56 protein-coding genes (2 of these 56 only partly in view) are annotated in these 57,671 nt (G+C 52.4%); 25 read left to right on the top strand and 31 right to left on the bottom strand.

What is annotated here, in order from left to right:
- The 3 genes from CFF01_RS17760 to CFF01_RS17770 form a co-directional block, all read right to left on the bottom strand.
- A protein-coding gene (locus CFF01_RS17760) for a hypothetical protein (RefSeq protein ID WP_088905668.1) crosses the window boundary here: on the bottom strand, positions 1 to 338 show its 5' portion. 226 nt of this gene lie to the left of the window's left edge; only the first 338 of its 564 coding nucleotides appear in the window; the start codon lies at positions 336 to 338; the stop codon falls past the left edge of the window.
- Between the two features lie 155 nt (positions 339 to 493).
- Positions 494 to 1,882, bottom strand: coding sequence for a M16 family metallopeptidase (locus CFF01_RS17765; RefSeq protein WP_408640523.1), 1,389 nt, complete (start codon positions 1,880 to 1,882; stop codon positions 494 to 496).
- Between the two features lie 53 nt (positions 1,883 to 1,935).
- Positions 1,936 to 3,267, bottom strand: a complete 1,332-nt coding sequence (locus tag CFF01_RS17770; RefSeq protein ID WP_033540247.1) for a M16 family metallopeptidase — start codon at positions 3,265 to 3,267, stop codon at positions 1,936 to 1,938.
- A gap of 375 nt (positions 3,268 to 3,642) precedes the next feature.
- Between CFF01_RS17770 and CFF01_RS17775 the strand changes: the two genes are divergently transcribed.
- Positions 3,643 to 4,353 carry a flagellar brake domain-containing protein gene (locus CFF01_RS17775; RefSeq protein WP_033540248.1) on the top strand — a complete coding sequence of 237 codons (711 nt, stop codon included), beginning with the start codon at positions 3,643 to 3,645 and terminating at the stop codon, positions 4,351 to 4,353.
- Here CFF01_RS17775 and CFF01_RS17780 read toward each other — a convergent pair.
- Entirely contained in the window at positions 4,350 to 4,994 is a 645-nt protein-coding gene (locus CFF01_RS17780) for a class I SAM-dependent methyltransferase (RefSeq protein WP_088905670.1), read from the bottom strand. The genes CFF01_RS17775 and CFF01_RS17780 overlap by 4 nt on opposite strands.
- 17 nt (positions 4,995 to 5,011) lie before the next feature.
- Positions 5,012 to 5,353 (bottom strand): hypothetical protein, encoded by a 342-nt coding sequence (locus CFF01_RS17785; RefSeq protein WP_088905671.1) that lies wholly within the window; start codon positions 5,351 to 5,353, stop codon positions 5,012 to 5,014.
- Between the two features lie 251 nt (positions 5,354 to 5,604).
- On the opposite strand from CFF01_RS17785, the gene CFF01_RS17790 reads away from it, so the two are divergent.
- Positions 5,605 to 7,710, top strand: coding sequence for a putative bifunctional diguanylate cyclase/phosphodiesterase (locus CFF01_RS17790; RefSeq protein WP_088905672.1), 2,106 nt, complete (start codon positions 5,605 to 5,607; stop codon positions 7,708 to 7,710).
- A gap of 187 nt (positions 7,711 to 7,897) precedes the next feature.
- On the opposite strand, the gene CFF01_RS17795 is transcribed toward CFF01_RS17790, so the two are convergent.
- The gene (locus CFF01_RS17795; RefSeq protein WP_088905673.1) at positions 7,898 to 8,500 is read right to left on the bottom strand and encodes a tRNA-uridine aminocarboxypropyltransferase; all 603 of its coding nucleotides are present in this window, start codon (positions 8,498 to 8,500) and stop codon (positions 7,898 to 7,900) included.
- A gap of 223 nt (positions 8,501 to 8,723) precedes the next feature.
- On the opposite strand from CFF01_RS17795, the gene CFF01_RS17800 reads away from it, so the two are divergent.
- Positions 8,724 to 9,677 carry an outer membrane beta-barrel protein gene (locus CFF01_RS17800; protein ID WP_088905674.1) on the top strand — a complete coding sequence of 318 codons (954 nt, stop codon included), beginning with the start codon at positions 8,724 to 8,726 and terminating at the stop codon, positions 9,675 to 9,677.
- A gap of 79 nt (positions 9,678 to 9,756) precedes the next feature.
- Here the strand turns inward: CFF01_RS17800 and CFF01_RS17805 are convergent, their stop codons facing one another.
- Entirely contained in the window at positions 9,757 to 10,959 is a 1,203-nt protein-coding gene (locus CFF01_RS17805; protein WP_033540253.1) for a multidrug effflux MFS transporter, read from the bottom strand.
- Between the two features lie 111 nt (positions 10,960 to 11,070).
- On the opposite strand from CFF01_RS17805, the gene CFF01_RS17810 reads away from it, so the two are divergent.
- Complete coding sequence (locus CFF01_RS17810) at positions 11,071 to 12,033, top strand: LysR family transcriptional regulator (protein ID WP_088905675.1); 963 nt, start codon at positions 11,071 to 11,073, stop codon at positions 12,031 to 12,033.
- Positions 12,034 to 12,245: 212 nt separating this feature from the next.
- Positions 12,246 to 12,596, top strand: a complete 351-nt coding sequence (locus CFF01_RS17815) for a hypothetical protein (RefSeq protein WP_033540255.1) — start codon at positions 12,246 to 12,248, stop codon at positions 12,594 to 12,596.
- An 89-nt stretch (positions 12,597 to 12,685) separates the two neighbouring features.
- On the opposite strand, the gene CFF01_RS17820 is transcribed toward CFF01_RS17815, so the two are convergent.
- The 3 genes from CFF01_RS17820 to CFF01_RS17830 form a co-directional block, all read right to left on the bottom strand.
- Positions 12,686 to 13,972, bottom strand: a complete 1,287-nt coding sequence (locus tag CFF01_RS17820; protein WP_232479474.1) for a DUF885 domain-containing protein — start codon at positions 13,970 to 13,972, stop codon at positions 12,686 to 12,688.
- Positions 13,973 to 14,044: 72 nt separating this feature from the next.
- On the bottom strand, positions 14,045 to 15,463 hold the full coding sequence (locus tag CFF01_RS17825) for a tetratricopeptide repeat protein (RefSeq protein ID WP_088905677.1): 1,419 nt from the start codon (positions 15,461 to 15,463) through the stop codon (positions 14,045 to 14,047).
- Between the two features lie 55 nt (positions 15,464 to 15,518).
- Positions 15,519 to 16,232 (bottom strand): hypothetical protein, encoded by a 714-nt coding sequence (locus tag CFF01_RS17830; RefSeq protein ID WP_033540258.1) that lies wholly within the window; start codon positions 16,230 to 16,232, stop codon positions 15,519 to 15,521.
- A gap of 164 nt (positions 16,233 to 16,396) precedes the next feature.
- Between CFF01_RS17830 and CFF01_RS17835 the strand changes: the two genes are divergently transcribed.
- On the top strand, positions 16,397 to 16,915 hold the full coding sequence (locus CFF01_RS17835; protein ID WP_088905678.1) for a DUF2780 domain-containing protein: 519 nt from the start codon (positions 16,397 to 16,399) through the stop codon (positions 16,913 to 16,915).
- A gap of 90 nt (positions 16,916 to 17,005) precedes the next feature.
- The gene (locus CFF01_RS17840) at positions 17,006 to 17,458 is read left to right on the top strand and encodes a tellurite resistance TerB family protein (RefSeq protein ID WP_088905679.1); all 453 of its coding nucleotides are present in this window, start codon (positions 17,006 to 17,008) and stop codon (positions 17,456 to 17,458) included.
- 11 nt (positions 17,459 to 17,469) lie between these two features.
- Here the strand turns inward: CFF01_RS17840 and CFF01_RS17845 are convergent, their stop codons facing one another.
- Positions 17,470 to 18,234, bottom strand: a complete 765-nt coding sequence (locus CFF01_RS17845; protein ID WP_232479475.1) for a class I SAM-dependent methyltransferase — start codon at positions 18,232 to 18,234, stop codon at positions 17,470 to 17,472.
- A gap of 224 nt (positions 18,235 to 18,458) precedes the next feature.
- On the opposite strand from CFF01_RS17845, the gene CFF01_RS17850 reads away from it, so the two are divergent.
- On the top strand, positions 18,459 to 19,079 hold the full coding sequence (locus tag CFF01_RS17850) for an energy transducer TonB (RefSeq protein ID WP_088905680.1): 621 nt from the start codon (positions 18,459 to 18,461) through the stop codon (positions 19,077 to 19,079).
- 54 nt (positions 19,080 to 19,133) lie between these two features.
- On the opposite strand, the gene yjeH is transcribed toward CFF01_RS17850, so the two are convergent.
- On the bottom strand, positions 19,134 to 20,387 hold the full coding sequence (gene yjeH / locus CFF01_RS17855; protein WP_088905681.1) for an L-methionine/branched-chain amino acid transporter: 1,254 nt from the start codon (positions 20,385 to 20,387) through the stop codon (positions 19,134 to 19,136).
- 169 nt (positions 20,388 to 20,556) lie between these two features.
- Between yjeH and CFF01_RS17860 the strand changes: the two genes are divergently transcribed.
- From CFF01_RS17860 to menE, 5 genes are all read left to right on the top strand, one after another.
- Complete coding sequence (locus tag CFF01_RS17860; RefSeq protein WP_088905682.1) at positions 20,557 to 20,985, top strand: Lrp/AsnC family transcriptional regulator; 429 nt, start codon at positions 20,557 to 20,559, stop codon at positions 20,983 to 20,985.
- Between the two features lie 108 nt (positions 20,986 to 21,093).
- Positions 21,094 to 22,797 carry a 2-succinyl-5-enolpyruvyl-6-hydroxy-3-cyclohexene-1-carboxylic-acid synthase gene (gene menD, locus CFF01_RS17865; RefSeq protein ID WP_088905683.1) on the top strand — a complete coding sequence of 568 codons (1,704 nt, stop codon included), beginning with the start codon at positions 21,094 to 21,096 and terminating at the stop codon, positions 22,795 to 22,797.
- Positions 22,797 to 23,582, top strand: a complete 786-nt coding sequence (gene menH / locus CFF01_RS17870; protein WP_088905684.1) for a 2-succinyl-6-hydroxy-2,4-cyclohexadiene-1-carboxylate synthase — start codon at positions 22,797 to 22,799, stop codon at positions 23,580 to 23,582. Before menD ends, menH begins: the two co-directional genes overlap by 1 nt.
- Positions 23,579 to 24,637: an o-succinylbenzoate synthase gene (gene menC / locus CFF01_RS17875; protein ID WP_088905685.1), complete on the top strand. Its 1,059-nt coding sequence runs from the start codon at positions 23,579 to 23,581 to the stop codon at positions 24,635 to 24,637. The genes menH and menC overlap by 4 nt, the downstream gene beginning before the upstream one ends.
- The gene (menE, locus tag CFF01_RS17880; protein ID WP_088905686.1) at positions 24,634 to 26,058 is read left to right on the top strand and encodes an o-succinylbenzoate--CoA ligase; all 1,425 of its coding nucleotides are present in this window, start codon (positions 24,634 to 24,636) and stop codon (positions 26,056 to 26,058) included. Before menC ends, menE begins: the two co-directional genes overlap by 4 nt.
- Positions 26,059 to 26,084: 26 nt before the next feature.
- On the opposite strand, the gene rpoH is transcribed toward menE, so the two are convergent.
- The 4 genes from rpoH to ftsY all read right to left on the bottom strand — a co-directional run bounded on the left by rpoH (position 26,085) and on the right by ftsY (position 30,635).
- Positions 26,085 to 26,942 (bottom strand): RNA polymerase sigma factor RpoH, encoded by an 858-nt coding sequence (gene rpoH / locus CFF01_RS17885; protein ID WP_033540268.1) that lies wholly within the window; start codon positions 26,940 to 26,942, stop codon positions 26,085 to 26,087.
- Between the two features lie 256 nt (positions 26,943 to 27,198).
- Positions 27,199 to 28,164, bottom strand: a complete 966-nt coding sequence (gene ftsX / locus CFF01_RS17890; protein ID WP_088905687.1) for a permease-like cell division protein FtsX — start codon at positions 28,162 to 28,164, stop codon at positions 27,199 to 27,201.
- A 14-nt stretch (positions 28,165 to 28,178) separates the two neighbouring features.
- A complete protein-coding gene (gene ftsE / locus CFF01_RS17895; RefSeq protein ID WP_088905688.1) occupies positions 28,179 to 28,868 on the bottom strand; it encodes a cell division ATP-binding protein FtsE in 690 nt (229 codons plus the stop codon).
- 93 nt (positions 28,869 to 28,961) lie between these two features.
- Positions 28,962 to 30,635 (bottom strand): signal recognition particle-docking protein FtsY, encoded by a 1,674-nt coding sequence (gene ftsY / locus CFF01_RS17900; RefSeq protein WP_088905689.1) that lies wholly within the window; start codon positions 30,633 to 30,635, stop codon positions 28,962 to 28,964.
- A gap of 249 nt (positions 30,636 to 30,884) precedes the next feature.
- Here ftsY and rsmD point away from each other — a divergent pair, with 249 nt between their 5' ends.
- Both rsmD and CFF01_RS17910 read left to right on the top strand, forming a co-directional pair.
- Positions 30,885 to 31,475 carry a 16S rRNA (guanine(966)-N(2))-methyltransferase RsmD gene (gene rsmD, locus CFF01_RS17905; protein WP_088905690.1) on the top strand — a complete coding sequence of 197 codons (591 nt, stop codon included), beginning with the start codon at positions 30,885 to 30,887 and terminating at the stop codon, positions 31,473 to 31,475.
- The gene (locus tag CFF01_RS17910; RefSeq protein ID WP_088905691.1) at positions 31,472 to 31,759 is read left to right on the top strand and encodes a DUF1145 domain-containing protein; all 288 of its coding nucleotides are present in this window, start codon (positions 31,472 to 31,474) and stop codon (positions 31,757 to 31,759) included. Before rsmD ends, CFF01_RS17910 begins: the two co-directional genes overlap by 4 nt.
- Positions 31,760 to 31,829: 70 nt before the next feature.
- Here the strand turns inward: CFF01_RS17910 and CFF01_RS17915 are convergent, their stop codons facing one another.
- The 12 genes from CFF01_RS17915 to gspC form a co-directional block, all read right to left on the bottom strand.
- Entirely contained in the window at positions 31,830 to 32,591 is a 762-nt protein-coding gene (locus CFF01_RS17915) for a type II secretion system protein N (RefSeq protein ID WP_088905692.1), read from the bottom strand.
- A 23-nt stretch (positions 32,592 to 32,614) separates the two neighbouring features.
- A complete protein-coding gene (locus CFF01_RS17920; protein WP_033540275.1) occupies positions 32,615 to 33,091 on the bottom strand; it encodes a type II secretion system protein M in 477 nt (158 codons plus the stop codon).
- A gap of 1 nt (position 33,092) precedes the next feature.
- The gene (gene gspL, locus CFF01_RS17925) at positions 33,093 to 34,283 is read right to left on the bottom strand and encodes a type II secretion system protein GspL (protein ID WP_088905693.1); all 1,191 of its coding nucleotides are present in this window, start codon (positions 34,281 to 34,283) and stop codon (positions 33,093 to 33,095) included.
- An 86-nt stretch (positions 34,284 to 34,369) separates the two neighbouring features.
- On the bottom strand, positions 34,370 to 35,359 hold the full coding sequence (gene gspK / locus CFF01_RS17930) for a type II secretion system minor pseudopilin GspK (RefSeq protein WP_088905998.1): 990 nt from the start codon (positions 35,357 to 35,359) through the stop codon (positions 34,370 to 34,372).
- A 1-nt stretch (position 35,360) separates the two neighbouring features.
- Entirely contained in the window at positions 35,361 to 36,119 is a 759-nt protein-coding gene (gspJ, locus tag CFF01_RS17935; protein WP_088905694.1) for a type II secretion system minor pseudopilin GspJ, read from the bottom strand.
- Positions 36,100 to 36,504, bottom strand: coding sequence for a type II secretion system minor pseudopilin GspI (gene gspI, locus CFF01_RS17940; protein WP_081953852.1), 405 nt, complete (start codon positions 36,502 to 36,504; stop codon positions 36,100 to 36,102). Before gspI ends, gspJ begins: the two co-directional genes overlap by 20 nt.
- Positions 36,497 to 37,078, bottom strand: a complete 582-nt coding sequence (gene gspH, locus CFF01_RS17945) for a type II secretion system minor pseudopilin GspH (RefSeq protein WP_033540278.1) — start codon at positions 37,076 to 37,078, stop codon at positions 36,497 to 36,499. Before gspH ends, gspI begins: the two co-directional genes overlap by 8 nt.
- 20 nt (positions 37,079 to 37,098) lie before the next feature.
- Positions 37,099 to 37,533: a type II secretion system major pseudopilin GspG gene (gene gspG / locus CFF01_RS17950; RefSeq protein WP_011867410.1), complete on the bottom strand. Its 435-nt coding sequence runs from the start codon at positions 37,531 to 37,533 to the stop codon at positions 37,099 to 37,101.
- Between the two features lie 71 nt (positions 37,534 to 37,604).
- Entirely contained in the window at positions 37,605 to 38,825 is a 1,221-nt protein-coding gene (gspF, locus tag CFF01_RS17955; protein ID WP_033540279.1) for a type II secretion system inner membrane protein GspF, read from the bottom strand.
- 2 nt (positions 38,826 to 38,827) lie between these two features.
- Positions 38,828 to 40,399, bottom strand: a complete 1,572-nt coding sequence (gspE, locus tag CFF01_RS17960) for a type II secretion system ATPase GspE (RefSeq protein ID WP_088905695.1) — start codon at positions 40,397 to 40,399, stop codon at positions 38,828 to 38,830.
- Positions 40,392 to 42,512: a type II secretion system secretin GspD gene (gene gspD, locus CFF01_RS17965; protein ID WP_088905696.1), complete on the bottom strand. Its 2,121-nt coding sequence runs from the start codon at positions 42,510 to 42,512 to the stop codon at positions 40,392 to 40,394. The genes gspE and gspD overlap by 8 nt, the downstream gene beginning before the upstream one ends.
- Positions 42,513 to 42,535: 23 nt before the next feature.
- Positions 42,536 to 43,453, bottom strand: coding sequence for a type II secretion system protein GspC (gspC, locus tag CFF01_RS17970; RefSeq protein WP_033540282.1), 918 nt, complete (start codon positions 43,451 to 43,453; stop codon positions 42,536 to 42,538).
- A 260-nt stretch (positions 43,454 to 43,713) separates the two neighbouring features.
- Between gspC and hslR the strand changes: the two genes are divergently transcribed.
- From hslR to CFF01_RS18010, 8 genes are all read left to right on the top strand, one after another.
- Positions 43,714 to 44,106, top strand: coding sequence for a ribosome-associated heat shock protein Hsp15 (gene hslR, locus CFF01_RS17975; RefSeq protein WP_033540283.1), 393 nt, complete (start codon positions 43,714 to 43,716; stop codon positions 44,104 to 44,106).
- A 13-nt stretch (positions 44,107 to 44,119) separates the two neighbouring features.
- The gene (gene hslO, locus CFF01_RS17980; RefSeq protein WP_033540284.1) at positions 44,120 to 44,980 is read left to right on the top strand and encodes an Hsp33 family molecular chaperone HslO; all 861 of its coding nucleotides are present in this window, start codon (positions 44,120 to 44,122) and stop codon (positions 44,978 to 44,980) included.
- 189 nt (positions 44,981 to 45,169) lie between these two features.
- Positions 45,170 to 46,711: a phosphoenolpyruvate carboxykinase gene (locus tag CFF01_RS17985; protein WP_088905697.1), complete on the top strand. Its 1,542-nt coding sequence runs from the start codon at positions 45,170 to 45,172 to the stop codon at positions 46,709 to 46,711.
- Between the two features lie 209 nt (positions 46,712 to 46,920).
- Complete coding sequence (locus tag CFF01_RS17990; protein ID WP_088905698.1) at positions 46,921 to 48,732, top strand: hypothetical protein; 1,812 nt, start codon at positions 46,921 to 46,923, stop codon at positions 48,730 to 48,732.
- Positions 48,733 to 49,047: 315 nt separating this feature from the next.
- The gene (locus tag CFF01_RS17995) at positions 49,048 to 50,271 is read left to right on the top strand and encodes a dicarboxylate/amino acid:cation symporter (RefSeq protein ID WP_088905699.1); all 1,224 of its coding nucleotides are present in this window, start codon (positions 49,048 to 49,050) and stop codon (positions 50,269 to 50,271) included.
- 169 nt (positions 50,272 to 50,440) lie between these two features.
- Positions 50,441 to 50,866 (top strand): hypothetical protein, encoded by a 426-nt coding sequence (locus CFF01_RS18000; protein WP_088905700.1) that lies wholly within the window; start codon positions 50,441 to 50,443, stop codon positions 50,864 to 50,866.
- The gene (locus CFF01_RS18005) at positions 50,863 to 51,069 is read left to right on the top strand and encodes a helix-turn-helix transcriptional regulator (protein WP_033540289.1); all 207 of its coding nucleotides are present in this window, start codon (positions 50,863 to 50,865) and stop codon (positions 51,067 to 51,069) included. The genes CFF01_RS18000 and CFF01_RS18005 overlap by 4 nt, the downstream gene beginning before the upstream one ends.
- A 136-nt stretch (positions 51,070 to 51,205) precedes the next feature.
- Positions 51,206 to 51,688: an MgtC/SapB family protein gene (locus CFF01_RS18010; RefSeq protein ID WP_033540290.1), complete on the top strand. Its 483-nt coding sequence runs from the start codon at positions 51,206 to 51,208 to the stop codon at positions 51,686 to 51,688.
- Here the strand turns inward: CFF01_RS18010 and CFF01_RS18015 are convergent.
- A complete protein-coding gene (locus tag CFF01_RS18015; RefSeq protein ID WP_052125804.1) occupies positions 51,685 to 52,443 on the bottom strand; it encodes a ComF family protein in 759 nt (252 codons plus the stop codon). The genes CFF01_RS18010 and CFF01_RS18015 overlap by 4 nt on opposite strands.
- A 32-nt stretch (positions 52,444 to 52,475) precedes the next feature.
- Here CFF01_RS18015 and bioH point away from each other — a divergent pair, with 32 nt between their 5' ends.
- Both bioH and CFF01_RS18025 read left to right on the top strand, forming a co-directional pair.
- The gene (gene bioH, locus CFF01_RS18020) at positions 52,476 to 53,255 is read left to right on the top strand and encodes a pimeloyl-ACP methyl ester esterase BioH (RefSeq protein ID WP_088905701.1); all 780 of its coding nucleotides are present in this window, start codon (positions 52,476 to 52,478) and stop codon (positions 53,253 to 53,255) included.
- A 58-nt stretch (positions 53,256 to 53,313) separates the two neighbouring features.
- Complete coding sequence (locus tag CFF01_RS18025) at positions 53,314 to 53,805, top strand: hypothetical protein (RefSeq protein WP_088905702.1); 492 nt, start codon at positions 53,314 to 53,316, stop codon at positions 53,803 to 53,805.
- Here CFF01_RS18025 and CFF01_RS18030 read toward each other — a convergent pair.
- A complete protein-coding gene (locus CFF01_RS18030; protein ID WP_088905703.1) occupies positions 53,798 to 55,762 on the bottom strand; it encodes an LTA synthase family protein in 1,965 nt (654 codons plus the stop codon). The genes CFF01_RS18025 and CFF01_RS18030 overlap by 8 nt on opposite strands.
- A gap of 297 nt (positions 55,763 to 56,059) precedes the next feature.
- A protein-coding gene (locus CFF01_RS18035; protein WP_088905704.1) for a Tex family protein crosses the window boundary here: on the bottom strand, positions 56,060 to 57,671 show its 3' portion. 752 nt of this gene lie beyond the right edge of the window; 1,612 of the gene's 2,364 nt are visible here — the last part of the coding sequence; its start codon lies beyond the right edge, outside the window — the gene reads right to left on this strand; the stop codon is at positions 56,060 to 56,062.

A 57,671-nucleotide genomic window follows, 5' to 3' on the forward strand; every position in this document is an offset into this window, starting at 1 on the left:
ACATGACTGAGCCGCTGGGAGATGCGATCGTAAAACTGAAAAGCCTGCACGCCGCTGTCGATCGCCTGCACAAGGTTATCACTGTGAGCCAGGATATCACTCGGAGTATCGCCCTTGCTATGCAGATGGCCATTGACCTGAGTTAAATGCGCCGCCATCTCAGTAAACAGCTGCCCCAGACCTGTAACATTATGGTCGCCATCGGTTAGCGACAGCTCGATCTGCGCCGTCGCTAACAGGAGCAGCTTAGTGGTTTCTTGCAGGTGACACCAATCGGTATGGTCACAAGCCTGCTCTGGGGGTTGTGCAGGCGAGGTAGGTTCGACACGAGATTCCATTCATATCTCCCAGTATGACTAAGCTAAGGTTTTATTAACCCTAGATGAAAGCCTGTAGAAATGCGAGCACTCACCAGCGGGATTTGCCACTCAATAAAAAGGCCCGCAGGGGGTAACCCGCGAGCCTTTATCGATTCAGCCTGATGAACTATCGGCTATTGGGCGAACCCAACCGCACCGATATCCACCTGCTTCACTTCACCATATTCGGCGGCAATAGTGCCTATCTTATCGGCATTACCGATCAACACATATTGCAGCTTATCCTGTGGGAAGTAGCTTTGCACCAGACGCTGAGTTTCCGTCAGGGTCAGACCGTCGACATTCTTTTGGAAGTCGTTGATAAAGCTGTCGTCGAAGCCATAGAGGTACATGCTCGACAAGAGGCCGGCAAGTTGCGCGCTGGTCTCAAACTTAGGTGGGAACTGTCCCTTAACGTAAGCCTTGGCCGAGTCCAGCGTCGCCTGGTCTATCCCCGTCTGCCACAGACGTGCATAGGTCTTCAGTGCCAGATCGATCGCCTCCTTGGTGGTGTCACTCTTGGTAAAGGTGCTGATTCTGAACACGCCCCCTTGAGAATACGGGGTAAAGGCTGAGCGGGCACCATAGGTCAAACCGGCATTCACCCGCAGCTCATCGTTAAGCCAAGAGGTAAAGCGGCCACCTAAGATGGTGTTTACCACCTGTAGCCCCACGTAATCAGGGTTGTTGCGGCTAATGCCTTTACCGCCGATCAGGAAAGTGGTTTCGATGGCATCCCCCTTGTTGACCAGCAGTACCTTGCTGGCATCTAGCTGAGGTTGTCCCTTGGCCAGATCTTGCTTGGTGATCGCCTCGCCGTTCTGCCAGTCGCCAAACAGCTTGTCGAGCTTAGCCTTCATCTCACTTGGCTTGAAATCGCCGACCACAGAGAAGGCGATATTTTGCGGCTGGTAGTAACTCATATGAAAGGCGCGCAGTTGATTAACCGTCAGCTCTGCCAGTGAATCCCGGTTGCCCGATGCCGGATTACCATAAGGGTGATCGCCAAACACCAGCTTGTCGAAGTAGCGGTGGATCACCACTCGAGGACTCTCTTTTTCCTGAGCCAGGCCCGCCATTTCGCGCTGGCGTAACTTGTCGAATTCGTTGGCATCGAAATCTGGGCTGCGCAGCAGATCCCGCACCAGTGGTAGCAGCTTATCGGTATCTTTTGCCATAAAGTCGGCATCGATAAAGCTACCCTCTTTGCCCGCATCGGCGGCAATTGAGGCCCCCAGGAAATCGACCATCTGCTCGATATCTGACTTACTCTTGCCATTAGCACCCAGCAGCAGGGATTTAGCCGTCATGCTGGCTACCCCGGAAGTCGTGTCGTTGACTGCGCCGGCGCGCACCACGGCGCTGACAGTGATGAGCGGCACCTCGGTTTGTGGCATCAGATAGACTGTCATGCCATTGGCCAGTTGATACTGCTCGTAAGCCGGCATGCTAAAGCTGCCGGTATCGACAGTCTGGCTCGGCGTCGTCGCACAGCCCGCCAAGGTGAACGCTCCGGCCATCATGGCGGCCGAGCCCAGCTTAGCAAGGCTTTGAGGGAATTGAGTCAATAGGGTCTTCATTGGTCACTCTCCTCTGTGGCCGCTAATACGCCAACGGTACGGTTGGCGCGGCGTAAATAAGTTTGCGCGACGCGCTGAATATCTTCTGGGGTCACCTTGCTATAGGCTTCTGGCGCATTAAATAGTTTCTCAAAGCTGCCGAAATAGAGCTCATAGGTACCCAGGGTATTGGCCTTGCCATTGATGGTTTCCATGGTTCGGTAGAAATTCATCAACTTGATGTTTTTCACCTTCTCCAGCTCATCCTGAGTCACGCCTTCACGGGCGATACGATTGATCTCGCCTATCATGCCTGTCTCAAGCTCTTTGGCTGTGATACCAGGATTGGCCACGCCCATGACATAGAAGAGGTTCGGGTCGAAACTCATCGGCATATAGGTCTCCACCTCAATGGCGACTTGCTTCTCCACCAGCCCTTGATAGAGGCGTGAACTATTGCCTGTGGTGAGGATAGAAGAGAGTAGATCCAGGGCGTAGTAATCCTGGTGTGAAGTTGCCGGTACATGGAAGGCCAGCATCACGTTGGGCGTGCTTACCGACGCCTTTTGCACGAAGACGCGACGTTCACCCTTCTGCAGCGGCTCAACCGTCTTCACCTCGCGAGGTGGGGTCTGAGCAGGAATAGGCGCAAAGTATTGGTTGGCTAACGCCTTCACCTCATTGAGCTTCACATCACCGGCGATCACCACCACGGCATTGTTCGGGGCATAGTAGGTCTTGTGATACTGCACCAGATCTTCTAGGGTCCAGGCGGCAATGTCTGACTCATGGCCTATAACAGACCAGCTGTAAGGGTGCGCGCGAAAGGCTGCGCCTTTGATCTCTTCTTGCAAAGTACGCCAGTTGGAGTTTTCCAGCCCTGTGGTGCGCTCAGATGCCACCACTCCACGCTCACTCTCCACCATCTCTGCATTGATATCCAGATTGGCGATACGATCGGCCTCGAGATCGAAGATGGTTTCCAGCGCATTAGCCGGGAACCAGTTGGTATAGACGGTTAAGTTTTCTGTGGTGTAGGCGTTATTGGCACCGCCCGCCGCTTCCATGGTGCGGTCGAACATCTTGGGACCATATTTTTTCGAGCCATTAAACATCATATGTTCGAAAAAGTGTGAGATACCGGTAATGCCAGGAACCTCGTTGCGAGAGCCCACCTTCCAAAACAGGTACATATTGGCATTGGGGATAGATGCATCTTCGAGCACCATAATTTTCATGCCGTTATCTAAGGTGAAGCTCTTTATATCTTCAGCCTGAGTAGCCTGCGCCCCCATTGCGGAGAGTAATCCCCCTATGGTTAGGCACAGTGCGATTATCTTTCGCATCATCTGTCGTTCCCTCATTCGTGAGCAGATAGAATTTATCTCGGTATCGAGGACCGCCAAGGCAAATGCCCTCGCTATTTGAAACCTAAATACCAATCGTAGTAAATAACTGCTCATCCTAGCTTATTAAAACGCTCGAAAACGGCGTTATCATTTTTGATAGTAGCATCACTAGCTATCAAAAAATTCTGCCTTGTTCTCAAGCGTTTTTCTTACGCAATTTCTGATCACTTACTTACTGTGATTCGTATAAGAGGTGAAATTATAAATAAGATCAAGTCTGTTGTAGCAATTATCGCCAAAGAGAATTGTAACTTATTGCTTTTGTGCCATGCTAAGAAAAAAGCATGGCCACACTAACCCAAGGGAGAATTCACCTTGCCGTCAGCCACAGAAATTGACTTGGCTTACCTTAATCGCATCAACTGCAACACGGAAGCCCAGCTGCAGATACTCACACCGCTCAGACCCATTAGACTCAGAACCCGGCTCATCGGCATCGATCCCGACAACGCCATTATCCTCGCCTTGGGACAAGACAAATATTGGCAGGCCGCCCAGGAGTACATCACCCAGGGCCAGGGGGTTGTGGTGCGCCTAATCAACAGCGACGACCCGGAAGCCAACATTTTGGCCTTTCGCAGTCAAATCAAAACCCTGCTTAACCACGCCGGTCGCTGGTTAGTGGTGAAATACCCTAAGACGCTTCAGAGTGTGGCGCTGAGGCAACATAGCCGCATCCCGGTCAATGTACCCGCCTCGATACATGAACAGCAGGCAGAGAGCGAGTCGCCACTTCTCTGTTCAAGCGGATTTTTACAGGATATCTCAATCAAGGGGGGCGCCTATATAGGCAATGAAATAGAAGGCGGCACGCTCAACAAGACCTATCTGTTACAGGTCAAGCTTACCCAGTCTGAAGAAACCCTAAGTGTGCCCATCATACTGAAAAACATTCAGCCACCGGGCGTGGGACGGCAGCAGTTCCAATATGGATTTACCTTAGATGACGCGCATATGGAGGAAGATCAGCAGGGCTTTGCGCAAAAGGTGATCATCAACCACCTGATGCAGCAACCCAAAAGCTAGCCGATTTGAGCCTTGGTAAAGAAGACGACATCTTTGTCTATGACTTCTAATTGCCAATTGAGCTGCTTGGCGACCCACTCAAAGGTCGCCTGGCTATAGAAACAGATATGGGTCAGATCCTGCTTGTAATGCCAATGAGCAAAAGCCGCCTGACTCAGCACTCGCTTGGTCATCACAGCTAAACAGCTACCGGGCTTCATCATGGCGTCAAGGCGAGTAAGTAAACCTTGCGCATCTGCCACATGCTCAATCACCTCTGTCATGGTGATAAAGTCATATTGCTTCTCGAGCAACGCCTCATGGGGAAAGTAGTAGAGATCGTAATTCTCCATGGCAATACCCACCTCATCGGCCATGACACTTATGGTGGGGCCAGGGCCACAGCCAAAATCCAACCCCTTATGGGCTGAGGTCAAGCGCTCAAGCAGGGGGAGCCAGGTACGCCCCAGGAAACGCCGATAGCCGGCATCTTCACTGTTGTTTTCATGATGATCATAAAACGCCTTCTCATCCTCGGCGCTTAAACGGTATTGTTCAGGAACACTCACCAGCTGGCACTGGCCGCAGATCAGGTATTCTCTGTGTTTATCGCGATGAAATAAACTTAAGTGTTCACTATGACAAAGGGGGCAAAGACTCACGCAGCATCCAATTAGAGTTAGGGTTTAGGAATTTTTCGATCTTGCGCCGCCGCATCGATCGCGTCTTTTAAATATTTAGCCTCTCGGCTTTCACGCTCATTAAACTGTCGCTGGGCTTTCTCCCGTTGCGACTCTTGCCATTCACCCGATTGCTGGCGCTTGAGCACTTCCTTTTCCCGTGTCTGGGTGTCTTTAGCCGCCTCCCTGGCTTTCTCAAGTTGCTCGGCCTCGGTTTGGCGTGCAATCTCGCTGGCCTCCTCGGCAGTCGGGCTGAGGCGCTTATGTTCTTTGGCGGCGAGATTCAGACTCAAGCCGATCAGTAATACCAAGGCAAGACGGGGCATCATGGCGTTAATCATGACAGTTATCCTTAACTAATCGATAGGTGTGAGCCGATTTTAGCACTATCGTCATCACAACGTCGAAAAACCTTTCCACACAAGCTTAGGCGTGCGAAACGTCATAAAAAAGCATTAAAAATAGCGCAAAAACCTATCCTTAGGTTTGAGTCTGCTCCTGATTCGCGGTACTTTTAACCATACCTGTAATGAGGCTATCACTTAAGCCACTGTAAATTAACGTCTCATTGCCCTATCTCATGGAGCACCCTATGGGCCCTTGGTTAACTTTATTGGCGCAGCTAAGCAGCGCGCAGCCTGAGACTCAGCGGCAACTCGAACGTTGGCGTGAGGACGACTCTGCTTTCTTAGCTATCCTCAAGGGCCACTCCTTCATAGGCGCCAACCAAGGCACCCTGGATTATTTTCAAACCCAGCTGGACAGCTTTATCAATGCCACACCCTATGACTTCTCTCCGCGTATTCAGTCAAATGGCATCAACAGCATAGAACGTGCGCAGCAGTTAATTGAGCGAGTCCATCAAGGTGAGCACATCAGCATCAACTGGCTGCATATGAGCCAGCTTGGCAGCGAGTTGCCCACCTTGGTCAGCATGCTACCTGCCAAGCTAGGCGACGCAGAGGTCATTCTGGCCCGTTTCGATCCCGCCGACAGGCGCGCCAAGCGGCGCAACAACATCTCTAACGGCTTTGAACGCCTACCCGCACAACTGATCTCCAGCATACTGGAAGATAGCGCCGAGGCGGTTTACATCAGTAATGACAAGCATGAGATTATCGCGGTTAATAAGGCGATGTGCCGCATCTGTGGCTATAGTGCCGATCAGCTACTCCACAAAGGACCAGACGAGGTACAGGGCTTTAGCGATGCCAGCCAATGTCACAGCGACTTCCTACAGAGCCTGGAAGATAGAGGCAGCTGGCAGGGAGAAACCACTAAGACCCGCTCAGACGGCAGCCAATTTCCCGCCTGGAAGAGTTGCCGCAAGATACAGATCGATGGTGAGATCTATTATGTCACCCTGTTCAGCGACATCAGCGCCAAGAAACGCCTGGAGTCACGCCTGACAGAGCAAGCCATGGTGGATACCCTAACAGGCCTGCCCAATCGACATCAGCTCAAGCTGCATCTGGATCAAGCTCTCGCCGAGGTCAAACAGCAGACAGGTAAGCTGGGCGCCGTGATGTTTATGGATCTCAACGGCTTTAAGAATGTGAATGATTGCTTTGGCCACGCCACTGGTGACAAAGTACTGCAACTGGTGGCCGCCCGCCTCGAAGCCAGCTGTATCGATAAGGCTCATATCGCTAGGCTCGGTGGCGATGAGTTCACTTTAGTCTTAACCGATTACCACAATGTTGACGAGATAGAGGCCGTCTCCCAGCAGTTGCTCGCCATTTTTGATGCTCCCTTTGAGATCAACGGTCAGAAATTTTATCTGGGCACCAGTGTTGGCATCGCGCTATTCCCAACCCATAGCGATCAAGCAGCTCAGCTGCTCAGCTGTGCCGATACCGCCATGTATTGTGCCAAGAAGAGCCCTAATCATGTGCTCTTCTATGACAACAAGATGCACAAAGATGCTCAGCATAGACTCAAGACCATCAACGACCTGCGCCATGCCTTCAGCCTGAATCAGTTCCAACTGGCCTATCAGGTGATTGTGGATCTTGAGGGTAACCAGGTGATTGGCGTCGAAGCCCTGCTGCGTTGGCACAAGAGCGATGGCGAGATCATAGAGGCCTGCGATTTCGTACCTCTGCTGGAAGAGACGGGCTTGTTGATCAATATAGGTCAGTGGGTACTCACCACTGCCTGTACTCAAGTCGCCAAATGGCAAGATGAGCTGAAAAAGCCACTACAGGCCTGCGTGAATGTGTCGGCAACCCAGCTCGAACATCCAGATTTTGTCCAACAGGTCAAACACGCGCTGGCGTTGAGCCTCCTGCCCGCCTGCAACCTGGTACTGGAGATCACTGAGTCGGCGCTACTGCGCCAACCCATGCGAGTTAAACAGACCCTAAGCCAGCTAAAGGCGCTGGGCGTGCGTATCGCCATCGATGATTTTGGCGCGGGGCTATCTTCTCTTAGCAAGCTGGGGAATCTGCCTATAGACACGCTGAAGATAGATGCGGGCTTCGCCGAACGGCTCAACGAGCCTCAAGGAAGAGAGCTCTGTCAGGCAATGATCCAACTCGCCCAGGCACTTAATATTCAATTCGTGGTGGAAGGCGTCGAGACCCTGGAACAGAAACAGATACTGTCAGGCATGGGTAAAGGGTTTGCACAAGGGTATTTCTATGGATATCCGGCAGCGGCGGGGCAGTTCACCAAGGCAAACTTCATGGCCCATTGAACCGATAACTGTGTCAGCACCTCTAGGGCAATACTGCCTCCCTGCATGGACAGTAAACTGACACAGCTATCTGACCACCCTATCAAGGGTGACTAAGACTATTAAACCCTAAATTACCTAACATTATCGTGATCTATGCCATAGGCTGATCTGCCAATTTATATCTGCTTCACAGTTTTACCATTGCCTATTTCTGGAGATACCTTTGCCTCACCTCTGGCGGCATGGCATCGAGTCTTTGCCGTACCAAGGCCGCTAAGGCATCGGTGAGCGGTGACACATCACAGCTTGGTTCCAAGGTTTCAATGGCCAATGCCGCCGCCTCAAGGGTGGACAGGCTATCATCGCGTTTGGCTTTGCGTATGGTGTATTTAGACGGGGCGTCGAGATCCAGATGCACCGCAGGATACTCGGCCAACCAGGGGTTTAACTTAAGCAGCTTAAAAGCTTTTCGCCAAGTACCGTCGAGCAGCAGCAAGATCGCTTCATGGTTATTCTTAGGTGACTTTATCGGCTGACTGGTTTCACTCGGGTAGAGCAACAACACTGGCCGGGTTTGAGCCTTAAGGTAGGTCCTCAAGTCGGTAAAATCCGTCGGCGTCTCCCCTACCACCAGTCGCAATCTATCCCCCATCACGGCTTGCATCAGCTTTACACTGTTCTTGGCATGTGACACCTCACTCGGGTGTTGCAACACAATCAGCTCGACATGGGTCGACAGCGGCCGAATGTGCTCGCACAGGCAGGCATTCACAGGGTATTGGCATTTGGGACAAACAGGACGGCTCACAAGATCCTCACGATTAATGGGTAGGCGCTGAATGCTAACCTAACTGACGCAAAAGGCGGCTTGCTCTGGAACTGACGCATAAAAATCAAACCTTTACACAACAATTACTTAACAAATATAATCCGCTACCGGGCAACAGCTCGTATACCAGCAAGATTATAACGGGCAGCAGAGTGTTATCACAGCATGGATGCAGCCTTCATCATGACAACAAGGAAGAAAAATGAAAAAGCAGCTACTCACACTCCCCCTTCTCTTAGGTTTAACCACACAGGTATTTGCCGGTGAAGCCGTTAACACCTTCCAACATGAAGCCAATGTGAGCTTCGGTACCGATACCGATAACTTCGAAGACGGTCTGTGGAATCTTGACTACCGTTTCTATTTTGAGCCGGTGAAAAATAACAATGCCCCCCATGCTTTAGCCGGATTTTTAGCACAAAGCTCCTATCTCGGCGGTATGTATGCCCAGACCAACGCCTATGACGATACGGTGAGATACAGTGTAGATGGCCGATATGTGATGGCCTCAAATTGGTTTATTGGCGCCAATTATCTCTATCTCAACGTAGATAGCAGTGAGTTTTTAAGTTCTCCAATAGATGAAGATGAAACCGGCTATGGCATAAACCTTGGCTATTATTTTAACGATAGCTCCGAAGTCGCCATCTATTATCAATATCAAGGCAACTCAGACTCTTGGAATCTAAGCACTGCAGAAGTTATTACATTCGATAAAGACAGCGATCTATACGGCGCCCATATCCATAGCTACTTTCCGCTGCAATCCACCACAGGCTTAGATTTCAAGGCCCAAATCGAATATGGCCAACTGGAAACCAGTAATACCATAAGCTCACAATTAGAAGTGGCAGGTTATCACAATGACACGACTCAAGTGAGCCTGAGCGCAGACTGGTATATCACCCCAGCCTGGTCTGTTGGCGCCGGTTATACTTGGTTAAATAGCGATGCAAAAATCCAGTGGCTCACCCCAGATAATGGTATTAACACAAATACCTTTGAGGACAGCATCAACCTGTTTAGCCTATCGACACAGTATTGGTGGCAGATCTCCAACCACTTCGCCGCCAACTTCGCTGGGGTAAAGCGATTTTCCGATGAAGATTTCGCCGATGATTTTCTTATCGGCATAGGGGTAAACGCCCGCTTCTAACATCAGGCGAAAAAAAAGCCTGCATTGAGGTCACTAATGCAGGCTGAAAGGGTGTTGCTAATGGATTAGGTTACGGCTATCAATGGGCGTGACGCTCCTGGTGCCAGGCATCTAGTCGGCCCATGTTCATGGCGACCAACAGCAGGCTTGCCAAGCCACCCATGACGACGACCACGGCGTAGGGAGCGGTGAGCGATGTCTGCTGTACCAGTCCTGCCAAAATAGAGGCGCCACTCATCTGGATAAAGCCAAGCATGGCGGTGGCCGTACCGGCGCGCTCACCAAAGCCTGCCAATGCCATACTGGTCGCCGGGCCGAGCAGCAGGGCAAAGCCGATACACAGCAGCATCATAGGCAACATAAAACCAAAGGCCGCCGCCAGTCCTGTCTGCGGGCCAGCCCACTGTACCCCAAGTTGCAATAGGGCAGAGACCAACATGGTGCTTAGCGCTAGGATCACTGTCGGACGGTTACCCAGCTTCTGAATCACCACTGGCGCGGCAAAACAGGCTGCGATGTTCACTAAAGCGTTGAGACCAAACAGACCGCTGAAGGTCAGCTCGGACACGCCTATTGTCTCGATAAGCCACACAGGCGAGTAGGAAACATAGGCGAGAATTGCCGCCATACCAGCCATACAGGCAAAGGCGTAGAACATAAAGTGCGGATCGATCAGCACAGGCTTATAGCGTGACCAGCGATAGAGCGGCCCTTCGGTCACAGTATTCGCGGGGCGGGTCTCCGGCAGGCGATAGCCGACGATGATCATGATGATGATGGCGTACAGCGTCATAAACACGAAGGTAGAACGCCAGCCAAACTGCAGCGCCAACAGGCCGCCTAGGGTGGGTGCCAACGCCGGGATCACACAGATCACCCCGTTCAGATAACTGTAATAACGAGCACCTTCTTTAGGCGTAAAGCAATCTCTGACAGCACTAAAGACCACAATAGAGGTTGAGCAGGCGGCTAAGCCTTGTAGCACGCGGGCCAGTTGCAGCCAATGAAACTCCATCGCCACCACGGCCAATAGACTGCTGGCGATATAGAGCAGCAGACCACCCAGTGCAATAGGGCGACGACCATAGCGATCCGCCAGTGGGCCTATCAACACCTGACCGACCCCCATGGCAAACAAAAACAGCACTAGCGTCGATTGCACCTGACTAGCCGACACGGCAAATTCAGCCGCCATGACTGGCATTGAGGGCAGATAGATGTCGATGGCAAGGGGGCTCAAGACCACCATTAACATGAGTATGGGTAACAGGTTTCGACGCATATTTCTCTAATTTACATAGGGGTTAAGGTAATAGGGAGCATTTTAGACCAGCCTAGTTATGAACAGAAATGGTATAATTTCAAAAGCTAATTTCCTTTAAGGAATATCATTATGAATCTCGACAACCTGGCCCGAATCGATCTAAACCTCTTGGTCATGCTGCAAGTCCTACTGGAAGAGCGCAGCGTTACCCGCGCCGCCAGCCGTCTTCACCTAAGCCAATCCGCCCTGAGTAAGAGCCTCAACCGTCTGCGTGATACCTTAGGCGACCCACTCTTTATCCGCACCGCACACGGCCTTAAACCCACGGCCCATGCCGCCTATCTTGGCCAACAGCTGCCCGACATGTTGCAGGGACTCTACCAGCTGACCCAGCCGCCGAGCTTCAATCCCGCCAGCAGTCGGCGCCAGTTCTCTTTTGCCATGGTCGAGAGTGCCTATGAGACGCTGATCCCCTACTTTATCGGGCCCCTGCTCAATAATGCCCCCAACCTCAGGTTGGACTCCTATCTTTGGATGGAGAAGTCCCTCTCGTCGCTGCAGAAGGGGCAGATAGATTTTGGTATTACCGGACGGGATATCAATCCGCAATCGGATCTCATCATCGACCGGCTACCTGAAGGGATAGCTCATCAGACGCTGTTTACCGACTATCAGGTCTGTCTGGTTCGCCAGGATCATCCCATGCTGCCAGCCATCAGAAATCATCGATGGGATCTGGATATCTATCTGGAGATGTCACATGTACAGGTGCGCTGCGAGGGCAATGAGTGGTGGGCACTGGACTACTTTCTGGCTAAATCGGGTAAGCGTCGCCACCTGAGCACCACAGTACCCGATTTCTATGGCGCCGCCAGTGTCTGCGCCCATAGCGATCTGATCTTTACCTTACCCTCCAGTTTTGCGGCCCATGCCCGCAAACTCTACGCCCTGGAGGAGTTGCCCCTACCCTTCGATTTCCACTCCCTGGCCTATGTATTGCTATGGCATGAGCGCAATAACGACGAGCCCGGACATAAGTGGATACGCGAAACCATCTGCAAGAGTGTTGCCCAGGCATTTCATCAAGACTAATGCCGTAAATCGGCGCTTGGTTCAGCTTAGGTTAACCTTGGACTGGTTATGATGCTTGGGTAGCCACGGAGACATTCAGTAACATTTTACGGCTTAGATTAAACGAATTTAACGTGATCTCGCTGGGCTGTATGTGCACAATCGAGCCATTAATGCAGGGCATATCGAACAGAAATTCAACCTGAAAGTTAGACGGCCCTTAGGGAGAAACTATGATTTATCATCAATTTCAACAGACGCCTTTTCAGCATAGGTTCTCGGGTACTAAAGGCTGGATGGCCTTCGCAATCGGTTTAGTCGTCATGACATTGGTCTTGCTAGCGCTTCCCTTTGTCATTCTCGTCGGCGCCTTAAGCTTTATTATCCTGAGCCTGTTTGGCCGGGTCTTTCTTAAGCGCCAGCTGGCAAAGTTTCGCCAGCAGGGGAACGCCGCCTTTGGCGAGCGTACAGCAGGTTTTGATCAAAAGGGATATTCGGCGCGGTCATTTGACACCGCATCGCCCTTCGGTCAAACCCAGGCCCCACGTCAGGGACGTACCTTCGAGCACGACCCTAACGAATAATACCAATCACAGTCAGTAAGTGATCAGACATAGCGTCGGATAAACGCAGTTATCGAGCGTTTAAACAAGCTAGGATGATCAGCTATTTACTAGGATTGGTATATCTCACTCGCCGCCCTTGGTCTGGCCAATAGGGCGGCAAATACCCTCCAGGCCTGTGCTGTGTCACGGGCCTGACTCGTCACATATTCCCCGACACTGGCCTCGCCAAAGTGATAGTTAATCACATAGCTGCGATTAGAGCGGTAGAAGTCTACCCGCTGCGCCGCCTTAGCACTGCTATACAAACCAAACTCCACTAACATTTGCGCTGCCTGATCAGCATCGATTTCACCGTCGATAAACTGCCGGCACACCAATTCATCCAGATGGGCTAAGCCTTTGTAGGCATCCATCACCCTATGATAGTGATGAATATCGCCCTCAATACCCGCCAAAGGCATTAACACCTCCCGCTCGAAGGCAATAATTTCTGCCTTAGACATCAAGAGTGACAAGCCATAGTTGGCACTGCCCTCAGAGAGAAACGAGATAGGGCTGTAAAGCGGGTAAACAGCATATTCCATCCAACCTAGGCCCATAACCAGATCCCGTTCTTGCAGCAGGTTAAACAGATGATGCCCCGGATAGCCTTCGTGGCTGGCCAGCTCCATTGCCCGCTCCAGATACAAGGGATGATCTTGATTGAGCTGGATAAGACTCGTGTAGTCACCCTGATACCAGTTGTAGGCAGTCCAGATCTTATCCTTAACGAACTCCACCCTAAAGCGCTCCTCTTCCGGCAGCACAATATGTTGCCGCGTCACCGCTCTGGCCTGCTCCACCGCGGCGGTAAAGACCTGAGGTACCTTGTCAAATGGCACGATAAACGGGCGCCGGTACGCTTCAAACCTTGAAGTCAGACTCCCCTCACCCGGCAATAGCCTATCGAGCTCGGCAAGGGCCTCACTAAAGTGACTCAGCTGATGCTTAGGCGCTTTAGCATCATAGAGAGCCAAAGATTCCTGCTCGAAACTCAGCGACTCCCCCATGAGTCCGGTTAAATAACTTGCCACCGAGGTCAGTTGTTTGGTTAAAAAGCGATGTCGCTGGATGAGCGCCTGACAATCTAACCCCTTGCTTACCTTGTCACACTCCGCCCTTAACGAAGCAGAGTCGGCGACCAGTTCAGTAAGCGGCCTAAGGCTCGCCTGAGCTTGCCAGTCAGCGGGACCATAATAGGCGTCGACATAAAGAGGTTGATGACAGCCTATCGCCAAGACGAGTTTGATATAGCCTTCGGCTAAGGCGTTGAGCGTCCTGTTAGAGGCAGCGCACTGGGCCGCAGCAGAGGTTTGATGGCAGATGACACAAGCGGCCGTTTGAGGATGAGACACAGAGACTCCACACCAGCTGAGAAACAGAGGCGCTCATTAAGCCACAAATGAATATTGTATGCAATAAGAGGGTTATTCGGGATCGCTCAAAAGCTCGCGAGCACGCTGCAGGGCTTTTAGTTCATCGGGGGCCTGAGTGACCGCCAATACCTTATCTATCTGCAGGGTCAGTGACTCCCACAAGGGGGCTATCACCTCTTTTTCACGGGCGTTGCCACGCTGCCGGGCCATCTTGAGTAGCGCCGCCGAGCCTACCACATCGATACGGCCTAAGATGCCATCGGCCAGGGCGATGCTCAGCTCTATCATGGCCGGAACGCTGTGACCATATTTCACCGCTTCTCTCAGATAGCGCTCGGCTAAGGAGAAATCATTACCCAGGGCATTCTCATTGTTCAGCATCTGCTGGGCACAATGCAGCATAGCATCGAGTTGTCCCTGCTCGGCGGCCTCGGCCATCCACTGCTCGCTCGCTAGGGGATCGGGCTGACACCCTTCTCCGCGCGCCAACATCAAGGCAAGATGATATTGTGCATGGGGAAAACCCGCCTGAGCGGCACTGGAGATGTAGTGATAGGCCTGAGCATAGTTGGCCTGTTGATAATAGAGCACGCCCAGATTCGCCATCGCCTCGGACTGCTCGCGATCGGCGGCGGCCTGCAGGTAGCGATAAGCCAGTTGGGTATCGACACTGATCTGCTCACCACCGACCAGATAGAAATACCCCAGCAGTGCCATGGCATTAACCACACCCGCCTTGGCAGCGGCAATAATGGCACTCTCTCCGGCCGCTGCATCTACTTCGCCCGCATAGCCGTGCAGTAAACTCACCCCATGTTCGTGCTGAGCCTCGGGCAGATAAGGGGCAGCCAGGGCAAACCAATGGGCAGCCTGCTTAAAGCTTGCTTCGCTATCAAGCTTAGGCTCGGCATCAGCCTCATCACGCAGCGCCTGCTCCTGCTCCTTCTGCATCAACGCCTTTGTCTTGAGCGACATCCCCACCAAATATTGCGCCTGGGGATCGTTCTCCATCACGGCGCGATAACAGAGATCCCGCCCGGCAAAGGCATCGAAAGGCTCAAATTGATATTCAGGGGCCTCGCCATCACAGAAGATGGGATAAAGCTCTTCCACCAGTTTAACCAGGCGCTCAATTGCCTTTTCAGCCAGTTGCTGCAACGCCTCTTGGGTGAGGTGATATTTCTCAGGGTGAGCGCCGCGGTTACCATCGCCGCGCAAACGGTGCAATGCCCGGGTCACCCTGACATTGATCACGCGCTGACGGTTGAGGGTTTCGATGCGGTCGTAAAGATTAGGGCTGTCGAACACCAACTGCTGAGATGAAGCCAGCTTATCGGTCAACTTATGGGTAAAGCTACGTACATGTAACAGTGCCTGGGTCGGCACGTCTCGCACATAGCTCTTGGCCACACGGTAGTCTTCACCTAAGTCGCGAGAAAATTGGCTAACCAGTTCGATATCGCTAAGCAAGGTGAGGACTCCGTGGGTATCTATTTATCGGTTATATGCAGTGAAATAACTGGGCTTACACCTGCTCATCAATACTTGGGCGTGACACCATATAAAGACGAAACAGAGCAACGTTAACGAATAGCCCAAAGAAGGCCACTAGCACTTCGACCACCAGCATCAGAGGGAAGCCCCCGTTCTGTGCCAGGCTAGATAGGGTGCCACCGATCAGCGAGATCGGAATATATAGCATGAGTACCAGCAAGGTTTTAAAGGCGATAGGGCCACTAAATCTAAAGCTACCCTTAATCGCTTCAAGCGGTGTCAGGCGCTCAACCACCACCATGAAATTGACATAGGCCAGACGGGCAAAGACGTAAATACTGATCACCAGGCCCACCAACCAAAGAGGGCCAAATGCCGCAAACAGCATCACGGGCGCCAAAATAGCCAAACCAGAAAAGACACCGGCCAACAGCAGCGGCGGAACAAAGCTCACACTGGTCTTAATGACCTGACCAGTCGAGGGCTCGTGACCGTGAGATCGCACCTCCATAAACAGAGTCAGAGCGGCGATCAAGAGTGAAAAAACCAGCAATAGCACCATCATAGCGACCATATGGGGCACGCCAAACTGAGGATTTTCCAGATCGGCGTTATTGATCTCCATCCCCAACCACATCTGAATGCCCACCTGAACAAACAAAATAGGCACTGTTAAGATAGCTAATTGGCGAATATGATTACGAAAGAAGTTATAAGCTTCGGTCAAAATCGCTGACAATGACATGTGACTTTCCATTAGATAGTTATAAACCAACTTGTAAGTGCGACAGGATACCGAAATTTCAGCGCTAATGCACAACAGATGTCTAAAAATAGATACAAAATTAACGCCCGCCTAGGCTAGAATGAGCCTTAAATTTAGCACTTATCACCAGAGGATGGCGATTCATGAAATTTTCCACTATCAGCTCCTTTATCATTGGTACTTTACTGCTTAGCAGCCCGGCATCAGCAGGCTGGTTTGACGATCTCACCGAGCAGGAACAGAGCCAGCCGACTGCGACCCAGACACAAAACAACGATCTGGTTGGCTCGGTCATGTCTCAACTCGGCTTAAACCAGAATCAGGCGGAAGGTGGACTCGGCAGCCTGCTTTCGTTAGCCAAAACCACTCTGGGCGGTGACAGCTTTGGTCCTATCGCCGAGGCGATACCCGGTATCGATGGTCTGCTATCCGCTGCGCCGCAACTCGATAGCGATTCAGGCATGTCAGGCTTATTGTCTAAGGCTGGCGATCTGGGCAGCTCACTTCAAGGCGGCGCCAAGGTGTATGACTCTTTCGAAAAACTCGGTATTTCCAAAGATCTGGCTATGCCCATGGTGGATATAGTGAAAGGCTATCTCGACGCCAATGCTGGCGCCGGTACCACAGATCTGCTGATGCAGGGCCTGGGGGCAATACTCTAACTCTCCATGAAAAAGAGTTCATCTGTATCGGATGAACTCTCTGTCACTCTGGCACTCTAAATCCCTATCTCAGTCAAAAAGGTACGAGTGATGATCGCCAAGCTTAAACAGTTTCTCACCGCCCAGACTCACTCGGAATCCCCCGAGGAGAAGGCCAAGCACCTTCAGTTGGCTGCCGCCAGTCTGCTACTGGAGGTCGTCTATGCCGATCAAACCATAGATGAACAGGAAGCCGCCTTACTGCCTGAACTTTTGACCTCGGCGCTGTCGCTCACGCCATTGGAAGCACAATCCCTGGTGCAAGAAGCCAAACAGGCACAGGGCAATGCCACTTCACTGTATGAGTTCACCAAAGAGATCAACGACCAATGCAGTCTGGAGCAGAAACAACAGCTGATTCTGGCAATGTGGACCCTCGCCTATGCCGATGGCAACCTCTGCCGCTATGAGGATCAGATCATCCGCCGCACGGCAGAGCTCCTCTACCTCAAACACAGCGAACTGATCCAGCTCAGAAACGCCGCGATCAACAAGACGCGCTAACAATTCACCCTTTATGGCTTAGCAAACTTAAGCACATAGCGACTTGTCTTGCCGCGCACAGCTTGATCAAAGGCCGACACAGTGAGCTTATCTTCTGGATTTTCCAGCAGATCCAAACTCCCCAGTAGCTTAAATCCAGCCGCTTCCATAGCGCTCACCACATGAGCCCTAGCCAGTCGATGCAGTTCATGGGCCGTGCTGGTATCACTGCCAACCTGTGCATCATGATCGATAATCGCGACCAGGCCGCCGGGCTTGAGACTGGTAAACATCTGGTTTAAGAGTCTTTCCCTGTCGATGGCTGGCCAACCCGGCTCATCATAATAGGTGTCGTGGAAGCCTAAGATAAAGAAGATCCGATCAAAGCTTGCCTCAGGCAATTGCAGATCGTCGGCTTCGCTAATAATCACTTCGGCATTGGGCAGACGTTCCTGATATCGTCGCTCGGCCAGATCCTCCTTGGCAAACGGCAGGTAGGCCTGGTTGTTGTGTACCAATACACTCCCCTGCTCACCCACGACTCGAGACAGGAGTTCACTGTAGTAGCCACCACCGGAGAAAAGATCTAATATCCTCTGGCCTGGAGCGACCTCGAAAAAGCTTAGGATCTCACGAGGATGCCGACTCGCATCACGCTCCTTGTCACGGGCCAATCTCTGCTGGCTATCAACCGCAGCATTGATCGCCGCAGCCTCCCCCTGAGCAAAACAACTGTTCACGTTTCCCAACACCATACCTCCCATCAGGCACAACATCGCAAGATTCAAATGCTGCATACTTACTCCCCCCCACACATTAACTTATATTTCGAACCAGCATACCCGCAAGATGTAAACCACCGGTTATTAAAATGTAATCAAAAATATCTTAATTTAACTGGAGATTGACTTTTTATTAGCCAAAGCTAAAAAAGGGTGATAAGCCTATAAGTCTGTCGTTTACATTTGCTTACAAATAGGCTGTCTGGTTTGTGGCAAAGAGAATAAGGTAAGGAAGCTTTATGAAACAAACTGCACTGTTAAAACGAACCTTTATCGCCGTCCTAGGTGGTGTCATCACCCTGGCTCTATTCGCTTTCATGGCCAAGCTGATCGATAACCAGCAGCCCACTGCTGAATATGTTGTTGCAACGCCTGATCTCAACTTCTCCTTCGAGGAGCAACCGCCAGAAGAAAACCAGCACCAAACAGTCATCGAGCCTCAACAAGAACCGATTCAGCCGCCAAGGAATATAAAGGGCTTTGAAAAGAGCGAAACCAGTGAGACAGGGCTGACACCAGGCGCCATAGACATGCCCAAGGTGAACCCGGTAAGTCAGGAGACACGCGGGGTAGACAACAGCAGTGATGCCCTGCCTATCATCCAGGTATCGCCTCAGTATCCCATACCAGCCGCGCAAGAGGGCAAAGAGGGCTACGTACTACTGGAATTTGATATCTCAGCAAGTGGGTCGGTGGAGAATATCAAGGTGATTCAGGCTAAACCTAAGCGGATCTTTAACCAGGCGGCCATAGATGCGTTAAAGAAATGGAAATATAAACCTAGGATGGAAGAGGGTCGGGTGATGGCGCAAACCAAGCAACAGGTAAGGCTCGACTTTAAGCTGGATCAACAGATTTAAGCGCTAGGAAAATCGAGCAGGGAGTATAGCGATAACTCCCTGCTAACAAGCTCCCTAAGGGTAAGCCTGCTTACGCACAAGATGGGTCTTCTGCCACCAGAGTAACGGTGCCAGTACCAACACCAACAGCAGGGCATAGAGCATGCTCGCGCCCAGCGCCACGGCCATCGCCAGGCAGAAGATAACCCCCATGATCACCAGCGGCAGATAGCGCTTACTCAGTAGCTTGGCCGCCGCCAGCATAGAAACCAGATAGATGAGTACGAACACCCCATTGGTCCAGGCGATCAAGTGCTCCAGCTCTTGGCCGAGCAGATAGGTCAGACAGATCACCAGCGCCATGGTGAGCAACACGGCCACCAAGGCTCGCACCGGGACCCTGTGCTGGTTAAGCTTGTCGAAATAGCGCGGTAATACCCCTTCACGGCTAAAGCTCCAGATCAATCTCGCCACACTGGCGGTGTAGACATTCACTGTCGCCAAGCCACCGGCTATCCCCAAAATACCTATCACCTGGGCACCATAACCCCCCAGTAGATGATCGAATGCGGCCACCATAGCCAAGCCCTCACCCTTAGGGACAAACAAGAGCATCAGCGTGCAGGTCACATACACTAGCCCAACCAGTACTGTGCCTATGATCATCGCCGGCAGCATATCCTTTTCGGGGCGCCTAAAATCATTCGACAGGTGTGTCATCGCTTCGATACCCAGAAAACTCCAGAAGGCGATACCGGCGGCAGCCATCACCAGACTCATATCGCTACCGGCATGGGGCGTGGCCAATTCCAGATCTCCCAATTTTGCACCGCCGGCACCAAACAAGATCACCACCACAGAGACGATGGCCAGGGTGAGAGCAAACTGTAACTTGGCTGAGACCTGTATCCCCTTGAGGTTTAAGCCCAATAACAGCAACAACAAGGCTAGCTCAGTCATCAACTGCTGCCAGCCCACCAGCGGCACTAAGGCATTGATAAATTGAAAGGTCATCAAGATCGCCGCAGGCGTGCCTATGGGCACCACTAAGAGGAAGATAAGACCTGTGGTACGTCCCGCCGTTCGGCCAAAGGCTTTCTCGACAAAATAGGCTGGACCGGCGGCATGGGGAAACACCCCCGCCAGTCGCGCAAAGACCAGAGTCACGGGAATAATGGCGAACGTCAGCAAGATCCAGGCAAGCAAAGCGCCGCTGCCGGCGGTGGCTATGGTCATTTCAGGCAGAATAAACACGCCTGTGCCAAGCAAAGTGGTGGCCATCAATCCGGCGCCTTGCCAGCGGCCGATCGTACCGTGATTCTGTTCCATCTTAGGTTCTGTTAGGGTTATTAATGGGGTTAGTATAGACTTAGCGCGTAAAACAGTCTGTCAAAGATTTCCGCCGAAAGGAGCATCTATACCGACACTTTGACGGAATTATCACAATATACCGACACTTTGTCGGTCAGAGACTTTGGCAGAGACAAGAGAGGATACCTTGGATAAGTTTGATAAGGCCATCATCAGCGCCCTGCGGCAAGACGCCAGGCAGAGTGTTTCCAGCATAGCCGACACCGTCAGCCTGTCACGCAGCGCCGTCTCCGAACGGATCAAGAAACTGGAACAGACTGGTATTATTCGTGGCTACCAAGTGCTACTGAGCGAATCGCAAAAAGAGGGCGTTTCTGCCTACTTCGAAATTCAGCACCGCTGCCCCCGCTGTGCCGATGTGGTGCATGTGTTTCAGTCGATCCCCGAGGTGATCACCTGCCGCGGCATCACGGGCGACATGGATCTGCTGGTTTATGTGCAGGCCGATTCGATGCGACGGTTACACGAGATCCGCGAATATATCGACGCCCAAACCGACATCATCAAACTCAAAACCCATGTGGTAATGAGCGAATGGATCGACAATCGTGGCTAACGCAGAGATTACCTAAGGCTGAACATGGCTAACAGTTTGGCCGTCTGGTTTCCTTTAGGATACGCTTAGCGATAGACTAACCTTAACTCTTTCATTGATTAAGCCATTATGCAGATTGAAAAAACCGCCGAATTAAATCTTCTTTGGGGCTCACTTATTCTCGAAGAGCTAGCACGCCTTGGGGTACAGCATGTCTGCATGGCACCCGGCTCCCGCTCTACCCCTCTGACACTGGCGGCAGCCAAGCAAAGCAAACTCAAACAACATTTACACTTCGACGAGCGAGGCCTGGGCTTCCTCGCACTGGGACTGGCCAAGGCCAGTCGTGCCCCAGTGGCCATTATTACCACCTCGGGTACCGCAGTCGCTAACCTCTACCCTGCTATCGTCGAAGCCTGGCTGACACAGGTCCCCCTGATCGTCTTATCCGGTGACCGACCGCCTGAGCTTTTGGGTTGCGGCGCCAACCAGGCAATAGTACAGCCGGCGATCTTTGCCGACTACGCCAAACAGGTAAACCTGCCGACACCAGATCAGGCGATCCCCCCCCAGGCGCTACTGACCCTGCTGGATGAGTCTGTTGCCAACGCCAAACGGCCGGTGCACGTCAACTGCATGTATCGCGAGCCGCTATACCCGAGTTCAATGAGCGCCGACTTTACCCAGTACCTCAGCCCTCTGGGCAACTGGCAACATAGCGTAAATCCCTACAATCACTATGCTGAGGCCAAACTTATCAGTTCACCCGCGCCCGATGCCTTAGCGCGCTTCGTCCACGGTAAAGGGGTGATAGTTGCGGGCACTCTAGCGCCACACGAGCATCCTGAGCAGCTGATCGAACTGGCCCAGAAACTGGGATGGCCCCTGCTGACCGATGCCCAATCTCAACTCAGGCAACATGGCGCGGCCATCGGCAACATAGACCAACTGCTGCTGCAACCTAAAGCCAAGGCCTTGCTGCAAGCCGCCGATACTGTGTTGGTCTTTGGCGGCCGCCTGTTGTCGAAACGCCTAATCAGTTACTTAAACGAGCAAAAATGGAAACGCTACTGGCAGGTTCTGCCCGAGCAGACCCGCCTCGATCCTAGCCATAGCGCTAAGCAGATCTGGATAAGCCCGCTTGCCAACTTTACGCAACTGCCCTGGCCCAGATCCTCTGAGGCGAATTGGGCTGTGCAGCTAATAGAGGCTAACGAGCAGCTGGCTACCCTGTTCCAGCAACAGATAGACGACGCCGAATTTGGTGAGGCGCAGGTGGTGCGCGCCGTCGCCAACCAGGGCGAGCAACAACTCTTTATCGGCAACAGCCTACCGGTGCGCCTCTATGATATGTTCGCCCCGATAACAGCCTCGGCGCCCAGCATATACACCAATCGGGGCGCATCCGGCATCGACGGTCTACTCGCGACCGCCTGCGGTATTGCGGCGCACAAAGGGCAAGCGACAACCCTGATCATAGGGGATCTGTCCCAGCTACACGATCTCAACTCGCTGGCATTAGCAGCAAAGCAGCAAGGCCCCTTTGTCATCGTCATACTCAATAACGACGGCGGCAATATTTTCAATCTGTTACCAGTGCCCGACGAGAAGCTACGTAGCAACTACTATCGCCTTGCCCACGGTTTAGAGTTTGGCTATGGCGCCGCCATGTTCGGCCTGCCCTACAACAGGGTAGAAGATCTATTGAGCTTTAACGAAGCTTATCGCCACGCGCTCGCCTATCGGGGCGCCTCCGTTATTGAGGTCTGCGTGGCGCAAGATCAAGCCAGTGAACAGATTGCCCGCCTTGCCAGCTGGATAAAGCAAAGCTGATGCTGGCCTATCGCACCATGGGGAAGGCAGAACTGCCGGCGCTAGTATTGCTGCATGGCTTTCTGGGCAGTAAAACTGACTGGCAACTCCTGATGCCAAGGCTAAGCCGCCATTTCCATTGCATCGCAGTGGATCTGCCTGGCCATGGCGACAGCCCAGCGCTAGCTGAAACGTCACAGACCACAGGTTTTGACCTGGTAGTTGAGCAGATCTTAGCGACGCTGGATAAGCTCGAGGTCAAACGCTTTCACCTGCTGGGCTACTCGCTAGGAGGCCGTATTGCCCTGCACTTAGCCGCCAGCGCTCCTGCGCGCTTGTTAAGCATCAACCTGGAATCCTGCCACCCAGGATTAGACAGTGAGCAGGCGCGAACTGAGCGCCTTATGCAAGACAGCCAGTGGCAAACGCGGCTCTTGTCTCTGCCCTTGGTCGAATTTCTCGACCTCTGGTATCGACAAGGGGTATTTGCCACACTGAATGACAGTGAGAGACAGGCCCTGATCCAAGCTAGGGCAACTAATAACCCTAAGGCACTGGCAAGTATTTATCTGCCGACCTCTCTGGGTAATCAAGCCGATTTGTCGCACATGCCTAAACAAATAGCCATAGATTGGCATTACTATGCCGGTAAACAGGACAATAAGTTTCTCACCCTAGCGCAGTCATGGCAGTCGCATCAGCCTATCTCGCTCACCCTATTTGACCAAGCGGGTCACAACGTGCATCTGGCTCAGCCAGAGGCCTTCTGCGATAGCCTTATCGCCAAGCTCAGGACACACTCATGAAACTCATGCACCTTAGCCTCTATCGCTATCAGATCCCTCTGGATAAACTGCTTCCAGTGGGTAAACAACGTATCGACAGTCGCCAGGGGCTAGTACTTAGAGCCTCAGCCCAGGACGATGGGCAAACCCTCGTTAGCGCCGAGGTGGAGATCTCTCCACTGAGCGGTCAAGACGTTGATGAGCAGCCGCTGAAAGGTTTTAGTCAGGAGACACTCGCTGAGGTTATCGAAGAGCTGACACCTATGCTCGATGAGCTGATCACAAGCGATATCGATCAGTTAATAACCCGTTCAGAACAGACAAGCTTGCCCTCCATCGCTTTTGGACTGTCACTGCTACATGCCAAACTCACAGACAGATTGCGCCCAGCGCGGCAGGGGCGACGAACCATTCCACTGATCTATCAGGCGCAAGACGAGCCGCCTCAGGTATTAGATGCCCGCATCAAGGCACTCGATGCCTCAACCCACTCGGTCAAGATTAAGGTGGGACAGACCTCCATGGAGCAGGAGATCGCCATGATCCACAGAGTGCTGGCAATCCGCCCCGATCTTAAGCTCAGATTAGATGCTAACCGCTGTTTTACTCTGTCCCAGGCTATCGACTTTCTCGCCTGCCTGCCGTTAGCCGCAATCGAATATATCGAAGAGCCTTGCATAGAGCGCCAAGATAACAGCTTACTCTTTCAAGCCCTGGGAGTGGGTTTCGCCCTCGACGAAAGCCTCAACGATCCTAACTATCAATTTGCTATGCAAGCAGGATTGGCCGCGCTGATTGTCAAACCCATGCTGCTCGGCTCGCTGCCCCGACTGCAGCAATTGACCCAACAAGCTCATGAGGCCGGTGTCAGGGTGATCTTAAGTGCCAGTTTAGAAGCCAGCTTGGGTATTACAGCCCTGCAAGCCTTGAGTGAGGCGCTTACTCCAGATGAGATACCAGGTCTCGATACTCTAAGTGCCTTTAGCGCGGACCTTCTGGTCTCGACCGGCAAGACCCGCTGCCTGACCCTGGAAAACCTTATCTGCCTAAAGCAAGTGAACCGGGAGGCGGTTTGAAGCAAGACTGTTCACCGCTGCACCTGAGTGCAGCTCAGCATCCAGATAGCGTCGCGATATACTGCTGGCGAGAGGGGAGCTATCAAGCCATCAGCTATCAGGAACTCAGTCAGCAGGTATTAGGCTGCGCAGAGCAGCTAGCCCAATTGGGCCTTGGTAAAGGCGACAAATTGGCCTGTGTAGATCAAAACTCTCTGGCCATGGTAGTGCTGTACTGGGCCTGTGTGGATCTCGGCGCCATCTTCTGCCCGCTGAATCCCAAATTTCCTAAGGCTCAGATCGCCGCCCTGGCCAATCGCTATCAGTTACGTCATTTCTGGGCAAACAAGGCCTATCAGGCCCTATTACCGCAAGCCAGTTTGTCGCTGACATTTGAGCGCCATTTACAGAGCAAGCCACAGGCAATAGACCCAAGCAAGCCCTGCAATATCATACTCACCTCGGGTAGCAGTGGTATGCCCAAGGCCGCCGTGCACTGCCTGAACAATCATATCGCCAGCGCCCAAGGTTCGACTCAGCTCATACCCCTGACACAGGGAGATAACTGGCTCCTATCACTACCAATGTTTCATATCGGCGGCCTGGCCATTGTCAATCGCTGCGCCTTGGCGGGCGCGTCCCTGACACTGCCTGCCCCTGAGCTCTCCTTGGCAGAGCAACTTAAGGCACGACCACTGACTCACCTCTCCTTGGTGGCAACTCAGCTACTCAGATTGCTTAATGACGCCCCCGAGACCCTTAAGGGCCTCAAGGCGCTGCTGCTTGGTGGCGGCGCCATCGATGAACAGCTAATCGCCCGGCTCGAGCCTCTGGGAATCCCCGCCTATACCAGCTATGGCATGACAGAGATGAGCTCGCAGATCACCACGGCCAAGGCAAACGCCCAAGGCAGTTGCGGTACGCCACTACCTGGGCGCCAACTTAAGATTGTCGATGAGGTGATCTATGTACGGGGGGATACTCTGTTTCTCGGTTACCTAGATGGCGAGTCGCCTGAGACGATAGCCAAACCACTGGAACAAGATGGTTGGTTTTGCACCCAAGATCGCGGCAGGTGGAATGCCGCCGGAGAGTTACTCATCCTGGGCCGCACCGACAATATGTTTATCTGTGGGGGTGAGAATATACAGCCCGAGGAGATAGAGGCTGTGCTGCGGCGTTACCTTGGCATAGAGGAAGCCTTGGTCTTTGCCATGCAAGACGAAGAGTTTGGCCTGTTACCGGCGGCGCTTATCAAGGGCAGCTGCCCGCCCACAGCACAACTCGATGCGTTTCTCTGCCAACATATTGCCCGCTTCAAGCGTCCCCGCCGTTATTACCCTTGGCCAGAGGTCGAGCAAACCGGGCTTAAGCTACAGCGCAAACAGGTGATACAAGCCGCGGCGCAGCGCTATGGATTAGACATAAAAAAACCTGCTTAATAGCAGGTTTTTTTTAGCTTTCGCCGTTACATTTCCATGCGGCCTTTAAGCTTATTCATGGCGTTCTTTTCAAGCTGCCTGATTCGTTCGGCAGAGACTTGATAAGTTGCCGCCAGCTCTTGCAGCGTGGTCTTCTCTTCGTCCAACCAACGCGCCTGTAGAATATGCTGACTACGCTCATCAAGGGTCTTGATAGCCGCCAGAAGACGAGTTTGGTTATCGGCTTCAAAGTTGTCGTTTTCCACCTGAGAAGCGATGTCCGATGAATGGTCCTCAAGGTAATGCACAGGTGCATAATCTTGGTCATCATCATTATCGCTAGCCAGATCGAAAGCGGGATCCTGAGCTGCCATACGCGACTCCATTTCGGTCACGTCGCTCTTAGATACACCCAGGTTTTCGGCAACCATGGTCACCTCTTCATCGCTAAACCAGCCCAAACGCTTCTTGGCCTTTCGCAGATTGAAGAACAGCTTGCGCTGTGCCTTGGTGGTTGCGACCTTAACGATACGCCAGTTTTTCAACACGTATTCGTGGATCTCGGCTTTAATCCAATGTACGGCAAACGAGACAAGACGCACACCCACATCGGGATCAAAGCGTTTTACCGCCTTCATCAAACCAATATTACCTTCTTGGATAAGATCAGCCTGTGGCAGACCATAACCCGAATAACCTTTGGCGACATGAATTACGAAACGAAGATGAGACATAATCAACTGCTTCGCAGCCTGAATGTCACCGGTCTCCTGCAGACGCTTCGCCAGCTCATATTCCTCATTCGCCTCCAACATTGGAATGTTGTGCGCAGAATGGATATAAGCCTCTATGCTACTGCTGCTTTGAGGTACCATTAGTGCCATTGATTGCGTTTGATTCGTCATTAACGCTCCTAACTTCTTATCTTGCATGTGTTTAACACTTTGAGTGCTCAGCACCGCATAAAAGCGGCGTTCCGTGGGGGTATCGTGAAAGGTGGGTACGCCCAGGGACAAGCTGATGAACTATTAACTATCTGACAGTCTATGTCAACACTCGAAACTGAACTGGTTTTAATTTCACCCGATTCTATAGACATTACAAGTGAAAATTAGTTCATAAATCCAGCAAACAAGCTTAAAAAAGCGCTTAGAAAAGGAACTAAGAAGGCTCAATGGCTCTAAGGTGCTGTCTCACTGATAAGTATGAACCCAACCAGCCCAAAAACGAGGCTAGCAGTATCAATTCACCCAGCTCAATCAGTGTCAGCGACTGCATCTCAAGCGTACTACCATAGAGGCCTAGCAGGCTCGCCAGTGCGCCATCGAGATACCAGACTAACAAATTGATGATCACCCAGGCCAGCACGCCGCCAATCACCCCAAACCAGATACCAGTATAAAGGAAGGGACGCTGAATAAAGCTCTCGGTGGCACCCACCAGCTTCATCACCTCGATCTCGGTGCGGCGATTCATAATAGCCAGACGAATAGTGTTACCTATTACCAGCACCACTGCCAACACCAGCAAGGCGGCAATCGCCATGACGGTACGCTCAAGCAGTCTAACGACGGCCTGTAAACGCTCGAGCCACTCGATATCCAGGCGACCGAAGCTCACCTCAGGTTCCAACTCCAGCTTCTTCAGCAGCTCTCGGGCGCCATTAGGGCTAGCGTATTTGATACTTGGGGTTACTGTGATCACCGCAGGCAGCGGATTTTCATCCAGATAGGCAAGCGCCTCGCCAAAGCCTGAAAGACGCTGAAACTCCTCTAACGCCTTATCACGATCGATATAGCTAACGGCACTGACCTCAGAATAGGCGCTAATACGGCTGATCAGGCTTTGTATGCTGCGCTCGCTGCGGCCCTCGTCGATAAACAGAGAGATCTCGGCGGCGCTGTTCCAGGATTGCGTGATGGTCTCGGCGTTCTTAACCAACACCTGCAGCGCGGCGGGTAGACTCAGGCTGACACCGAGTACCGCCATGGTCATTAGCGATGAGATAGGGTTGCGCCACAGCTCACCCATGCTAGCCATGGCATGTTGAATATGACGAATGAAAAACATCACAATACGGCCACTGATCGGCAATTTACTGCGTACCAATTGAGGTTGCTGATTCATCTGAGTCTCCTCAATTATTCACTAAAGGCGTTAGCGGTAGCCAGCTCGTCACCACCCAATATGCGCCCTTGCTTCAGGGTCAGGGTACGGTAACGCATTCTGGCAATTAAGCCCAAATCATGGGTGGCGATCAGCACGGTAGTCCCAGCATCATTAAAGGTCTCGAACAGACGCAGAATATCCATGGATAACTTGGGGTCCAAGTTACCTGTTGGCTCATCGGCCAGCAGCAGAGGGGGTTTATTCACAATGGCGCGGGCGATACCGACACGTTGCTGCTCGCCGCCCGACAACATGATGGGATAGTGCCGCTCTTTACCATATAGCCCCACCATATCCAGCGCCGCCATCACTCGCTTTTTAATCTCATGCAAAGCAAACCCTTCGATCACCAAGGGGAGCGCGATATTATCAAACACAGTGCGATCCATCAGCAGATGGTGGTTTTGGAAAATCATGCCGATATCACGGCGCAGGAAGGGTACATCTTTGGGCCTGATGTTGGCGATATCATGGCCATTGATGGAGACGCGACCAGCATTGGCTCGCTCTATCACAGTGATCAACTTAAGCAGGGTACTCTTGCCAGCACCTGAGTGGCCGGTTAAAAACGCCATCTCTCCACGCTTTAAATGAAAACTCACATCGGTGAGGGCTTTCTGTCCACCTGGATAAATTTTGCTAACCTGCTCAAATCGAATCATAAGTACCCAATCTTAGATGTTGCATTTATGCGTTATTATTATAGGCCAGCCCCATGTAGGAACCTTGCTGGCCTTGGGTATATAGGCGTCCGCTTACTTGGCTTCTTCCTCTTGACTAAACAGGGCATCGACAAAGTCTTTCGCATCGAAAGTTCTTAAATCATCGATCTGCTCACCCACACCTATATGTCTGATAGGTATACCAAACTTATCGGCAATGGCAAAGATCACCCCGCCCTTGGCCGTGCCGTCGAGCTTGCTCATGGTGATGCCTGTAACGCCAACCGCCTCTTTAAACAGCTGCGCCTGACTGATGGCATTCTGACCCGTACTCGCATCCAGGGTCAACATTACCTCGTGTGGGGCACTCTCATCTTGCTTCTTCATCACCCGCACGACTTTCTTCAGCTCATCCATTAAATGCGCTTTGTTTTGCAGTCGTCCAGCTGTGTCGGCGATCAGGATATCAATATTACGGGCACGCGCGGCCTGTAGCGCATCAAACAGCACAGAAGCACTATCGGCCCCCGTATGCTGAGCAATCACAGGAATATCGTTACGTTGACCCCAAACCTGCAGCTGCTCGACCGCTGCGGCGCGGAAAGTATCACCCGCCGCTAACATCACAGACTTGCCTTGCTGCTGATACTGCTTGGCCAGCTTGCCGATAGTCGTGGTCTTACCCACGCCATTCACGCCAACCATAAGGATCACAAATGGCCCTTCGCTGTTTTCCGGCACCAGAGGAATACTCACAGGTTCCAGCGTCTTTTGCATCTCTTCGCGCATCAGCTCGTACAGCGCCTCACCATCTTTTAGCTGGCGACGACTGGCCTGCTCGGTCAGCTTGGCGATCAGGCGACTGGTCGTTTCTACGCCAACATCGGCGATCAACAGCTGCTCTTCCAGCTCTTCAAACAGCTCATCATCTATCTTCTTGCCCTTGAACAGGCCGATGAATCCGCTACCGATATTTTCACTGGTGCGCTTAAGTCCGCGTTTGAGTCTGGCAAAGAAACCCTCTTTTGTCGGTTTCTGTTGTGGCTCAGGCTGCTTTTCCTGTTCTGCCTCAAGATTGGCCTGCTCGGCTTCCAGACGTGCCTGTTCGGCCTGCTCTGCTTCCAGACGTGCCTGCTCGGCTTGCTCTGCCGCCAGACGTGCCTGCTCGGCCTGCTCTGCTTCCAGACGTGCCTGTTCGGCCTGCTCTGCCGCCAGACGTGCCTGTTCGGCCTGCTCTGCTTCCAGACGTGCCTGCTCAGCTTGCTCTGCCGCCAGACGTGCCTGCTCGGCTTGCTCTGCTTCCAGACGTGCCTGCTCAGCTTGTTCTGCTGCCAAACGTGCCTGCTCAGCTTGCTCTGCTGCCAAACGTGCCTGCTCGGCTTGCTCTGCCGCTAGACGTTCCTGCTCGGCTTGCTCTGCCGCCAGACGCTCACTCTCTGCTTCGAGATGGGCTTGCTCTACCGCTAAACGCGCCTGCTCGGCCTGCTCTGCAGCCAGACGTTCCTGCTCGGCCTGCTCTGCAGCCAGACGTGCCTGCTCAGCCTGCTCTGCGGCCAGACGCTCACTCTCTGCTTCGAGATGGGCTTGCTCTGCCGCTAAACGCGCCTGTTCGGCCTGCTCTTCTTCCAGACGAGCCTGCTCAGCCAGCTCGGCTTCGTGACTAGCCTGTTCGGTTTCCGACTGGGTCGAAACTTCTACTTCTGGCGCCGCCGCTTCCTGCTGTGATTTATCTTTGCGGAACCAAGAAAAAAAACCTTTTTTTGCCATGTGTAATACCAGTACTCAACTAACTGATTTAAAATTCGCTATAAAGTCGTTTTGCGCCCGTCATTATAACCAGATAGTTAGACTTGTGACGCGGAAAAGCGCTGCATTTTTTGCCTAAACTCTCTGGCTTTGCACCTTTTTCTCGTGCTTTACGTTAAAATAGCAGCCTTAATTTAGCGCAACAGTCTATCACTTAATCCGGTGAGGCCAAATTGTCGCTAAATGAATCCACAAATATACAGGTAGAAAATGGCAAGAAATCGACCCGCAAGCGGACAGGTGAGGATCATCGCCGGACAGTGGCGCTCCAGACGACTCCCTATTCACGATCTCGAAGGGCTACGTCCCACCACAGATAGAGTCAGAGAAACCCTGTTTAATTGGCTGGCCAGCGATCTACCGGGCGCACGAGTCTTGGACTGCTTCGGAGGTAGCGGTGCGCTTTGCTTCGAGGCCCTTTCTCGCTACGCCAAATACGCAAAAGTATTCGAGCTACAAGCCAGCGCCGCTAAGCAGCTCAAGCAAAATCTAGCGACCCTAAAGTGTGATTGCGCCGATGTGGTACAAGGCGATACCTTAGCGCAACTTAAGACGCCACCCACTGAGGGGTTTGACATTATCTTTATCGATCCCCCTTTTCGCAAAGGGCTGGCACAGGCCTGCATCGATGGCCTCATCGCGCAATGCTGGTTAAATGACGATGCACTTGTCTATGTTGAGACCGAGAGCGAGCATTCTCCTTTAAAGCTCCCCTCTAATTGGATCCCCCTAAAAGAGAAGAAAGCCGGTCAGGTGACCTTTCGCCTGTTTCAGGTAGAGAAGCCAGAGGAAAACCAATGAAATTGATGATACTAGGTGGTAAGGCCATCACACTGTTTGCCTGGGGCGTAATGCTCTACAACCTGTTTGTGCCCGTTGAAGGCAATATAGGTACCCTGCTGACCATACTGCTGTTGATCACTCTCATTATGCATAGCATTCAGACGCTGATCTTTCGCACCCTGTTTAAGCCACTGATGACCATCACCTACGCGAACTACCTTAGCGTCATGTGCTTCGGTGTCTTTAGCCTGCTGGACTATCGCCAAAGGGTAATGAACCAGACAGCCCCACAAGGCCAATAATGCTCCACAAAAAAGCCCCCTTGCGGGGGGCTTTTACAATCCTATTCTCAAGCTGACAATATTCTCAAACTTATAAGCCAGGGACTCGTCCCTGATAATTGATCGGATAATATCCCTGGCTGTCACGCTTACCTAAGAAGCTCAGCGCTTGTTTCAGATCATCAGGCTGCGCCGCGGTTTCTTTGATCTTAGCGGTCACCTGTACCAGACTATCGGCTTTTAGCAACGCATGACCACTTAAGCCCAAGGCGTTCATGCTATCGTCTGTCAGCACCTTGATATTGCCATCAACACAACTGAGCGCCACCGCAACGTCACCCAGTGGATACTTGCCAAATTGATTGCTCACCTTGAGCTGCTGAGCAAAGACTTTACCCGTTAGCTGCTGACACCAGGGCGCTCCCTGTTCTAGTGATTGCAACATCAGGCTGAAATTACCGTCTACCTGGGTACGAAATGGCAGACGAGTATTGCCCACCAAGAAATCACTCGGCGCATCGAAACGCACGCCCGTCGCATCGATACCTGACATAGAGAGACTCACAAAGCCCTTACCGTTCACCGCTGTGGCGCGACTACCTATCACAAAGTCGATATTAGCCTTACCCATCAGCAGTCCCCAGGGACTCAGCTGCCAACTCACCTGTTCTAAGCGACGCTTTTGTAACACTAAGGTGTCGATTTCACCCGACCAGATGGTGCCAGAGATCCCTGAAACACTTACCTGTTTAGGCAAGGGAGCCAATTTTATCGCCAGACTCGCCGGAAAAAGGGCGACCAAAAACACCAGATAGGCGAGAACACCAATAACGATTTTTTTCACTACACTCACTAGAACACCTTAATACTGCTGTTTTACTGCGAGAACTGGATACGACGCACATTCACGAAACCTTGAGTTTCGCCCTCGGCCAGATCGATACTCTCCAATGACAAGCCTTTCTGCTGCACCAGATCGCTCAGATAATCGAGTAGCGAATCGAAGGGCACCTCATCCATCCAAATCTGAATTTTATTGCCCTGGGGCTGCATGCGGGTGATCTCCAGGCCATAGTTTTTAGCACTCTGAGTCACCACAGCACTGAGGCTGCCGGAAAATCCCTTCTGACCACCGGCTTGCTTGAGGCCAATAATCTTATTCGCCGTCTGCTTGACGTAATTCAAGGTGCTCTCTTGAGCCGTTAAATTACGCTCGGCATCGGCTTCGGCCTGGCTAATGGGTGTCCAGATCCCCCAATATAAGATGCCCAGCACCAATACTAAGGCACAAGCTGCCACGAGCTGTTGCTCGCGTAACACTAAGCCATTCCACCACGTCTTAATGTTATCCATCTTACTTGCTCCTTAGGGTTAAGGTACTGGTCACTTCATCTTCGCCACTGTTCATGGCACCCGAATCCACATTGAAACGAGTTGAAATAATCTCTTTAAACTCTTCGATCTGAGCATAACTCTTAGCGGTGATCTGCATCCGCAGTTCATTGCGGCCACTGTCAAAGCGCAAGCTGGTTGGCTTTAAATCAGGAACCTTATTAAAGCCCTCGGCCATATCGTCCAGCATGGTAAAGAAGGCCACACCACCACCGGCACCTTGCAGGGTACGCAGCTGACTCTCCATCTGCGAGCGAACGTTAACGATACGCGAGCTGCCCATCACCTGTTTAAAGATATCGGCCGTTTGCTGCTGCAACGCTTCACGCTCGACATTCATATGATGAATGTTCAGTCCCTTGTTGACCAAGGCCAACACCAAGGCCACCAAGACGACGATCGCCGCATTGCGCCACACCATAAGGTGCTTACTGTATTCTCGCTTAGGCGTATAGATGCCGCTGAGTAGATTAAGCGGCGCATTTAGGATCCCTTTGGCCAACACCAACATAGGCAGATCCAGCGGCTGGGGTTTCACCTCGACACCTTGGATCTCTAAATCACTGTAATTGGCCAGAGTAATCGGAGTCTCTTCTTGTCTCACGGCGAGCTTAGGCAATGCGGCCTGGAACCAAGCGGCATCCAGGCTAACACCACTGCCAGCACTGGTGCGCAGCAGGTAATCAGAGCCAAACTTCATCGCCGCCCATTGGCATTCCTGAAGCGGCAACGCCAGGCAATCGGGCACCAATTGACGCGCCTTGATACCGGCCTCGCTCAGCCAAGACAGCCAAGTCTGCATCTGCTCGTGGGCCACCACGGCAACACTCAAAGATTCACCATCACGGGGACCTGTGACGAAATGCAATTCATCGACATTTTCGGCCAGGTTCTCTTCCAGCATGAAAGGCAGTGCTTTCAGCGCCTGGCGCTGACCTTTTTCCGGTAGCTGCACAGATGTCAGGGTAATGGCTGAAGCAGGCACCAGAATATCGACCGGACGGTTACCGGCGCGTTCAGTCAGCGTCGACAAGCCTTGAGCATCGCTCAACTCTCCCGAAGCGATGATCTCCTGCTCCTGCTCCGACCATACCAGCCAAGAGCAGCTTTGCTCTGCGCTTCTTCCTAATCGGATAAATAATCTTTCACTCAATGTCTTTCTCCACAAGTCTCATGAAGTTGCTCTCGATGAGCTTGTCCTTTATTTGGCCCGGCCGAACCAGAGGTCCACCCAGGTGATTATTTTTGGCCGCCATATTGACGGGTCAAGACGTCCAGCTGGTTGTTACCGCCCACACGTAATACACTTTGCATTCTAAAGACGGCACTATCAACCTTAGCACCCGCCTCTAGTAGAAAATAGTTACTCTTCAAGCTAAAGCTCGACGACAAGTTCTTTTCCTGACGTAACCCTGCAATAGAACCGTTAGACCAGAAGTCTTCTATCGTCTCATAGCCGTCACCGGGGCGCTGGTTAATGATGCTTTCCGCCTCACCCACGCTGATCTTATTATCAAACATCCCCGCCAACAGCGCGGCCTGCTCTACCTCGATAGTATTTACGTTCAACACCTGGCGATCATAGCCGGGGATGGCACAAATATAAGGCGCTAACTTAAGGTAAACATCCTGGCTATAACCAAGCACCGCCCGCAGCTCGCTGCGATGACTCATCAAGGTATTAGCAGCACGATAAGGTACGGTGCGCGACTCATAGTCAGCATCTTCGGCACCGAAGGGACTCGCAACCGTATCTTCATCGATATAATCTTTTAGCGTATGGGTCAGGCGTTCAGCTGAAAAGTCATCCATGCCAAGCGCCACCAATAAGCCCTTAAACTGTATTGCCGCCAAAGGCAGCTTAGGCTGTCCGTTTTCAACCTCATTAGTCTCAATAGATAAGGCATTGAGATTAAAACACGACTGCATATCTGTGATACGCCCGCCTATCTCTCCCTGCTCAGCAGGAAACACCACGTCGGCCTGAGCCCAATATTGCTGCAGGTGAACCTTGCCCTCATCGGCATCCTCTAAGTCTTGCTTTAGCACCTTCTTCGCCAGCTCTTCGGCTGAGATGGCATACCAATATGCCTGATCATATTGCGCCAAGTTGATGGTGCGGCGCACCGAGATCTGATTCCGACTATTAATATTGGTGGCAATCACGGCAATCATGGCCACGATCAGTAGCACGACAATCAGCGCCACGCCACGCTGTTTTCCCGGCATGTTATTGGTCACCATCGTCTTCGCCACCCGATCCATCACCTTTACCGGCACCAGTGTTATTGCTGCCGCCGTTGTTGCCGCCGTTATTATTGTTACCGCTATTGTTGCCCGAGTTGTTATTTTCCTCGTCGCTATTAGCAGCTAATGTGGCACCAAGGGGGAGCAGGAACTTACGCTGCACCTTACCCATGCCTTCCACCTCGATCTCCATGGCGATCGCCTGCGGTAGGCTGGCACCATCGAATTTACGCTGCCATTTATCCTCAACAAAGAAGGAATACTCCACAGACAGCACATTCTTTATCACCACTGTCTTGATCGGATCGGCACCAAATTCCGGCTCGGGATAAGGAAAATACCAACGCTCGAGATTATTGTCCTGCACCACATAGGCCACAGACTGTAAACTGCCCCGGGGCAACAGACCATCTGGGTTTAACCAGCCGATACGGAAAAAGACGATAGCCTCAGATTCCGAATCAAACAGATCGTTACCTGTCTGTATTACGGTCGAGCCACGTCCGCCTTCGAGCAGGCGCGGTGTACGTGCCACCATCTGACCAAAGTCACGCTCTAATGCGCCAAACCCCTGTTGCATCGACTTCAGTCTCTGGGCAAACTCGGCAGTGACTTCATCGTTTTTCATTACAGTGCTAAGCACAGCGTTCGCCGCCAGCCCCAACATGGCAAAGATGGCGATGGCGATCAGCATCTCCAGCAGGGTGAAACCGCGAGTAGCCTTAATCATTCTTGAGTACATAGCTACTCACCTGGGCGATGATGCGGTTATAACGCTCATCGTCACTGACACTGATGCGTATCATACGAAAATTATCATCTGTGGTTTTCACCACCTCTTTACGCCAATACCACTCTTTGCCCGCCAGCTCAGTGCTGCCATCTTTACGCCCCAGATCGGGAAACTTCTTTTCTAATCTGGCGTCCACCATCTGATTACTGGCCACCCACTGCGCCAGGGTACGCTCCTCGAGTATGGGCATATTGGCCATCTGTTCGCCCAAGCTTTTGGTAATCGAAACGGCAGCAATAGCAAACACCATAAGGGCGACGATCACCTCAAGCAGTGTCATACCTGTGGCACGGCGCCTGGCCAAAAGGCTTCGATTTGGCATCGGCTTAATCATCGAACCCATCCTCTCTGCCGAGTCTCAGGCGGCCTAAGGCATCACCCACTACCAGCGCCTCAATCTCTTGACCGCGCTCATCTTTGGTCACAAAGGTCAGCTCAAAAGCGCTCATCTCGCCACTGGGAAACAGCATGACCTGGGGTTCAGGAAACTTTTTCTTCTCTTCGTCACTGGGCTCGATAAGCGGCTCATCGAACCAGGACTCATCATCTTCTTCATCGTCTTGGGTTAAAGGCAAACCATCGAGCACAAGATGCATCTCGACGCCAGGATCCATCTGTTTGGCAGCCAGCAGACGATCTTGCTGCAGCGGCTTCCATTTACCTTCATCGTAATAGACAAACTCATAGTGCTGCTTATCGATAACGATACCGATAAAGCGACCACTCAATATGGTTTCATCCAACACAAGTTCGCTCGCCGCGATAAACTGACGCGCCGTGCGCTCCAGCGTCTTATGCTGATCGGCACCGCTAGTGGTATAGGTCACCGCGGCGGCAGCCAATCCCATTAGCAAGACGACCAGCAAGACCTCTAGCAAGGTAAAACCGCTTTGGCGGACGCCGCGCATCGACAGACTCTGCTTAAGGCTTATTGGAAATCTTGCAGGTTCCAGTTACCGATATCATCTTCGGTACCTGGCTGACCGTCAGGCCCTGCGCTGAAAATATCGATCTTACCCTGCTCACCAGGGCTCAGTAGCAGGTAGTCGTTGCGCCATGGATCCTGTGGAAGACGCTTAACATAACCGTCGGCGCGGTAGTTGCGAGGCTCAGGTGAAATAGTCGGCTTCTGAACCAGCGCTTCTAATCCCTGCTCAGTGGTAGGGTAGACGCTGTTGTCCAAACGATACATGTCCAAGGCATTTTCCAGCGCAACAATGTCTGATACCGCCTTCTGAATATCGGCTTTATCTTTGTTGCCCATAAGGTTAGGCACAACCATAGAAGCAAGGATCCCTAAAATAACGATAACCACCATAACTTCTAATAGGGTAAAACCTTTTTGCTTGTTTCTTGCTTGCATTAATACTTCCTCTATAAAAAATGCCCTAACGTTTAGGGTTAGGACGGCTGTTGGCCATTAACGCCGTGGCGTTAACCGCTAATCATGTTATTCAGTTCTAAAATCGGCTGTAGGATCGCCAAGACGATAAACAGAACGACCGCGGCCATGCTGACGACCAGCATAGGTTCGAACACCCCAAGGGCGATGTTGACGTTTGACTCAAATTCTCTGTCTTGGTTGTCGGCGGCGCGCTCAAGCATCTGCTCCAGCTGACCACTCTTTTCACCCGAGCTGATCATATAGAGCATCATGGCGGGAAAAAGTTTAGTATTGGCCAGCGCCGCCCCTAAACTTGTGCCTTCACGTACCCTAGCCGTAGCCTCTTCAACCGCCGCGCGCACCCTGACATTCATCAAGACTTCGCTGGCGATACGCATGGCATCGAGCAGGGGCACCGAACTGGCGGTAAGAATACTCAAGGTGCGAGCAAATCGCGCCGTATTCAGCCCCTTACTCACCCGGCCAATCACAGGCATCTTTAATATGGCCGTATCGAACTTCATCCGATTCGCCGCGCTGCGCAGTAACTGCTTGGCACCCACGGCAAGCGCAATAAGCACCCCAATGACAATCAGACCATAATCACGTACAAAATCTGATGCCGCGATCAAAAACTGTGTGGTCCAGGGCAGTTCCTGCCCCATATGTTCAAATTGTCCCACAACCTGGGGCACCACGGCGGCCAATAAGATGGCAATTACACAGATGGCAACCAAGGTCAGCACAATAGGGTAGATCATCGCCTGAGTCATCTTGCTCTTAAGCTGCTGGCGTCGTTCTGTGTAGTCGGCGAGGCGGTTAAGCACCACCTCGAGATGGCCCGACTTCTCACCGGACGCGACCATGGCGCGATACAGATCATCGAAAATATGGGGGAATTCGGCCATAGAATCGGCCAGACTATAACCCTCGACAACACGAGAGCGCACCGCCATCACCATGCTGGCGAGGCGATCTTTCTCACACTGCTGACCTACGGCCTTGAGCGCCTCTTCCACCGGTAGACCGGCGGCGACCAAAGTCGCGATTTGGCGGGTGATTAAGGCGAGTTCGGCAACAGAGATGCCGCGCTTAAAGCTAAAGCCAGCGCTTTTCGCCTTCGCCTCTTTCTCCACCACAGGGGTGATCTCTAGTGGCATCAGACGCAGCTCGCGCAATTGCCCCCTGGCATGACGAGCCGTGTCGGCTTCGACAACCCCTTTCTGCTGCTTGCCTTTGGCGTTTAACGCCTTGTACTCAAATGCTGGCATGGCTACTCCTCACGAGTGACGCGTAACACTTCTTCCAGCGTAGTAACCCCGGCAAGGACTTTACTCATACCGTCATGGCGAATGCTTGGTACCGTCTTACGAATGTGTTTCTCAATGGCTAATTCGCCGCGTCCGGTGTGGATCAGCTCGCGGACGTTATCGTCCACCAACAGCAGTTCGTGAATGCCGGTTCGGCCACGATAGCCGTTATTGCCACAGGCCGAACAACCCGTCGCACGGTAAATAGTACAAGGCTCATCTTCGCTGATCCCCAAAAGCTCACGCTCACGCAGATCTGGCGTGTGCGCACTCTTACAATGAGGACACAAGGTACGGATAAGGCGCTGTGCCAGCACCCCGAGCAGACTCGAGGACACCAGGAAGGGCTCGACGCCCATATCTTGTAGACGAGTAATGGCGCCTGAGGCGGTATTGGTATGCAGAGTCGAGATCACCAAGTGACCGGTAAGTGATGCCTGTACGGCGATCTGTGCCGTTTCCAGGTCACGGATCTCACCAATCATCACCACATCCGGGTCTTGACGCAGAATCGCCCTCAATCCTCTGGCGAAGGTCATATCGACCTTGGTATTCACCTGAGTCTGACCTATGCCCGCCAGCTCATACTCGATAGGGTCTTCGACGGTTAGGATGTTGGTGTCGATGGAGTTGATCTCGGTCAGACCCGCGTACAGAGTGGTACTCTTACCCGAGCCGGTAGGGCCCGTCACCAAGATGATACCGTGAGGCTTGCGGATCAGTTCATCGAACTGATGGCGAATCTCATCTGTCATTCCTAATTGTTTGAGATCTAAGTTACCGGCGTTCTTATCCAGTAGACGCAGCACCACACGCTCACCATGGCTAGATGGCATGGTGGAAACACGCACGTCGACCGCACGTCCGGCAATACGCAGCGAGATACGGCCATCTTGGGGCACGCGCTTCTCGGCGATATCCAGACGCGCCATAACCTTGATACGGGAAACCAGCAGCGAAGAGAGCTTACGATTGGGCTTGAGTACCTCTTTGAGCACGCCGTCGACACGGAATCGCACCACCAGCTGCTTCTCGTAAGTCTCGATATGAATATCCGAGGCTTCCTCTTTGATCGCTTCCGACAGGAGTGCGTTGATCAGCTTGATGATAGGCGCATCGTCATCGCCTTCGAGCAGATCTTCTGTCTGAGGTAGCTCTTCTGCCAGAGTGAACAGATCCATCTCGTTACCGATATCTTCCATCAGCTGCTGCGCCTCAGAAGAGTTGGCCTGATAGACCTGAGTCAGCTTGGCCTCGAACACAGATGGTTCAAGCTCTGCCAATGCCAGCTCTTGCCCAGTGTAACGACGCACCTCCAGCATGGCATCGATAGGCGTATTAACCGTATGGTAGAGCGTCAGAAGCTCATCTTCGCCCTTTTCTAGCACCAACTCGAATCGGTGAGCAAAGGCAAAAGGTAAGCGATCGCGACTCGTTGAGTGAAACACCTCATCTGATTCGGCCTCCGAGGCCAGCCCGAGCTCACTCGTTACCTGGGCCAGATCCTCGTTCTGTGTGGCTTGAATATCACTCATCAGTCTTATCTTGCTGCTTGTTTTCGTTAATTTGTCTCAGCGCAGGGTCAGTTTCACGCATCTTGGTCTCTAACCCTTTGCGATCCTTGTATCGCTGCAGCACATCATTAACTTCTGGTGGCAAGTACTCTTCCTGGCTCCACTCTTCCAATACCGGCACGTTAGTGTTCGGCATCAGGTTCACACCACGCTCCTGCTGCTGTAGCTGCAGGGCTCTGAAGTAGTTGTACTTACGACCGGCAATACCTTCCATGGTCACGCCATCACGAATAATGGTCGGCTTGATAAATACCATAAGGTTTTTCTTCTTCTTGCCGCTAGATGATGACTTAAATAGGTGACCTAAGATTGGGATATCACCCAGGAAAGGTACCTTCTGCACACTCTCCTGTACTTCTTCATTAATCAGACCACCGAGCACCACGATCTGGCCCGAATCGGCCATCACAGTGGTGGTCAGGCGACGGGTAGCAAAGGTCACATCGACCCCTGTCTTACCGTTAATGCCTGAGACTTCTTGCTCAATGGTTAATTTAACCGTAGTGCCTTCGTTGATCTGTGGCACCACCTTTAACTTCACACCGACTTCCTTACGCTCAACCGTCTGGAAGGGGTTGCTGTTACCATTGCTGGAGTTTTGGCTACCTGTGAGGATTGGCACTTCATCACCTACGATGAAGGACGCTTCCTGGTTATCCAGTGTGGTAATCGAAGGCGTTGCCAGTACGTTCGACTTAGTATCGCTGGAAACGGCTTGAATCAGGGCGCCAAAATCGCCCATGGCCACACCCCAGGCCATACCGTTAACCTTGCCCAGCGCTTGGGCTAGCAGAGTGATATCACCTTGTTTATCTGGATTTTTCTTGTCGTATTCGCCAGTAATAGGATCTCGAACATAATCGCCTTCTATAGGCTGAGCCTGCCAGATACCGGCACCGATCTCACCGATAGTCGGGCCTAGGTTATTAAACTGGGTACCACCACCGGCCTCTGTGGCCCACTGGATACCGAAACCTACATCATCACCCTCTGACACTTCTACGATAATGGCTTCAACCAATACCTGCGCCCGGCGAATATCCAGCTGATTAATCACGCTTTCAATAGTACGCATCTGATCGGGCTCGGCGCTGATCACCAGGGCGTTGGTGTCTGGGTGAGCCATGATGTTAATTTCATTGCGGCGCTTGCTGCGCCCGCCCTGTGCCTGACCGCCATCTTGGTCATTAGCCAGTTTCTCGGCAAACCCGGTTAACACTTCCACCAGATCTTCGGCCTTGGCGTAACGCAGGTAGCGAACCTTAGTATTGCCTGTTGTTGCCTGCTCGGCATCCAATTTCTTGATCAGGCTGACCACGCGCTGGCGACTCTTCTCATCACCACTGACGATAACGGCGTTGGTACGCTCATCGGCGACCACTTTAGGTGCCTGGCCCGGCAGTTGCGATTGGTTTGCCGTTGAACGATACAGGGTATCTATGATGCGCACCATTTCGCCCGCTGAGGCATATTCCAGCGGCACCACTTGCACCTCGGTATCACCCTGCTTATCGACGCGGCGAACGATCTCTACCAGCTTGTTTACCACGGCTGCGCGGCCCGAAATCATCAGGACGTTAGAGGGGTCATAGTTAACTACGTTACCGCCACCGGCGTTATCGTTAAGCTGACGCAGTAAGGGAGCGAGCTGTTTAGCCTCTGTGTTATAGAGGGCGACGATACGGGTAACCATCTCGTCACCCAGGCCTGGCGCCTGGTCATCGGCAACGCGAATGGCCGAGGTCTTGGCGTCTTTGTCCTTGATCACCTTGATGATGTTGTTATCCATCTCGACGACGGCGTAGCCATAGACCTGCAACACATTGAGGAAGAACTGGTAATACTGCTCATCATTGAGCAGATCATAGCTGCGGACGTTAATTTTACCGCGCACGGTTGGGTCGACGATGATAGTTCGATTCAGGTTTTTACCAACAATATTGATAAATTCCTGAATGTCTGTGCCCTTGAAATTAGCCGCATATTGTTCCGACCACGCCAGTTGTGGTGCCAGTAACGAGGCCCCCATCACGACGCTCGCGATAAGATTGCGGCGTATTTTCTTATTATTCATTAATGACTTCCCCTAAACCCTTTTTATTGCGGCAAACTAAACATGATCTCGACCAGCTGACCTTCTCTTTCTACCATCAAAGAAATCTCGGTCAATTCTGGCAACTGGGCCATCACTTCCAATGCTTGGCTCATATCAGTCAGATCATAGCCGTTCATTGATTTTGCTAAATCGTTGGCCTTAAAGCCAGCTTGTTCAAATAATTCTCTGTCCTTACCCGGATTCAAACGGTATCCCTGCAATTCGCCACCGGCGTTAACAGGTGAAATCGCCAGGTAATCGGTGAGCTTACTGGGGTCATCCAGCAAAGCATCGCGCGACTCTTCTATCTCTCTTGAAACGTCACTATTGCTGCGATTATCTATGGTACGCACATCGCGAGAGGAACGCGCCTCTTGTAACAGGGTATTGGCTTCGCCCTGGGTCTCATACTTAAGCCCGTCGAGCATCAGGGTCTCGTATCGGCCACTGTTGGAGATAATAATGCGATCGGCATACACCTCTTTCAGTGACGCCGAAGTACCTTTAATCTTGTCACCTAGGCTATAGGTATTTTGACTGCCACCAGACTCGATCACCGCCAGCCCTTTCTGCTCGGCTGTTGAAGCGACCACGCCGGTGAGTTGGATAGACAATGAAGTCTTAGGCGCATCGGTAATTTTCTCTTCCACGACTGGCTTAGGCTTATCCGTATTGGGATCCGCCTGACCAAAAAGACCTAAGGCTTGCAGCCTGGAAACATTTACCTGCGATGACGACCCGCTACTGGCTACAGGCGTGGGTTGCCATTTTTGTGGGGTTTCGGCAACGGGAACCAACTTCCATGTGATCTGCGCCAAAAGATAGATAGCGATAATCAAACCGAGCCAGAAGGCGGCCGAACTCAGTGGCTTATGCGGGATCGCAGCTGCCTTAGATATTACTTTGTCTAATAAATCCATATTTTGTGGACCCTCAGTCAGGTCTCTAATCTGATTATAATAATTTCCAATCTGTGGCTCATGCTAACCTACACAGCTAATCGCAACAAGCCCATAACAGTCTCTTTATTGGCCTCTAGAGGCGATTTATGCTAACTTTACGCGCCTAAAAAGGGTGTGAAGTCTGTCGCTATCTCAGCGGTTTGCCAAGCATAAGTATGGACTAAATATTCAGGCTGTGAACTTGCACATCTTTATACACTTAAGGAGACCTAATCACCATGACCTCGGAACAACAAATCGCGGTTAGGCTCGACAAATGGTTATGGGCAGCCCGTTTCTACAAAACTCGTGCTATCGCCAAAGAGATGATCAATGGCGGTAAGGTGCACTACAATGGTCAGCGCACCAAATCGAGTAAGATGGCTGAAGTCGATGCCGTGGTTAGACTAAGACAAGGATATGACGAAAAAGAGATCGTCATAAAAAAATTATCAGAACAGCGCCAAAAGGCGGTGATCGCCCAAACCTTATATGAAGAGACGCCAGAAAGCATAGCCAAACGTGAGACCTATGCCGAGGCAAGACGCTTGAATGTGCTGAACAATCCCGCGCCGGATACCAAGCCAGACAAGAAGCAACGTCGCCAACTAATACGCTTTAAAGAAAGCTAACTGTGAGACACAAATGAGTAAAGATATCTTAAACCGTTACCTATTCGACAACGCCGATGTGCGCGGACAAATCGTACAGCTAGAGAAGAGCTATCAGGAGATCTTGTCGGCCCACACCTACCCAGAAGCGATTCAGTGCCTGCTGGGCGAGCTGATGGCGGCCACCTCTTTACTCACGGCTACGCTTAAGCTTGATGGCGACATCAGTATTCAGGTGCAAGGCAATGGTCCCGTCTCTCTGGCGGTGATTAATGGCAACAACCTGCAGCAGCTGCGCGGCGTTGCACGTTGGGAAGGCGAAGTCGCCAAAGATGCCACCCTGCAACAGCTGATGGGCCAAGGCCACATGGTGATCACCCTGACCCCGAGCAACGGCGAGCGTTATCAAGGTGTGGTGGCGCTGGAGAAGGAAACCCTGGCCGAGTGTCTGGAGCAATACTTCCTCCAGTCTGAACAGCTGCCTACCGCCATCCGTCTATTTGCCAATGGCAAGCAAGCTGCCGGCATGTTGCTACAGGTTCTGCCCGGTGAAAATGAGCACAATGAAGAGTTCGAGCACCTGGAACAGCTAACTAGCACCATCAAGGCCGAAGAGCTATTTGAGCTGGAAGCCACCGAAGTGCTACACCGCCTATACCATCAGGAAGAGGTACGCCTGTTCGATCCGATCGAAGTCACCTTCTCCTGCACCTGCTCACGTGAGCGTAGTGGCCAGGCCCTACGCACCGTCACTAAAGCTGAGCTGGATGCCATCTTAGCCGAGCAGGGTAAGATTGAAATGGGCTGCGAATACTGTAATAGCAGCTACAGCTTCGACTCCATCGATGTTGAGGCCCTATTCAAAAACGCCCCGACGTCGGATACCAAGCAGTAAGCCAGCGACTTTATTTCGCTAGATTAAGAGGATGCCTGTGCGCATCCTCTTTTTTTCGCAATTTTCGAGATCTTCCTCACACATTCAATTCCGCTTAAGTTACAATCGAGCTCTGCCTAACATGCAGACAAAAAAATAACAAGCTGGCACAGACCAGCCAACCCTACTCGAATGATGGAGACCTTACAGATGGCGGATGGATCTAAGCAAACTCATAAAAATCCCTCTACAGCACAACTAGTTGAGTTTGCACTCGCACGCGGCGAAGGAGAGCTGACGGCGAATGGTGCATTAGTGGCAAAAACTGGCGAGCGCACAGGACGTTCACCTAACGACCGCTTTATCGTGAAAGAAGCGAGCAGCGAAAACGATATCGATTGGGGTTCGGTCAACAAGCCGTTCGCCATGGATGCCTTTAATGCCCTGTGGGATCGCGTTGCAACCTACCTGGCCGACAAGGAGACCTTTGTTTCTGAACTGGAAGTGGGTGCCGATCCTGAACATTACCAACCCATTGAAGTCAAAACAGAAACCGCCTGGCATCAACTCTTCGCCCGCAACCTGTTTATCGTACCTGAGCAGTTCAACGTCGCCAACAAACCCGTTTGGCAGATCATGAACGCGCCGGGTTTCGAGTGTGATCCTGCCCGTGATGGCACCAACTCAGATGCTACCGTGATCATCAACTTTGCCGATCGCAAGGTGCTGCTGGCAGGTCTGAAATACGCCGGCGAAATGAAGAAGTCTATGTTCTCGGTACAAAACTTCCTGCTACCAGCCAAAGGCGTGCTGCCAATGCACTGCTCAGCTAACGTCGGCAACGAAGGCGACACCACCCTATTCTTCGGCCTGTCAGGCACAGGCAAAACCACACTGTCAGCCGATCCTAAGCGTTTCCTTATTGGTGATGACGAGCATGGTTGGGCACCTGGCGGTGTCTTCAATATCGAAGGCGGTTGCTACGCCAAGTGTATTGATCTGAGCCAGAAGAACGAACCTGTTATCTGGGATGCTATCCGTTTCGGTACTGTGCTGGAAAACGTCACTCTGGACGAGAACCGCGTTCCTGACTACAGCAACACAGAGCTGACCGAAAACAGCCGCGCCGCCTACCCGCTAGAGCATATCGCTCAACGTAAGGAAGAGAACCGTGGCGCCGAGCCAAATGCCGTGGTCTTCCTGACCTGCGACGTGTCTGGCGTATTGCCTCCTGTGTCTAAGCTCAGCAAAGAGCAGGCGGCCTATCACTTCCTGTCTGGCTATACGGCTAAAGTGGGTTCGACCGAGATGGGCTCTACCTCTGCGATTCAGTCAACTTTCTCGACTTGTTTCGGCGCGCCTTTCTTCCCACGTCCGGCTGGCGTTTACGCCGAGCTACTAATGAAGCGTATCGAGTCATTCGGTAGCCAGGTCTACCTGGTCAACACTGGCTGGACTGGCGGCCCACACGGTGTAGGTAAGCGATTCGACATCCCAACGACCCGCGCCATCGTCGATGCCATCGTTAGCGGCGAGCTGAAAGATGTTGAAACTGTTCACATCGACAAGCTAAACCTTGACGTGCCTGTGGCCGTGTCTGGCGTTGACAGCAAGCTGCTGAACCCGGTCAATACCTGGGCCGATAAGGCTGAGTACGCTAAGTATGCTCAGCAACTGGCCGAAGAGTTTGCCGCAAACTTTACCAAGTACGACGTGTCTGACGCCATCAAGCAGGCAGGTCCTAAGGCTTAAGCCCTAGGTCAAAGCGCTTAGAAATCAATGGCCCTTCGGGGCCATTTTTTATTGCCCACGAATCAGTAAGCCCAGTCGCTCTAACCTACCCGTTCGGGTAATGGTAATTTAATCAAAGCCATAGATAATGTCCTTTCAGCCGTATTGGACCTTGGCTAAGTTGTCGTTGTCGGGTCCTTTTCATTGTTAATATTTGTAAGGACACAAATATGCGTTTAACTCACCTTAGCTCTCTGCTGCTCGGCACCTGCCTACTCAGTGCCTGCGGCGGCTCCAATAAGGATTCAGACACTCCCACTGACGGCGGCACACCGCCCCCCACTAGCTTCGACCATCAAGTGATCGGCACTGTGGTGTATCAGGGCGCAATAGCCGGCGCCGAGGTCTGCGTGGACCTTAACCAAAATGCCAGTTGTGATAATGATGAGCCCAGCACAGTCGCGGATGCAGAAGGTAAGTATCAGATCGACTGGGAAAGTGACGTAGAAATGCCCGTCTATGAGCTAGTCGCCAGCTGGCAGCAGGCAGCTGAGGCCAGCAGCAAGCCAGCCCTACTCAAGGCTGCGTTTCGCACCGATCTCCTAAATGCCAATACCTCAAGCGAGCAAGGTGAATCAGATAGCACTCAAACCATCATCTCCACGGAAGGAGAAGGCAAGCTGATCGCATTGCAAGAACACGGCGGCGCTCTCAACCCTATGACCCACTTAGAGTATCAGCGCGTCGCACGCATGCGCGCCGCTGGTACCACATCCCTTGATATCGCAACCCAGCGTACCCTGCTCGCCGCCATGCTACTGACTATCTACGAACGCGAGGGGAATCCCTATAAACTCAGCGCCGAGCAATCTCTGGCTCCTGAGTTTGTCGACACCTACCAACTGCACCGCCATCTAGAGGCGCTGATCGGCGAGCAGCTCAGCGATGTGCTGGCCGTGGACGACATCATGTCGATGACCCGGGATCAACTAAGGGCCCTGGTAGAAGCCAGTGGCACAAGCACTCAGGAATATTTAGCCAGCGACCCCATGGCGGTGCGCTTTCTGGTCAGCAATGCGCTGATCGCCCAAGGCTATATCGAGACGCCAATCGATGAGAAGATCATGTCGGACGCCGATTGGCAGGTGATCAACAACCATTTCCTTGAGGACGACCAGCTGCATAGCAACTTCACCCTGGCCCCCGCCACATTGCAGAGCCTCTTTACCCTCACCTATGGCACACCCGATCTCACCTTCGTAGGTTCTATCGTCGAAGGCAAGGTCAATGGCCGGGTATTCGATGATCGCGAAGGAACTGACACTCCAGAGGAGTGCTGGAACGGTGAATTAAAACTATGGGTTATCGAAGGCGATAAAGACTATCAGCCGCCGGAGATTAAGTTCAAAGACAACACACTACACACAGTGTACAGCGGCACCTCGGTCCCCATCACAATCGAATTCACTAAATACTCAGGCACAGGCGAGGAGTGGCAGGCCATTCTCAGTACCACACCACCAGCACTCAAGCTGGCCGAGCTCAATTGGCCAAGCCAGGTGTATCGCTACCGTGGAAAGCAGGCTGCGGACGTGATGTGTCGTGTACGGGGTGAGTTCGCCACCTGGCCCATGCCAAGCCATCAAGATCCAGAGCTTTTAAACACGGCAGATGTCGCTCGCCTCTTCTGGCCTGCCTTCTACCCAGACGACGTGGTGATCGATGAAGAGAGCCAGACCATCAAACTCAACATCACGGGAGAGGTCACGACTTATCAATGGTCGTTGAGCACCAGTCCAAGCGATGAACCTGTTCTGCGTGTGAAGCAGATAGACCTACCAGCCGCCTATGCCGAATTTGTGTCTGTCGATAACTATCTGATCCAAGAAGATACGCTCATCGAAGTCAGTGTCTACGAGGCCACCGACTACAGCGGCAAGCTCGGCGATTACCTCAGCCTCAGCTTCGACGGCAATGAAGACAACTTCAACCAACGCTTCCACCAACACCTGGAGGCGGTCGTCAAAGGCCAGCAACCTTAAGCCGGGCGAGTCAGCTAAACAAGCAAAGAGGATGGTGAACCCCATCCTCTTTCTCTTTCTCTTTCTCTTTCTCTTTCTCTTTCCAAAAATTGTTCCCTGAGCTGTTTTGCCTAACCAGGCTATCCCCCTCAAAATCACGCCGCTCACCCCCTATACTTAAACCTAATGCTTAGACCTTATGCTTGTAATGAGTGCCTAGGCTTTATCCTCGGGATAAGCCCCAATTCACAGACTCCTCCCCTCGCCCGTGCTACGCTGCGCGCCTGCAAGACTATACTCATTCCACTAGCAAAACACAGATAAGACGAGGCAAAGGTGAAAACCAAGACAAGTAGGCTATTAGGCAATATCGGGGTGCAAGTGGTGATCGCCATGATTATCGGCGCTGCCGTCGGTTTTATCATGGGCGAAGAGGCCAGCATATTTGCACCGTTGGGCACCATATTCATCCACCTGATCAAGATGCTGGTTATCCCTCTGGTGCTGGTCTCCATCATCTCGGGCGCCGCCAGCCTGGGTGACAGCCCCTCGGCGGGCAAAATAGGTATAGGCACCTTTGGTTTCTTCATCCTCACCTCGGGCGTCGCCGTCTCCTTGGCACTGCTACTGGGTAACCTGTTCCAACCCGGCAAGGGCGTCGACTTCACCGCCCACAGCGCCAGCGGCCTGATGAAAGTGACCGAAGAGCAAGGCGCTCTGCCCGGTGTGATGGATACCTTTATCGGTATGATCCCCACCAATGTGTTTGAGTCGCTCACCGGCGGCAATATTTTGCAGATCTTGGTATTTAGCATCTTCTTCGGTATCGCCCTGACCAAGGTGAAGGGAGAAGGCAGCAAGCCTATCCTGGCGGCGCTTAACACCATAGTCGATGCCTTCGTCTGGATGATCAACTGCGTCATGGTGATCGCCCCTATCGGGGTGTTCGGCCTGATGGCCGATTCGGTCGGTACTTTCGGCTTCGATGCCTTAGAAGTGGTGTTCAAGTTATTTGCCGTGTTCGTCTTCGGCATCTTACTATTTGGCTTTCTCTTCTTCCCGCTGCTGGTGCAGCTGTTCTCCAACGTCAGCGCCAGGAAATTTATCAGTGTCATGAAGAAACCTCAGGTGATGGCGCTTTCTACCGCCTCCTCCATGGCGACCCTACCGGTGACCATGGAGACCTGTGAAGAGGAACTGGGCGTGTCTAAACCTACCGCCTCCTTCGTGCTACCACTAGGCGCCACCATTAACATGAGTGGCAACGCCATCTATTACGGTCTGGTGGCTATCTTCTTTGCTCAGATGTACGGTATCGATCTCAGCCTCGGCGCCTATGTGGCGATCATCTTCACCTCGACTCTGGGCGCCATAGGTCAGGCAGGGGTGCCAGGCCCGTCATTCCTGGTCGTCGCTGTGCTACTGGCCGCCGGTATCCCCATCGATGGACTGCCACTGCTGTTTGCCCTGGACAGGGTGTTCGACATGATCCGCACCTCGCTCAATATCACCGGGGACGCCGCGTGCGCCGTGATCCTCGATAAATACAGTCACAGCTAGATGCCCTCACTAAGGTGCCCCAATGGGCACCTTTTTTTCATCTCTTGCCTGCTGGGCAAAGTCAAACAAACCAAACTTTATGTAAAGTAAGCTTGACCTTGGTTGTTTTTTGACTTAACTTGATGTGTAAAGGGTGTTTGACATTTCAATCAAGCGAGAGGAACTGCACATGAAACAGATCATCGACGCCATCTGCTCAAAAGGATTGCCGTTAAGGGATATCAAGAATGCCAACCGGGTTAACTTACTCGCGCTATTGTGGGCACTCAGCCTGGGCGGCACCTCTTGGCTGGCGCACCAAGACTATCTGACCTCAAACTGGATACTGGCCACCTGCCTGCTAGTTCACAGCGTCTTAGGTATCTGGATGTTACTGGCGTTTAAGCGCTTTTTACGCCAGCTTGATGAGATGGAGCGCAAGATACAACTCGATGCCCTCGCCTTAGCTGTTGGCGTCAGCATCTTAGGCTTCTCCATCTATTCGATTCTGGATCTGGCGGATCTGCTACCGGATCTCAAAGCCGCCTACCTGGTGATACTGCTGGCGCTAACCTATATGCTGGGCATCACTATAGGGAGGCTCAACTACAGATGAAAAACCGACTAAAACCCCTGCGCGCCGAGCGGAACTGGACTCAAGCCGATCTCGCAGGTCTGCTGGATGTGTCGAGACAAACGGTCAACGCTATCGAGAAGGGTAAGTACGATCCCAGTCTACCGCTAGCCTTTAAAATTGCCCGTCTGTTTCAGCTTCCCATCGAAGCAATCTTTGAGGATGAAACCCGCGCTGAAGCCTGAGCATTTTTTCTTCTGGCCCCTATTGACTCAGGGGCCTTTTAGATCGACACTCGCCGAAAATTGACCCGCAGATCCGCCCAAGACGTTATCCCGCCCGTAAGCCCTCTGCACCAAACTGTTGAACTAGGACCAAACCATGAACTTTGATGCTTGGGTAGCTATCGATCCCTTTAGCTGGCGCGAACTCGGCAGCGCCGTACTCTGCGGCCTCATCATAGGCCTGGAGCGCCAACTCAGGGGCAAACCCGTGGGTATACGCACCTCTTCTCTGATCGTGCTGGGCACCTATATCTTCATCACCGCCTCCATGACCGTCGCCACCTCGGTATCAGATCCCTCGCGCATCATAGGTCAGGTAGTGACAGGCATAGGTTTTCTCGGGGCAGGTGTCATGCTGGCGAAAGAGGGTGTCGTGGTAGGGGTGACCTCTGCCGCCGCCATCTGGGCCTTGGCCGCCATAGGTGTCTGTATTGCGGTGATCGATCCTTTTGTGGGGATCAAGCTATCGCTCCTGGTGGTCGCCATTCTCTACGGCGTGGATCTGCTGGAGGAATACTCCTCGCTCTTTACCCGCGGGGTACATACCAAATACCGTAACTGGCGTCGCAACGGCTATTAATCATTTAGGTGTGGCGCCTCGGCTCTTGCCAGGCACCACACCTGTACCTGAATATAGCGGCGCTCAAACAACTTGGTGATTTCACTGACCGTAGTGCCTGTGGTCACCACATCATCTATCAGGGCGATGCGCTGATAATCAAAATCTTCCATCAAGCTAAACGCGCCCGCTAAGTTACGCCGCCGCTGCTTGCCGGTTAAGCCAGCCTGAGGCTGAGTATCGCAGATCCGCGCTAGTGCATGGGGCAAGACAGGCAGTGACAGTGCCTGACCCAGCTCACTGGCAATCAAATAAGCCTGATTAAAACCCCGTTCACGCAAACGTTTAGGATGCAGAGGCACAGGCACTAACACCTGCGGCAGGGTTATCGCCTCTATCTCTACCAGTGCCTGTATTCGCTGCACCAAAGCATTCACCAAAGGCGTCAGGCCAGCCAGCTGCCCCTGATATTTTATAGCCGCCACCGCCTCACCCAGCCCATCATGATAACTGGCGGGGGCAACCACTTTAATTGGCAGGCTTTTCATGCAGGCACCGCAATAGCAGGTTTGCACGCTAATAAGCCGGCCACAGCCCAAGCAGCTTGGGGAAGCGTAGAGGCCCGCGTGCAGGCAGGTTAAACAGATCCCACGCTGTGGCAAGACCACCCTTTGATGGCACATCATACAACGATTGGGTAGACTAGCCGCCAGCAGGCGTTTCAGCCTGGCGCCGAGCCAGTGCCAACGCGATAAATTCAGATGAGTTCTATCCATTTAACTTGTATCCGACCGTTAGAGGCATCTTTGTGAGTCAGCAATCCTTGCACATTGAAACTATAGGCCAAGGCCGTCCCATCGTCATGCTCCATGGTTGGGGGGTCAACAGCGCCGTCTTTAACCCCCTGCACCACGCAATTGCCGCTCACCAACTGATTTGCATCGACCTGCCGGGCTTCGGTGACAGCCCCGCCATCGGGGGTGAATTGGATACCTGGGTCGATCACATCATGGAGCAGGTACCTGAGCAGGCGATCTGGGCTGGCTGGTCCCTCGGCGGACTTATCGCTACCCGTGCGGCTGTGCGCTATCCAGAGCGTGTCAATGCACTACTCACTATAGCCTCCTCTCCCTGCTTTATGGCGCGCGATGCCGAAGGCTGGCCGGGTATTCCGCCGCAGATTCTGGGGCAATTTGGCGACCAGCTGGAGCAAGATCTCGGTAAGATGATCGAGCGATTCCTGGCCATACAAGCCATGGGCAGCGAAACCGCTAAACAGGATATCAAGCAGCTTAGGGATCTGGTAATGGCCAAACCGCTGCCGGATGCTGGCGCGCTGCGCGCCGGCTTGCAGATGCTTAAAGAGGTGGACCTCAGGCCGCAACTCGAAGAAATTCAACAGCCTTGGCTGAGAGTATGGGGGCGTTTAGATGGCTTGGTGTCTCGCCGGGTACAGCCGCTGATGCCGGTGAATACCGAGCTATATAAAGATCTTATCTTGCCCAAGGCTTCTCACGCGCCCTTCTTTTCCCATAAAGGCGAGTTTGTCGAAGGGGTAGAGACCTGGTTGCAGACGCTTAAAGAATAATCACTTTAATTCATAACACTTTTTGGTTATTATTTAGGCAACCGTCTAGGAGTTTTCTATGTTAGTGGTGACCAACTATCCGCAAGTGCCGATCGCGACGACCAACGCCGCGACCGATAGCGCACGGGTAGAAAGTCAGCAACGCCCGCCTATTATTCCTGCGCCTCAGATGGCCAAGAGCAACGAAGAGCGCCCCTTTAACCCGCAGAACGAGCGCGCTGCCGATCAGGCCAATGTACAAGCTAGGCTCAACGAAAAAGTTCAGGCCAAACAGCAGGGTCAGGGCCAACATCAGCAGGAAGGTCAGCAACAACAGCAACAGGCGAAACAAGGTGCGGCCATCATTCGGCCTCTAATCATGAAACCTGCGCTGGCCCGTCGTGACATACGATCGCCACAGGCTGAATCACCACAGGAACCGCAGAAACCCAAGACTCGATTCGACAATCAGGCCACCAGCTTCTATCAGAGTGTGTCGGCCCATGTCGCCAACTTCTATCAAACCCAAACTCTCCCTAAGGGAGAGCCTGAGTTATCCACCTTTATTTAATCGACGCTACCTGCTGCTGCGGCGTTTGATACAACTGCTGCTGATAAGCCATGCTCCCCCACAGCGCCCATGACAGGGCCATCTGCTTCATCTCATCGCTTTGAGGGCTATGGGTAAGCGTCTTGCTCTCAAAATCATATACATAACCTGCTGGCTCGCGCTCGGGTTGGAGGATCACCATATCATCGCCACGCAGATAGGCCATGTTCTTGTCATACTGCATCAGGGCCCTACCAGGCCAGTTGTGATCCACCTGGGTCAGATCTCGCCCTAGCATAGGATAGCTGCCCGATATCCCCATTAGCGATAGAAGCGTCGGCCCCAAATCTATCTGGCTCACCACTCGCTGGTCCATCTTAGGGTCAATATCATCCCCCAGAATTATCGCCGGGATCCTAAACTGCTCAACAGACACTAGGGATGCACCGCCGACACGGCTCTCATGGTCGGCCACCACCACAAACAGGGTATCTTTCCAGTAGCTGGACTGCTTAGCGAGTTTAAAGAACTCTCCCACCGCATAATCGGCATACTTGGCGGTGTTGTTGCGGGTCTGCTTGGGTTGCTCATAAAGCTCGATGCGGCCATCGGGGAACTCGAAAGGCTCATGGTTAGATGAACTAAACACTAAACTAAAGAAAGGCTTATCTTCTTTATGGAACTGTTCGAATTCATCATTGGCCCGCTTGAGCAGATCTTCATCCGACACACCCCAAGAAGCGACAAACGCAGGATCTTTATAATCCTTCTGGTCGACGATATCGCTAAAACCATTACCCAGGAAGAAGGTGCGCATGTTATCGAAATGACTCTCACCACCGTAAATAAACTGAGTCTGATAACCGTTCATCTTAAGCAGATCGGCGATGGTAAAGAAATCTGTCTGACTCTTACCCAATTTGACCACAGATCGCGCCGGTGTCGGTGTAAAACCTGTGGTCACCGCTTCGATACCTCTAACCGAGCGGGTACCTGTTGCATAGAGACGGTTAAAAGCCCACCCCTCCTTTGCCAAGGCGTCGATATTGGGCGTCAGGGGTAAGCCGCCAAGATAGCCGGTAAACCTCGCTCCCAGGCTCTCCTGCAATATGATCACTAAATTCTTCGGCTTACCTTGATAACTTGCCTGGTTATAGGTCACGCTGGGCAGGGACTCTGAGGTAAAAGCGCTCAGCGGGCGACCGCTGTCTTTACGAATATTTTCGATGATCTGACTCTTATCCAGCTTGCCATAAACCTTAGAGGCATTAGCTTCGGCCCCCATCTGCTTAATGGCAAACACCAAAGAATAGGAGGAGTTAACTACCAGAGAATTCACCAGAGGATCATCGGCAAAGGCAACCATGGCCGGGTTCAGTGGACGGTGACCTAGGCTAGATCTCGCGCCCAGCAAGGTCACAGCGATCACCAGCAGCGCTATTATCGGACGCCATAACCAGCGAGGGTAAACCACATCTTTGAGTAAGCGCCCACTCAGGCGCCAGCCACCCCAAAGGCTAAGACTAGTGACCAGCAATCCGAGAAAAATCTCCCCCTTACGACTGGTCCACAACATGGAGAGCACCTCTTTGGGATAGATAAGGTACTCGATATAGAGACGGTTTGGCCTTAGGCCATATTCCTCAATAAATGAGGGAGTAGAAAGCTCTAGAAAAATCATCAACCACAGCCCCAGAGTCAGCCAGACTCGGAGCACAGACTTCCAGCCACGTCCCACAAGGTGATCGCCGGCAAAGAGTGTTGTCCCTAAGGCCGCGACACCCCAGAGCCAACACAGGGTGGAGAAATCCACTCTCAATCCCTGCAACAGAAGATGAGACCAGCCATCCACGGCTGCCACCCTATCGGCCTGCCATATACCTAAGCCAATACGGCTCAGTGTCGTGATGGCTAAGGCTATCAACCCAAAATAGATAATGGCGCCAAAGGGCCCCAATGCTGACTTAACTTTAGTCATAAATTTTCCAAGTATTTTTATATAGTCGAATGCTTTCTGGCGAAGCACTTGTTTTCTTGCGCACGTCGAACGATAGTTTGACATAAAAGTAAAACTTAAGTTCTATTTATGTTTCAAAGTGCGCGCAATCAACGAAAATAGACAAGTCTGGCCATCATCTAGTAGAGCAGTCACAAGGTGAAAGTTTTGTCGAAGGGTGCCTGCACGAGCGGCTTGAAAGATAGGAAACACGAGACATTGAAACAAAAAAAGCCAATCCCCCTAAAGGAATTGGCTTTTTCTTTATTTACTTATTGGCTATTTTTTAAATTTAGCAAAGGCATCGGCAAAGGCGTTACCCATGGCCGCGTTGGCCGGCGCCTTAGGCTGCTTAAATTGCCCCTTAGGCTGACTCTTGCCTTGATGGCCTTTACCCTGACTTCCCTTACCCTGTGGCCCTTTAGCAGGCCCCTTGGCTCCCTGATGAGCACTTGCCTTTTCGCCGGGTTTCTCATCCAGACGCATGGTCAGGCTAATACGCTTACGCTCAACGTCGACTTCCATCACCTTCACCTTGACCACATCACCCGCCTTCACCACGGTATGGGGATCGCTGACAAATTTGTCGGTAAGCGAGGAGATATGTACCAAACCATCTTGATGAACACCGATATCGACGAAGGCACCGAAGTTGGTCACATTGGTCACCACGCCCTCTAAGATCATCTCAAGCTTAAGATCTTTGATCTCCTCGACCCCTTCCTTAAACACGGCGGTCTTAAACTCGCCTCTAGGGTCACGGCCCGGCTTATCCAGCTCGCTGAGAATATCTTCTATGGTAGGCAAACCAAATTCTTCGGTCACAAACGCCTTAGCATCGATCTGCTTGAGCAGATCTTTGTTGCCGATCAGGGCATCGACCGCCTGTTGTTGCGCCTTGGCAATACGCTCAACTAGGGCGTAGGTCTCGGGATGCACAGCACTGGCATCCAATGGGTTTTCTCCCTCTCGAATACGCAGGAAACCGGCGGCTTGCTCGAACGCCTTAGGACCGAGACGTGGCACCTTAAGCAGCTGTTTACGCGAGGTAAACTGACCATTCTGGTCGCGATACTCGACGATATTACGCGCTAGCGTCTTGTTTAAGCCCGCAACCTGAGTCAACAGCGGCATAGAAGCCATGTTGAGATCCACGCCAACACCGTTTACACAATCTTCCACCACGGCTTCAAGAGACTGGGACAGCTGACTCTGGCTCACATCGTGCTGATATTGTCCCACACCGATAGACTTAGGTTCGATCTTCACCAGCTCGGCCAAAGGATCCTGCAGACGACGGGCGATAGAGACGGCGCCACGAATCGATACATCCAGATCGGGAAACTCCTCCGCCGCCAACTCAGAGGCAGAATAGACAGAGGCACCCGCCTCGCTCACCATGATCTTGGTGAGTGTCGGCATCTCACCCTTCACCGCGGCAATCACCTCTCCCGCCAGCTTGTCAGTCTCGCGCGACGCCGTGCCATTGCCAATGGCAATCAGCTCAACCTTATGCATCTTAACCAGATTGGCCAAGGTGCGGATCGACTTCTCCCACTGGTTTTGCGGCGCATGAGGGAAGATGGTGGAGTGCGCCATCAGCTTACCCGTGTTGTTCACCACGGCCACCTTGACGCCGGTTCTCAGCCCTGGGTCTAACCCCAGTGTCGCCTTAGCACCGGCAGGGGCTGCCATCAGCAGATCGCCCAGGTTACGGGCGAAGACGTTAATCGCCTCGGTCTCGGCGCGTTCACGCAGCTTGGCAATAAATTCGGTTTCCATCTGCAAAGCGATCTTGATACGCCAGGTCGACGTGACCACTAGCTTAAGCCACTGATCCACCGCTGAGTCACTGAGCTTTAGGTTAAAGTGATCGGCGATAATCACCTCG

It is taken from the genome of Shewanella marisflavi (genome assembly GCF_002215585.1).
In the GTDB taxonomy this organism is placed as follows: domain Bacteria; phylum Pseudomonadota; class Gammaproteobacteria; order Enterobacterales; family Shewanellaceae; genus Shewanella; species Shewanella marisflavi.

What these genes read in the sequence shown, in the direction of transcription:
- CFF01_RS17765 (WP_408640523.1), bottom strand. Translation starts at nt 1,882, where the DNA reads ATGATGGCCGGAGCGTTCACCTTGGCGGGCTGTGCGACGACGCCGAGC.
- CFF01_RS17770 (WP_033540247.1), bottom strand. Translation starts at nt 3,267, where the DNA reads ATGATGCGAAAGATAATCGCACTGTGCCTAACCATAGGGGGATTACTC.
- CFF01_RS17785 (WP_088905671.1), bottom strand. Translation starts at nt 5,353, where the DNA reads ATGATTAACGCCATGATGCCCCGTCTTGCCTTGGTATTACTGATCGGC.
- CFF01_RS17790 (WP_088905672.1), top strand. Translation starts at nt 5,605, where the DNA reads ATGGGCCCTTGGTTAACTTTATTGGCGCAGCTAAGCAGCGCGCAGCCT.
- CFF01_RS17800 (WP_088905674.1), top strand. Translation starts at nt 8,724, where the DNA reads ATGAAAAAGCAGCTACTCACACTCCCCCTTCTCTTAGGTTTAACCACA.
- CFF01_RS17805 (WP_033540253.1), bottom strand. Translation starts at nt 10,959, where the DNA reads ATGCGTCGAAACCTGTTACCCATACTCATGTTAATGGTGGTCTTGAGC.
- CFF01_RS17810 (WP_088905675.1), top strand. Translation starts at nt 11,071, where the DNA reads ATGAATCTCGACAACCTGGCCCGAATCGATCTAAACCTCTTGGTCATG.
- CFF01_RS17815 (WP_033540255.1), top strand. Translation starts at nt 12,246, where the DNA reads ATGATTTATCATCAATTTCAACAGACGCCTTTTCAGCATAGGTTCTCG.
- CFF01_RS17830 (WP_033540258.1), bottom strand. Translation starts at nt 16,232, where the DNA reads ATGTCATTGTCAGCGATTTTGACCGAAGCTTATAACTTCTTTCGTAAT.
- CFF01_RS17835 (WP_088905678.1), top strand. Translation starts at nt 16,397, where the DNA reads ATGAAATTTTCCACTATCAGCTCCTTTATCATTGGTACTTTACTGCTT.
- CFF01_RS17840 (WP_088905679.1), top strand. Translation starts at nt 17,006, where the DNA reads ATGATCGCCAAGCTTAAACAGTTTCTCACCGCCCAGACTCACTCGGAA.
- CFF01_RS17845 (WP_232479475.1), bottom strand. Translation starts at nt 18,234, where the DNA reads ATGCAGCATTTGAATCTTGCGATGTTGTGCCTGATGGGAGGTATGGTG.
- CFF01_RS17850 (WP_088905680.1), top strand. Translation starts at nt 18,459, where the DNA reads ATGAAACAAACTGCACTGTTAAAACGAACCTTTATCGCCGTCCTAGGT.
- yjeH (WP_088905681.1), bottom strand. Translation starts at nt 20,387, where the DNA reads ATGGAACAGAATCACGGTACGATCGGCCGCTGGCAAGGCGCCGGATTG.
- menD (WP_088905683.1), top strand. Translation starts at nt 21,094, where the DNA reads ATGCAGATTGAAAAAACCGCCGAATTAAATCTTCTTTGGGGCTCACTT.
- menH (WP_088905684.1), top strand. Translation starts at nt 22,797, where the DNA reads ATGCTGGCCTATCGCACCATGGGGAAGGCAGAACTGCCGGCGCTAGTA.
- menC (WP_088905685.1), top strand. Translation starts at nt 23,579, where the DNA reads ATGAAACTCATGCACCTTAGCCTCTATCGCTATCAGATCCCTCTGGAT.
- rpoH (WP_033540268.1), bottom strand. Translation starts at nt 26,942, where the DNA reads ATGACGAATCAAACGCAATCAATGGCACTAATGGTACCTCAAAGCAGC.
- ftsX (WP_088905687.1), bottom strand. Translation starts at nt 28,164, where the DNA reads ATGAATCAGCAACCTCAATTGGTACGCAGTAAATTGCCGATCAGTGGC.
- ftsE (WP_088905688.1), bottom strand. Translation starts at nt 28,868, where the DNA reads ATGATTCGATTTGAGCAGGTTAGCAAAATTTATCCAGGTGGACAGAAA.
- ftsY (WP_088905689.1), bottom strand. Translation starts at nt 30,635, where the DNA reads ATGGCAAAAAAAGGTTTTTTTTCTTGGTTCCGCAAAGATAAATCACAG.
- rsmD (WP_088905690.1), top strand. Translation starts at nt 30,885, where the DNA reads ATGGCAAGAAATCGACCCGCAAGCGGACAGGTGAGGATCATCGCCGGA.
- CFF01_RS17910 (WP_088905691.1), top strand. Translation starts at nt 31,472, where the DNA reads ATGAAATTGATGATACTAGGTGGTAAGGCCATCACACTGTTTGCCTGG.
- CFF01_RS17920 (WP_033540275.1), bottom strand. Translation starts at nt 33,091, where the DNA reads ATGGATAACATTAAGACGTGGTGGAATGGCTTAGTGTTACGCGAGCAA.
- gspK (WP_088905998.1), bottom strand. Translation starts at nt 35,359, where the DNA reads ATGCCGGGAAAACAGCGTGGCGTGGCGCTGATTGTCGTGCTACTGATC.
- gspJ (WP_088905694.1), bottom strand. Translation starts at nt 36,119, where the DNA reads ATGTACTCAAGAATGATTAAGGCTACTCGCGGTTTCACCCTGCTGGAG.
- gspI (WP_081953852.1), bottom strand. Translation starts at nt 36,504, where the DNA reads ATGATTAAGCCGATGCCAAATCGAAGCCTTTTGGCCAGGCGCCGTGCC.
- gspH (WP_033540278.1), bottom strand. Translation starts at nt 37,078, where the DNA reads ATGCGCGGCGTCCGCCAAAGCGGTTTTACCTTGCTAGAGGTCTTGCTG.
- gspG (WP_011867410.1), bottom strand. Translation starts at nt 37,533, where the DNA reads ATGCAAGCAAGAAACAAGCAAAAAGGTTTTACCCTATTAGAAGTTATG.
- gspF (WP_033540279.1), bottom strand. Translation starts at nt 38,825, where the DNA reads ATGCCAGCATTTGAGTACAAGGCGTTAAACGCCAAAGGCAAGCAGCAG.
- gspE (WP_088905695.1), bottom strand. Translation starts at nt 40,399, where the DNA reads ATGAGTGATATTCAAGCCACACAGAACGAGGATCTGGCCCAGGTAACG.
- gspD (WP_088905696.1), bottom strand. Translation starts at nt 42,512, where the DNA reads ATGAATAATAAGAAAATACGCCGCAATCTTATCGCGAGCGTCGTGATG.
- gspC (WP_033540282.1), bottom strand. Translation starts at nt 43,453, where the DNA reads ATGGATTTATTAGACAAAGTAATATCTAAGGCAGCTGCGATCCCGCAT.
- hslR (WP_033540283.1), top strand. Translation starts at nt 43,714, where the DNA reads ATGACCTCGGAACAACAAATCGCGGTTAGGCTCGACAAATGGTTATGG.
- hslO (WP_033540284.1), top strand. Translation starts at nt 44,120, where the DNA reads ATGAGTAAAGATATCTTAAACCGTTACCTATTCGACAACGCCGATGTG.
- CFF01_RS17985 (WP_088905697.1), top strand. Translation starts at nt 45,170, where the DNA reads ATGGCGGATGGATCTAAGCAAACTCATAAAAATCCCTCTACAGCACAA.
- CFF01_RS17990 (WP_088905698.1), top strand. Translation starts at nt 46,921, where the DNA reads ATGCGTTTAACTCACCTTAGCTCTCTGCTGCTCGGCACCTGCCTACTC.
- CFF01_RS18000 (WP_088905700.1), top strand. Translation starts at nt 50,441, where the DNA reads ATGAAACAGATCATCGACGCCATCTGCTCAAAAGGATTGCCGTTAAGG.
- CFF01_RS18005 (WP_033540289.1), top strand. Translation starts at nt 50,863, where the DNA reads ATGAAAAACCGACTAAAACCCCTGCGCGCCGAGCGGAACTGGACTCAA.
- CFF01_RS18010 (WP_033540290.1), top strand. Translation starts at nt 51,206, where the DNA reads ATGAACTTTGATGCTTGGGTAGCTATCGATCCCTTTAGCTGGCGCGAA.
- CFF01_RS18015 (WP_052125804.1), bottom strand. Translation starts at nt 52,443, where the DNA reads ATGGATAGAACTCATCTGAATTTATCGCGTTGGCACTGGCTCGGCGCC.
- CFF01_RS18025 (WP_088905702.1), top strand. Translation starts at nt 53,314, where the DNA reads ATGTTAGTGGTGACCAACTATCCGCAAGTGCCGATCGCGACGACCAAC.
- CFF01_RS18030 (WP_088905703.1), bottom strand. Translation starts at nt 55,762, where the DNA reads ATGACTAAAGTTAAGTCAGCATTGGGGCCCTTTGGCGCCATTATCTAT.